Source organism: Gilliamella sp. wkB308 (assembly GCF_001690185.1).
GTDB classification, from domain to species: Bacteria; Pseudomonadota; Gammaproteobacteria; order Enterobacterales; family Orbaceae; genus Gilliamella; species Gilliamella apicola_I.
The window spans coordinates 1-48,918 of sequence record NZ_LZGN01000020.1 but is presented as its reverse complement, the minus strand read 5'-3'; the positions used below and the strand labels follow the sequence as shown (position 1 = coordinate 48,918).

39 protein-coding genes and 1 tRNA gene are annotated in these 48,918 nt (G+C 35.2%); 23 read left to right on the top strand and 17 right to left on the bottom strand.

What is annotated here, in order from left to right; genetic code table 11:
- The coding region (locus tag A9G10_RS02870) for an N-terminal phage integrase SAM-like domain-containing protein (protein ID WP_257006716.1) at positions 1-511 on the bottom strand (511 nt) is incomplete at its 3' end.
- Between the two features lie 240 nt (positions 512-751).
- A tRNA-Val gene (locus A9G10_RS02865) sits at positions 752-828 on the bottom strand.
- Positions 829-1,063: 235 nt separating this feature from the next.
- Between A9G10_RS02865 and recQ the strand changes: the two genes are divergently transcribed.
- The 7 genes from recQ to ruvB all read left to right on the top strand — a co-directional run bounded on the left by recQ (position 1,064) and on the right by ruvB (position 10,261).
- Positions 1,064-2,893 carry a DNA helicase RecQ gene (gene recQ, locus A9G10_RS02860; RefSeq protein WP_065558176.1) on the top strand — a complete coding sequence of 610 codons (1,830 nt, stop codon included), beginning with the start codon at positions 1,064-1,066 and terminating at the stop codon, positions 2,891-2,893.
- Between the two features lie 116 nt (positions 2,894-3,009).
- Positions 3,010-4,233: a hypothetical protein gene (locus A9G10_RS02855; protein ID WP_065558178.1), complete on the top strand. Its 1,224-nt coding sequence runs from the start codon at positions 3,010-3,012 to the stop codon at positions 4,231-4,233.
- Positions 4,234-4,377: 144 nt separating this feature from the next.
- Entirely contained in the window at positions 4,378-5,556 is a 1,179-nt protein-coding gene (locus A9G10_RS02850; protein ID WP_065558175.1) for a M20 family metallopeptidase, read from the top strand.
- Positions 5,557-5,866: 310 nt separating this feature from the next.
- Entirely contained in the window at positions 5,867-7,999 is a 2,133-nt protein-coding gene (gene dnaX / locus A9G10_RS02845) for a DNA polymerase III subunit gamma/tau (protein WP_065558174.1), read from the top strand.
- A 33-nt stretch (positions 8,000-8,032) separates the two neighbouring features.
- Complete coding sequence (locus A9G10_RS02840) at positions 8,033-8,371, top strand: YbaB/EbfC family nucleoid-associated protein (RefSeq protein WP_065558173.1); 339 nt, start codon at positions 8,033-8,035, stop codon at positions 8,369-8,371.
- A gap of 265 nt (positions 8,372-8,636) precedes the next feature.
- Positions 8,637-9,245 (top strand): Holliday junction branch migration protein RuvA, encoded by a 609-nt coding sequence (ruvA, locus tag A9G10_RS02835; protein ID WP_065558172.1) that lies wholly within the window; start codon positions 8,637-8,639, stop codon positions 9,243-9,245.
- A gap of 14 nt (positions 9,246-9,259) precedes the next feature.
- Positions 9,260-10,261, top strand: a complete 1,002-nt coding sequence (gene ruvB / locus A9G10_RS02830) for a Holliday junction branch migration DNA helicase RuvB (RefSeq protein WP_065558171.1) — start codon at positions 9,260-9,262, stop codon at positions 10,259-10,261.
- 84 nt (positions 10,262-10,345) lie between these two features.
- Here the strand turns inward: ruvB and cysK are convergent, their stop codons facing one another.
- From cysK to yfbV, 3 genes are all read right to left on the bottom strand, one after another.
- Positions 10,346-11,311 carry a cysteine synthase A gene (gene cysK, locus A9G10_RS02825; RefSeq protein WP_065558170.1) on the bottom strand — a complete coding sequence of 322 codons (966 nt, stop codon included), beginning with the start codon at positions 11,309-11,311 and terminating at the stop codon, positions 10,346-10,348.
- 236 nt (positions 11,312-11,547) lie between these two features.
- Positions 11,548-12,060, bottom strand: coding sequence for a primosomal replication protein PriC (gene priC, locus A9G10_RS02820; protein ID WP_065558169.1), 513 nt, complete (start codon positions 12,058-12,060; stop codon positions 11,548-11,550).
- An 11-nt stretch (positions 12,061-12,071) separates the two neighbouring features.
- Entirely contained in the window at positions 12,072-12,527 is a 456-nt protein-coding gene (gene yfbV, locus A9G10_RS02815; RefSeq protein WP_065558168.1) for a terminus macrodomain insulation protein YfbV, read from the bottom strand.
- A 194-nt stretch (positions 12,528-12,721) separates the two neighbouring features.
- Here yfbV and A9G10_RS02810 point away from each other — a divergent pair, with 194 nt between their 5' ends.
- From A9G10_RS02810 to A9G10_RS02795, 4 genes are all read left to right on the top strand, one after another.
- Positions 12,722-13,927 carry an acetate kinase gene (locus A9G10_RS02810; RefSeq protein WP_065558167.1) on the top strand — a complete coding sequence of 402 codons (1,206 nt, stop codon included), beginning with the start codon at positions 12,722-12,724 and terminating at the stop codon, positions 13,925-13,927.
- Between the two features lie 69 nt (positions 13,928-13,996).
- Positions 13,997-16,147: a phosphate acetyltransferase gene (pta, locus tag A9G10_RS02805; protein ID WP_065558166.1), complete on the top strand. Its 2,151-nt coding sequence runs from the start codon at positions 13,997-13,999 to the stop codon at positions 16,145-16,147.
- Between the two features lie 425 nt (positions 16,148-16,572).
- A complete protein-coding gene (locus A9G10_RS02800; protein WP_065558165.1) occupies positions 16,573-17,049 on the top strand; it encodes a toxin-activating lysine-acyltransferase in 477 nt (158 codons plus the stop codon).
- 128 nt (positions 17,050-17,177) lie between these two features.
- Positions 17,178-20,513 carry an autotransporter outer membrane beta-barrel domain-containing protein gene (locus A9G10_RS02795; RefSeq protein ID WP_065558164.1) on the top strand — a complete coding sequence of 1,112 codons (3,336 nt, stop codon included), beginning with the start codon at positions 17,178-17,180 and terminating at the stop codon, positions 20,511-20,513.
- 241 nt (positions 20,514-20,754) lie between these two features.
- On the opposite strand, the gene A9G10_RS02790 is transcribed toward A9G10_RS02795, so the two are convergent.
- Positions 20,755-21,219: a MarR family winged helix-turn-helix transcriptional regulator gene (locus A9G10_RS02790; protein WP_065558163.1), complete on the bottom strand. Its 465-nt coding sequence runs from the start codon at positions 21,217-21,219 to the stop codon at positions 20,755-20,757.
- Positions 21,220-21,222: 3 nt separating this feature from the next.
- A complete protein-coding gene (locus tag A9G10_RS02785) occupies positions 21,223-21,654 on the bottom strand; it encodes a hypothetical protein (protein ID WP_065558162.1) in 432 nt (143 codons plus the stop codon).
- Positions 21,655-21,977: 323 nt separating this feature from the next.
- Between A9G10_RS02785 and guaA the strand changes: the two genes are divergently transcribed.
- A complete protein-coding gene (gene guaA, locus A9G10_RS02780; protein WP_065558161.1) occupies positions 21,978-23,561 on the top strand; it encodes a glutamine-hydrolyzing GMP synthase in 1,584 nt (527 codons plus the stop codon).
- A 229-nt stretch (positions 23,562-23,790) separates the two neighbouring features.
- On the opposite strand, the gene A9G10_RS02775 is transcribed toward guaA, so the two are convergent.
- On the bottom strand, positions 23,791-24,156 hold the full coding sequence (locus A9G10_RS02775) for a nuclear transport factor 2 family protein (protein ID WP_179855801.1): 366 nt from the start codon (positions 24,154-24,156) through the stop codon (positions 23,791-23,793).
- Between the two features lie 410 nt (positions 24,157-24,566).
- Here A9G10_RS02775 and A9G10_RS02770 point away from each other — a divergent pair, with 410 nt between their 5' ends.
- From A9G10_RS02770 to plsY, 3 genes are all read left to right on the top strand, one after another.
- Positions 24,567-25,037 (top strand): YhcH/YjgK/YiaL family protein, encoded by a 471-nt coding sequence (locus A9G10_RS02770; protein WP_065558159.1) that lies wholly within the window; start codon positions 24,567-24,569, stop codon positions 25,035-25,037.
- Positions 25,038-25,419: 382 nt separating this feature from the next.
- A complete protein-coding gene (gene uvrA, locus A9G10_RS02765; protein WP_143425935.1) occupies positions 25,420-28,260 on the top strand; it encodes an excinuclease ABC subunit UvrA in 2,841 nt (946 codons plus the stop codon).
- A 164-nt stretch (positions 28,261-28,424) separates the two neighbouring features.
- Complete coding sequence (gene plsY, locus A9G10_RS02760; RefSeq protein ID WP_065558157.1) at positions 28,425-29,021, top strand: glycerol-3-phosphate 1-O-acyltransferase PlsY; 597 nt, start codon at positions 28,425-28,427, stop codon at positions 29,019-29,021.
- Between the two features lie 261 nt (positions 29,022-29,282).
- Here the strand turns inward: plsY and A9G10_RS02755 are convergent, their stop codons facing one another.
- Together A9G10_RS02755 and crcB are read right to left on the bottom strand one after the other, a co-directional pair.
- Positions 29,283-29,681 carry a cell division inhibitor SulA gene (locus A9G10_RS02755; protein ID WP_065558156.1) on the bottom strand — a complete coding sequence of 133 codons (399 nt, stop codon included), beginning with the start codon at positions 29,679-29,681 and terminating at the stop codon, positions 29,283-29,285.
- A 109-nt stretch (positions 29,682-29,790) separates the two neighbouring features.
- Positions 29,791-30,168: a fluoride efflux transporter CrcB gene (gene crcB / locus A9G10_RS02750; protein ID WP_065558155.1), complete on the bottom strand. Its 378-nt coding sequence runs from the start codon at positions 30,166-30,168 to the stop codon at positions 29,791-29,793.
- Between the two features lie 299 nt (positions 30,169-30,467).
- On the opposite strand from crcB, the gene A9G10_RS02745 reads away from it, so the two are divergent.
- Both A9G10_RS02745 and A9G10_RS02740 read left to right on the top strand, forming a co-directional pair.
- Entirely contained in the window at positions 30,468-31,085 is a 618-nt protein-coding gene (locus tag A9G10_RS02745; RefSeq protein ID WP_065558154.1) for a riboflavin synthase, read from the top strand.
- Positions 31,086-31,166: 81 nt separating this feature from the next.
- Positions 31,167-31,721 (top strand): YbhB/YbcL family Raf kinase inhibitor-like protein, encoded by a 555-nt coding sequence (locus A9G10_RS02740; RefSeq protein ID WP_065558153.1) that lies wholly within the window; start codon positions 31,167-31,169, stop codon positions 31,719-31,721.
- Positions 31,722-31,865: 144 nt separating this feature from the next.
- Here A9G10_RS02740 and mmuM read toward each other — a convergent pair whose 3' ends face one another.
- From mmuM to mfd, 5 genes are all read right to left on the bottom strand, one after another.
- Positions 31,866-32,807, bottom strand: a complete 942-nt coding sequence (gene mmuM, locus A9G10_RS02735) for a homocysteine S-methyltransferase (RefSeq protein WP_065558152.1) — start codon at positions 32,805-32,807, stop codon at positions 31,866-31,868.
- Positions 32,800-34,197, bottom strand: coding sequence for an S-methylmethionine permease (gene mmuP, locus A9G10_RS02730; RefSeq protein ID WP_065558151.1), 1,398 nt, complete (start codon positions 34,195-34,197; stop codon positions 32,800-32,802). Before mmuP ends, mmuM begins: the two co-directional genes overlap by 8 nt.
- A gap of 53 nt (positions 34,198-34,250) precedes the next feature.
- Positions 34,251-35,795 carry a DUF945 family protein gene (locus tag A9G10_RS02725; protein ID WP_065558150.1) on the bottom strand — a complete coding sequence of 515 codons (1,545 nt, stop codon included), beginning with the start codon at positions 35,793-35,795 and terminating at the stop codon, positions 34,251-34,253.
- Positions 35,796-35,896: 101 nt separating this feature from the next.
- On the bottom strand, positions 35,897-37,402 hold the full coding sequence (locus tag A9G10_RS02720) for a DUF945 family protein (protein WP_065558149.1): 1,506 nt from the start codon (positions 37,400-37,402) through the stop codon (positions 35,897-35,899).
- A gap of 472 nt (positions 37,403-37,874) precedes the next feature.
- Positions 37,875-41,333 (bottom strand): transcription-repair coupling factor, encoded by a 3,459-nt coding sequence (gene mfd / locus A9G10_RS02715; RefSeq protein ID WP_065558148.1) that lies wholly within the window; start codon positions 41,331-41,333, stop codon positions 37,875-37,877.
- 160 nt (positions 41,334-41,493) lie between these two features.
- Here mfd and lolC point away from each other — a divergent pair, with 160 nt between their 5' ends.
- Genes lolC through lolE form a run of 3 tightly spaced genes read left to right on the top strand, consistent with a single transcriptional unit; the run spans position 41,494 to position 44,644 of the window.
- Positions 41,494-42,696: a lipoprotein-releasing ABC transporter permease subunit LolC gene (gene lolC / locus A9G10_RS02710; protein ID WP_065558177.1), complete on the top strand. Its 1,203-nt coding sequence runs from the start codon at positions 41,494-41,496 to the stop codon at positions 42,694-42,696.
- Positions 42,689-43,381 carry a lipoprotein-releasing ABC transporter ATP-binding protein LolD gene (lolD, locus tag A9G10_RS02705; protein WP_065558147.1) on the top strand — a complete coding sequence of 231 codons (693 nt, stop codon included), beginning with the start codon at positions 42,689-42,691 and terminating at the stop codon, positions 43,379-43,381. The genes lolC and lolD overlap by 8 nt, the downstream gene beginning before the upstream one ends.
- Before the next feature lie 24 nt (positions 43,382-43,405).
- Complete coding sequence (gene lolE / locus A9G10_RS02700) at positions 43,406-44,644, top strand: lipoprotein-releasing ABC transporter permease subunit LolE (protein WP_065558146.1); 1,239 nt, start codon at positions 43,406-43,408, stop codon at positions 44,642-44,644.
- A 51-nt stretch (positions 44,645-44,695) separates the two neighbouring features.
- Here the strand turns inward: lolE and A9G10_RS02695 are convergent, their stop codons facing one another.
- Positions 44,696-45,427, bottom strand: coding sequence for a rhomboid family intramembrane serine protease (locus A9G10_RS02695; RefSeq protein WP_065558145.1), 732 nt, complete (start codon positions 45,425-45,427; stop codon positions 44,696-44,698).
- Positions 45,428-45,481: 54 nt separating this feature from the next.
- Entirely contained in the window at positions 45,482-45,976 is a 495-nt protein-coding gene (locus A9G10_RS02690; RefSeq protein WP_065558144.1) for a GNAT family N-acetyltransferase, read from the bottom strand.
- A 272-nt stretch (positions 45,977-46,248) separates the two neighbouring features.
- Here A9G10_RS02690 and A9G10_RS02685 point away from each other — a divergent pair, with 272 nt between their 5' ends.
- The 3 genes from A9G10_RS02685 to A9G10_RS02675 all read left to right on the top strand — a co-directional run.
- On the top strand, positions 46,249-46,884 hold the full coding sequence (locus A9G10_RS02685) for a hypothetical protein (RefSeq protein ID WP_065558143.1): 636 nt from the start codon (positions 46,249-46,251) through the stop codon (positions 46,882-46,884).
- Between the two features lie 484 nt (positions 46,885-47,368).
- Positions 47,369-48,322 carry a hypothetical protein gene (locus A9G10_RS02680; RefSeq protein WP_065558142.1) on the top strand — a complete coding sequence of 318 codons (954 nt, stop codon included), beginning with the start codon at positions 47,369-47,371 and terminating at the stop codon, positions 48,320-48,322.
- A 48-nt stretch (positions 48,323-48,370) separates the two neighbouring features.
- Positions 48,371-48,918, top strand: a 548-nt coding sequence (locus A9G10_RS02675) for a toxin VasX (protein ID WP_218837319.1), incomplete at its 3' end; no start/stop codon positions are given.

Below are 48,918 nucleotides of genomic sequence, written 5' to 3'. Positions count from 1 at the left end.
TATCAGAACGACGTTGACCCGTTACTATGGCTAACATCATTGCATCATGTAACGTTTTATTTCCCGTTTTGTCAGCTTCATTTAATATTTTTTTAAACTCATTTAATGTCATTCGAGATCGTTTTACTGTAACTTTTGGGCATTTTATTGGATCAGTTGGATTTTTATCATTCCAGCCTTGAGCATAAGCTTCTCTAAATATATCTTTGAGTAAATGATACATACATTTCGCTGATGGTGCTTTATCTTGATCAGTATAAATCTTAATGAGTTGAGCAATATCTTGAGGTGTGATTTTTGCTAAAGGTCTTTTTCCAATGTTTTGTCTGATAACTTTGATTAAATATTTTTTTATTTCGATAGTTTTAGGTTTTAAATTACGTTTTAATAGAATATCTAGATAGTTATCAAGCCAGTTATTAACTAATTTTGAATTTGAAGATTGAAATAATTTAGATAGAAAAAACATAGCATACCATTCTTTAAATGGAATATTCTGCGCTAAATACATTGAATTAGCTAGCAAATTGAGATATTAAATTTAGATACTCAATGTGAATTCAATAATTAATTTATACTACAATATTTAACAGTTGATATTTTTTAATTTTTTGAGTTTAGAACTTCATATCTATATTTTATTTTGAATAATTTTAGTTAAATAAAAACTTTGTGATGTGAAAATTCGAAAAAACGATTAGTTAAGGATATTGGAACTTATTGTTTTGATACACATTCATTAAAATTATGATGGTACGCCCGGGTGGACTCGAACCACTGACCCCCACCATGTCAAGGTGATGCTCTAACCAACTGAGCTACGGGCGTAAATTTGAAACACGCAAATATTAGCTTCCAAATTGATTCCAAGCAAGTAAAAAAATTATTTTTTGATTGTTTTTTCAGCTGTTGAACATTTTTGACTATAAAAAACACAGAATTTGTTAGTTTTTATCACTATAACAAATCTAAATTGAAAACAAATATCAGTTCAAGGTGGTTTGTTGCTTTAATTTTAGCTATACTCGATAAATTAACAGCAGTGATTTATTTTTAGGTTAGCATGTCGATAAAAGATCAGATTGATACAGTTTTGCATAATGTTTTTGGTTATAAATCTTTCCGAAATCAACAAAAAGAGATTATCGAATCAATTATTGATGGGCGTGACACTTTAATTATTATTCCTACTGGTGGCGGAAAGTCGTTATGTTATCAAATACCCGCTGTAATCCTACCTAAAACCGCAATTGTAATTTCCCCCTTAATTTCATTGATGAAAGATCAGGTAGATCAATTAGCCGCAAATGGTATTTCTGCTGCTTATCTAAATGGTTCTCAATCGTCATCCGAACAGCAAAATGTCATAGAACAATACCTTAATCATTCTATTAAGCTTTTATATATTTCACCAGAAAGATTGGCATTATCGTATTTTCAAAGTTTAATCGAACAAAATCCACCGTCTTTAATCGCGATTGATGAAGCACATTGTATTTCACAGTGGGGGCATGATTTTAGACCTGATTATCGGCAATTGGGACAACTTTCAGCTCGTTTTCCTGGTGTACCGATAGTTGCTTTAACCGCAACTGCCGATAAAATGACTCAAACGGATATTATTACCCAGTTAAATTTAGTGGATCCTTTAGTTGTTGTTCGTAGCTTTGATCGTCCAAATATCCGTTATACTGTTGTCGAAAAATATAATTTAACCGACCAAATTGTCTCATTCATTGAAACCCAAAAAGGGAATAGTGGCATTATTTATTGCGCCAGTCGTTCAAAAGTAGAAGATATGACTACTAAACTTGCTGCACGGGGATTTTCTGTGGCTGCTTATCATGCAGGACTGACTAATCAACAACGCCAACAAGCACAAGAAGCTTTTTTGAAAGATGATATTCAAATTATTGTTGCAACCGTTGCTTTTGGTATGGGGATCAATAAACCGAATGTCCGTTTTGTTGTTCATGCCGATTGTCCACGCAGTATCGAGGCTTACTATCAAGAAACCGGGCGAGCAGGGCGTGACGGTGTACCTGCTGAAGTAATGCTACTGTTTAATGCCAATGATCTGAGCTGGTACCGACAACAGATTAGTGAAAAAATGGAAGGGCAACATAAAGATGTTGAATTCCATAAAATCGATGCAATGCAATCATTTGCCCAAAGTTTAACTTGCCGTCGTATCGTTTTACTCAACTATTTTGGTGAACAACGACACGAACCTTGTAATAACTGCGATATATGCCTTTATCCTCCTGAACATTATGATGGTTTAGTGGATGCGCAAAAAGTATTATCTTGTATATATCGTGTTGAGCAGCGCTATGGTGCGCAATATATTGCAGAAGTTTTACGAGGATCAAACCGATCGAAAATAAAAGAAAATAGACATGATCGTTTGTCTGTTTATGGTATTGGGAAAGAGCACTCTATCGACTATTGGCTTCATGTAATAAGGCAATTAATTTATCATGGCTATCTGATACAAAATATTGCTGCGTATAATACCCTTCAATTAACAGAGCGTGCACGCCAAATATTGAAAGGTGAAATTGCATTATCCTTGGCTAAACCACGACTTGAAATTGTGAAGAAAAGCCGTTTAAATCGTTATGCAAGAGCAATAAATTTAACCACTATCTTATCTTATGAAGAGCGTATTTTATTTGGATATCTTAAAAAATTACGTAAAGACATTGCCGATAGTGAAGATGTTCCACCCTATATTATTTTTAGTGATGCAACATTACTCGAAATGGTACAAACGATGCCTGAGAGTAAACAACAATTACTCAATATTACTGGCGTTGGTAAAATTAAATTAGAAAAATATGGCAATCTTTTTCTTGATAAAATTAAAGAATATATGATTAACAATATATAATTTTGAAACAATTTAAAAAATAAACTTAGCATGATAATTATTTGTATGATCCAACAGGAAAAGTTAAATAATTAACAATTAATAAAATGGAGCTTTTTATGTCAACAATGAATGATATGTCTCAAATGCTTGCATTAGTATTATTGCTACTAATTCTTTATTTAGGCGATATCGTATCTATACGAACCAAAGCATGGGTGCCGTCAGTTTTTGTTTGTGCCGTGCTTTTCTTAGCAGGTTACTTCACTTTTTTCCCAAAAGATATTGTCGCTCGAGCAGGAATACCTAAAGTTGTTGCTGTCATGTTTATGTATCTGTTAGTCGTTAACATGGGAACTTTGCTTTCAGTTAAAGAGTTACTGCGTCAATGGAAAACTATCGTTATTTCACTGTCAGGTATTGTTGGAATCATCATTGTAGTTGTGATCATTGGATACTTATTTTTTGACTACAACACAGTTATTGTTGCGATTCCGCCTTTAGTTGGTGGGATTGTTTCCGCTATTATAATGGCTGGTGGTGCAGCGAAGGCCGGTTTGCAAGATCTTGCCGTGTTCGCCATTATTATTTATGTCATGCAAGGTTTTATTGGTTATCCTCTCACTTCAATTATGCTTAAACGTGAAGGACGCAGGGTGCTTAAACAGTATCATGACGGTACATGGAATACCTCAAATGATCCTAAGTCTACATCGAATAAGCAAGAAACCGAGTCTAGTGATGAACATCCAATGCCAAAAATGTTTGCGATGTTTTCAGCAAGTTATAACACGACGTATTTTATTTTTCTACGAATTGCGATTATTGGATTTTTTGCTTATTACGTGGCAAAAGTATTGGATCCTATTATCAGCATAAGTCCATTTGTACTTTGTCTATTATTTGGTGTGATTGCAGCGTCCTGTGGCTTTCTTGAACGTCATCCTTTAAAAAAAGCGGGCGGTTTTGGTTTAGCGGTCATGGGGCTTATGCTGTTTATTTTTGACACATTAAGTCAAGCTACACCTGAAATGTTAGTCAGATTAATCACGCCTCTGGTTGTCTTTATATTAGCGGCGGTACTTGGTATGTTTATCTTTTCACTTATTGCTGGAAAAATGCTAAACGTTAGTCGAGAAATGGCGTTTTCAATAGCGTTGACAGCACTCTATGGGTTTCCTGCTGATTATATTATTACCAATGAAGTGATTAATAATTTAACCAAAAATGAAAAAGAAAAAGAGGTTCTTACTCGTCATATGTTAGCACCAATGTTGATTGGTGGATTTATTTCAGTAACCATTGTGTCGGTTGTTTTAGCAGGCTTTATGGTCAATATGATAGTTGCACCTGCAACATAGTAAATGATAAATGTCTACAAATTTGATGACAACTAATCGGATAACAAGATTTAAGAACAGTTTTTCTAACTATCTTCTTAATATGTTTTCATTATCAAACGCATTAATTTTGATGGACTAAATAACAAGAACAAAGGTAGTAAAATGATAAATCAAGATATCAAAAAGATAGTACAACAAAATATAAAAGAAATGGTCGCTTTTCGCCGTGATTTACATCGTCACCCAGAATTACCGTGGGAAGAGTTCAGAACGACGGATAAAATAGCGGAGCAGCTCGATAAAATAGGCATCCCTTATCGTCGTACTGAGCCAACCGGTATTATTGCTGATATCAAAGGCGGAAAACCAGGTAAAAGAATTTTATTAAGAGCTGATATCGATGCGTTACCGGTGCAAGAGTTAAGTGACAATATTGATTATAAATCAACCATAGACGGTAAGATGCATGCTTGCGGACATGATACCCATGCAGCCATGCTATTGACTGCGGCAAAAGCGCTTTATGCAATACGTGATCAACTAAAGGGTAATGTGAGACTGGTTTTTCAGCCGGCTGAAGAGATCGCACAAGGTGCAAAAGGCATGATAAAACAAGGTGTATTAGATGATGTGGATACAGCCTTTGGTATGCATATCTGGTCACAAACGCCTGTCGGAAAAGTATCCTGTGTGGTAGGTTCAAGTTTTGCTTCTGCCGATTTGCTCACTGTCCGATTCAAAGGAAAAGGCGGGCATGGCTCGATGCCTCACGACACGATTGATGCTGTCATGGTGGCATCTTCATTTGTGATGAACATACAATCGATTGTCTCACGCGAAGTGTCTCCGCTTACCCCTGCGGTGGTCACTATAGGAAAAATGGATGTCGGCACTCGTTTTAATGTCATTGCGGAAAATGCGGTTTTAGAAGGTACGGTTCGCTGTTTTAGTGTTGAAGTGCGAAATAAAATTGAAGATGCTATTCGCCGTTATGCCAATCAAGTTGCTGCAATGTATCGTGCAACGGCTGAAGTAGAATACATTTATGGCACTTTACCCGTCATTAATGATGAACAATCTGCGCTTTTAGCACAGAAAGTCATCGTAGAATCGTTTGGTGAACAAGCCCTTTATTTTGAGCCACCAACAACTGGCGGTGAAGATTTCAGTTTTTATACTGAAAACATTCCCGGTGCATTTGCATTAGTGGGGTCGGGTAATCCTGAAAAAGATACACAGTGGCCACATCACCATGGTTGTTTTAATGTTGATGAAGACGGCATGACTATGGGCGCAGAATTTTACGCACAATATGCTTGGTCATATTTGAATCAACAATAAATATGAATAATCAACCATTATGGAATTGAAATAATGGTTGAGATTTATCCAGACAATATTCAAATTTTCCACTCCATTTAATTTGTATTAATGCAAATATATACTCTATATCCAAATACGCTAAATTCAGTTTATTCTTATCGTTAATTTCTTATTAAAAACTATCTACGTAAACAAGATTGATAATACATATCACATCGACCAACACTAAATAAAGCAATTGTAAATAGTTTATTGTCATCTTAAAGACTAATTTTACGCTTTATGATATTATTGATACCAAATTGATTAGTTATACGCAATGGTGAATATGAGTTATCAAGTTCTGGCACGCAAATGGCGACCAAAATCATTTACTGAAGTAGTAGGGCAACAGCATGTCCTCAAAATTCTATCAAATGCACTTTCGCTAGGTCGGGTTCATCATGCTTATCTATTTTCAGGCACGCGTGGTGTTGGAAAAACTTCCATTGCTCGCTTACTTGCTAAAGGTTTAAACTGCGAAAGTGGGATTACTGCCACGCCTTGTGGAGTATGTGATAATTGCCGTGATATTGAGCAAGGCAGATTTGTCGATCTTTTAGAAATTGATGCCGCTTCACGAACTAAAGTTGAAGATACACGTGAAATATTAGATAACATCCAATACTTGCCAACTAAAGGGCGCTTTAAAGTCTATTTGATTGACGAAGTGCACATGTTATCTCGCAGCAGTTTTAATGCCTTGCTAAAAACATTAGAAGAACCGCCAGAACATGTCAAATTTCTGTTGGCAACAACCGATCCACAAAAGTTACCGATCACCATATTATCACGCTGTTTACATTTACATTTAAATGTACTTGATACTTCGCTCATATCGGAACAGCTTTCTCACATTTTACAACTTGAAAAAATTGAATCTGAACCGAAGGCGATTCAATTATTAGCCAAAGCGGCTAATGGGAGTATGCGAGACGCCTTAAGTTTAACCGACCAGGCTATTGCCTTAGGTAATGGTGTTGTTGATGCGCAATCAGTCAGCGTTATGTTAGGGACACTGGATAAAACAATTCCTTTTTTATTGGTTGAGGCGCTTTATCAAAATGATGGCAATGCTTTGATGCAACAAATTGAAGCAGCTGCAACACAAGGGGTGGATTGGGATAATTTATTGTCTGAAACCATCACGCTTTTGCATCAAATCGCTTTATTACAAATTGTACCAACAGCGTTAGGTGATTATACCGATAATGAAGAACGAATACGCTTTTTAGCTCAATACATTGCGCCAAATGATATTCAGTTATTTTATCAAATATTATTAATGGGGCGAAAAGATTTAGCCTATTCACCCGATAAAAAAATAGGTGTTGAAATGAGCTTTCTAAGAGCATTAGCTTTTCAACCCAAAACTAATGATAACAATACGTTAGTGTCAAATACAAAGCCAACGGTTCAGGTACCGCAGCCATCAAAGCCTTTACCTATTCAATCATCAGCTAGTAAGAGTGACATATCAAACACTACATCTGACTCGATGAGTCATGTACCGCCCGTGACTGATATTCATCAAAAATCAGTATCTGGCACACCACAATCAGTGCACAATTTTCAACAAGATGAGTTAGAAAAGACATCACGTATTGAGAGTTACGCACAATCTAATATAAAACACTCTCAAAATAATCAGCAACAACCGGCTAAACACGATATGCCGATCCCAGATGATGTCTCTTCAATGACGAAAAGTATTTTAGAAATGCGGATGCAATTAATACAAGAGGAACAAAATAAAAAAAAGTCTGAACTGGTTGAAAAAAATCAACCAATTCAGGCGAGTATCAATGTATCATTGGGTCATGACACAGACAAGCCTTCACACCTAGAGTCAAATGAAAATAACTTAACTAAGTCCGATGAGAATGAGGAGCAAATTACCGCAGAAAATTATCAATGGCAGGCGTGTGGACTGATTGAAACCAAAGATGAGTTAATCATTGATACGAAAAGCTTTCGTGAATCATTAAATGGTGATAAAACACCCGAAATGATGAAAAAATTAATTGATGAAATGGCGCAAAAAGATGCATGGTGTGCCGAGATTGAGAAATTGGATATTGCGCCTTTAATTAACCAAATTGCGATAAACAGCTATATTGAACAAGTTGATGATGAAAATATCGTTTTACATTTGCGATCGGCAGTAAAACATCTCGTAAATTCATCAGCAAATATTTCAAAATTAGAAAAAGCGATGTCGAGTTATCGACAAAAACCTTTAAAAATTAACGTTATCATTGATGATAACCAAAACATTAAAACACCTTCAGAAATGCGTGAAGACCTTTATCAACAAAAACTTGCGCAAGCTAAAGTGACAATTAATCAAGATCCAAAAGTGGCAATGATCTGCCAATATTTTGAAGCCAAGATTGATGAAACAAGTATTCGTCCTGTATAATTATGGACTAAATATATTTAACGAGGAATAATTATGTTTTCAGGTGGAAAAGGCGGTTTGGGTAATTTAATGAAACAAGCCCAGCAAATGCAAGCAAAAATGCAGCAAGCACAAGAAGAAATCGCCAAATTAGAAGTAACAGGAGAGTCGGGTGCAGGTATTGTTAAAGTTACCATTAATGGCGCCCATAACTGTAAACGAGTTGAGTTAGATTCGTCATTATTGAATGAAGATGACAAAGAGATGTTAGAAGATCTTATTGCAGCAGCTTTTAATGATGCAACTCGCCGACTAGATGAAGCTCAAAAAGAGCGTATGGCTCAAGTTACAGGTGGAATGCAATTACCACCAGGTTTCAAAATGCCTTTTTAATATAAACAAATTATCATCTGTTTCTACTCACTATTTTGCCGAATTGGTCGGCAAAATTTTTCCTTTTATTGCCTGTCTATTTATACAGTTTTTCTTTATTATTTCAATTTCATCAGGTAAACTAAACAACAATAGTTTATACACTCGATATCAATGACAACATATACTTTACTCATTAATAGTGTATTTGATAGCGTAATTATTCTTTTTTTTATTATTACATGTCATTGATGAATCTGATAACACTCAATATTAAGGATTAATTGTGATAGGTCGTTTACGCGGAATCATTATTGAAAAACAGCCACCCAAAGTGCTTATTGATGTGGGCGGTGTCGGTTACAATGTTTTTATGCCCATGACCTGTTTTTATGAATTACCCAACAATGGTCAAGAAGTTATCGTTTTAACACATCTGATTGTTCGTGAAGATGCCCAATTATTATATGGATTTAATCATGAACAAGAACGCGAATTGTTTCGTGAATTGATCAAAGTGAATGGCGTTGGACCAAAATTAGCATTGGCAATATTATCAGGAATGTCGGCTCAACAATTTATCGTGGCGGTTGAACAAGGTGAAATCAAAACGCTGGTTAAATTACCGGGAGTGGGGACTAAAACGGCAGAACGATTAATTGTGGAAATGAAAGATCGTGTTAAACGCTTTGGTGAAGAATTATCTGATTCAATGACCATTGTTGAAACTGGCAATATCAAAAAATCCTCAAATCAAATCGAAAGTGAAGCTGTTTCCGCCCTTATTGCTTTAGGCTATAAGCCACAAGAGGCAAGCCGTATAATCAGTAAAGTTATCAAGCCTGAAATGGATTGTGAAACGCTTATACGTGAAGCATTAAAATCAGCGTTATAAAATAGGTAAGCATTATGATTGAAGCGGATCGTTTAATAGCTCCACAAGCTCAAAAAGAAGAAGAGTCTCTAGATCGTGCAATTCGTCCAAAGTATTTGGATGAATATATCGGGCAACCTCATGTGCGTGAGCAAATGAAAATTTTTATTCAAGCCGCAAAACAGCGTAGTGATGCACTCGATCATGTGCTTATCTTTGGCCCTCCTGGGCTGGGTAAAACGACCTTAGCCAACATAGTTGCTAATGAGATGGGTGTTAATTTGCGTACTACCTCTGGCCCAGTTTTAGAAAAAGCGGGTGATCTTGCTGCCATGTTAACTAATTTAGAGCCTAATGATGTCCTTTTTATCGATGAAATTCATCGATTATCGCCAGTTGTTGAAGAAATCTTATATCCGGCAATGGAAGATTATCAACTAGACATTATGATAGGTGAAGGCCCTGCTGCGCGTTCAATAAAAATTGATCTTCCGCCGTTTACCCTTATTGGTGCGACAACAAGAGCTGGTTCATTAACATCGCCATTACGTGATCGCTTTGGAATTGTACAACGTCTTGAATTTTATCGTGTTGAAGATCTGGAATATATTGTTAGTCGAAGTGCAAAATTTTTGGGTATGGATTTATCCTGTGAAGGGGCTCATTTAATTGCTAAACGTTCACGAGGTACCCCGCGAATAGCTAATCGTTTGTTACGTCGGGTTAGAGATTATGCTGATGTAAAATCAAAAGGTATTATCGATGAAAAAATAGCAACCCAAGCACTCGATATGCTCGATGTCGATAATGAAGGCTTTGATTACATGGATCGTAAATTACTGCTAGCGATTATTGAAAAATTTATGGGTGGTCCGGTTGGTTTAGATAATATTGCTGCTGCAATTGGCGAAGAGCGAGAAACAATTGAAGATGTGCTCGAGCCATTTTTAATTCAACAAGGTTATATTCAAAGAACACCAAGGGGCAGAATCGCAACACCGCATGCTTATCGGCATTTTGGCATTATTCACGAATAATAATTTTAATCATTTTAAATTATTAATAGATTTGTAAATAAAGTGGATTAAATACCGTCAAATGACGGTATCTTTAATTCTAAATCACCCTAATTCTTTTTCGGTAAAAATCCCGCTAAATAAGTCAGTACTTAAATAACGTTCACCCGATGAAGGTAATATTACCACAATGGTTTTATTGCGATTCTCTGGTAAGTTAGCCAATCTATCAGCGGCAAAAACTGCTGCTCCTGAAGAGATTCCCGCCAAAATTCCTTCCTTTTCCATCAAAATGCGCGCAGTTTCGATGGCTTCTTCATTCGATACTTTTTCCACTAAATCAATTAAACTCAAATCAAGATTAGCCGGAATAAAACCCGCTCCGATACCTTGAATTTTATGTGGCCCCGGTTTAAGCGGTTCGCCAGCAAGTGCTTGAGTGATTACAGGTGATTGGCTTGGTTCGACCGCAACCGCTGTAATATTTTGACCTTGGGTATTTTTAAGGTAACGTGTTACGCCTGTGAATGTACCGCCTGTTCCAACCCCTGCGACAAAAATATCTATCTTTCCATCAGTATCAAGCCAAATTTCAGGGCCTGTTGTTTTTTCATGAATTTCGGGATTGGCTGGATTGCTAAATTGTTGTAGCATAATATTGCGTTTGGGATTACTAGCTACCATTTCTTCAGCCTTTTCAATGGCGCCTTTCATTCCTTTTGTCGCTTCTGTTAGAACTAAATTTGCGCCTAATGCTTTCAACAATTTTCGTCGCTCAATGCTCATGCTTTCAGGCATGGTTAACGTTAATTTATAACCACGCGCTGCGGCAACGGCTGCTAATGCAATACCTGTGTTACCACTGGTTGGCTCAATCAATTCAACCTCCGGCGTTAATAAACCACGCTTCTCCGCATCCCAAATCATATTTGAAGCGATACGACATTTAACACTAAAACTGGGATTGCGTGACTCCACTTTTGCTAAAATATTACCATGACCAAAATGCTTTAAACGAACAAGTGGTGTATAACCAATAGTTTGAGAATTATCATCAAATATCTTACCCATGAATGAATCCTTATTAAAATATTAGAGAGGGATAGCAGTGGAACATTATCGCTAATAATAGTTATTATTATAAATAGAACTTAAAAAGATGATACTAATTATTCATTATAACATTATGCATTTTAGCTATATCTTTGTTCAAAGGAATTATGCAATAAATCTATACGTTGATTAAGCGACCATTTAAAAACTTCATCGAAGTCAACAATAATCATCCTGTTTGCATTGGCATTTTTTTAATAAATACCGCTTTCCGTTTCTAACTCCTGTTCAATGTTTTTGATCGCTTGTTCACACCGATAAATACGGTTATCCAGTGTCGCAATCTTGATTGGATCGATTGACTCAGCAGAAAGCAATAACTCATATTTCATTTCTTGCAATCGACGTAAATAATCTAAATGACGACAATGTTTTTCATAGAGTGTTTCTTGAAATGAAAGTTTAGATTCCTCTTTTTTACGAAGTTGATGCGTTGCTAATTCACGGGTGAGGGCGGTGATTTGATTAACTAACATTTCAGACAAAAAGATAATTTGTTCATCTTTTTGACTTATCACATTATTGACTAAATCTTGATAAGTATGTTTGATTTTTTCTAAATAAAAAGCGTTATCCGTATTGATTTTAGTCGTATTAAATAAGTGTTCATCAAAATAGTGTTCTTGATAATTTTGTTGTTCAGATATATTGACTTGGTGTTCAAGTATATCAATTTGTTTTTTTAGTGACGCCAGCTGTTTCTGCATTAATTTTGATCTTAATCGTAAGTTTGTGAACTATCATCTTGAGCAAAGTAATTGCCAAAATGCTTTTTTGATAAAGTTATCAGCTTCATAAATGATTCAAAGGTTAATTTTTCGTTCGTTTCTTTATTTTCTACCAAAATCTTTTTTTCAATTAGTTTTGATTGAATATGATTATAGCAATCAACTAAATTGAGTGGTAATGGAGATTGTGAACGCTTGCCTAACCAACAGATCCCCTTAAGGGGTAAACTTAACGCAAACAAGATTGCGATAATGGTCACGGCTAATTGTGCTGGCATATAATATTGCCAAACAGCTAACGCAATAATTATTGGTGGTAAATACTTTTTCGCGGTTTTTATGTGGTTTATGATTTTTAATTCCGGAAATGAATACGAAAGCACTTTATCTTTTGGACAAAGTTCCATATATCGTTGACCAGTCTTAAATGCCTTAACTAAATTCATAAATTTGTGATTCCTCGACATTCACCTATTATTGTCTTAAAATAGTGCCATCCAAATTAGGGGCTTTCTTTATTTTATCTCAAAATGCAGAATATCAGAAGTCACCTTGTATATTCACATCGATTATTAAATCATGTGTAGAGTTACCAATTTTGATTGGTATATATCTTTTTATTCAATTTATAGGAATTACTATGTCGTCAAGTAACAATGTTCTTGTTCTAAATTGCGGAAGCTCATCTTTAAAATTTGCTATTATCAATCCTGAAAATGGCGATGAATTTTTATCTGGGTTAGCTGAATGTTTTAATCTTCCTGATGCACGTATTAAGTGGAAACTTGATGGAAGTAAAAACGAAGCATCTTTAGGCGCAGGAGCTGCACATAGCGAAGCAATTAAATTTATTGTTAATAGCATCTTCCCACAAAAACCAGAATTATTAGATAGTATTAAATCTATTGGGCATCGAATTGTTCACGGTGGCGAAAAATACACGCAATCAGTTGTAATTGATGATTCTGTTCTAAAAGGAATTGAAGAAGCAGCGGCATTTGCACCATTACATAATCCAGCGCATCTAATCGGTATTCGTGAAGCATTTGCAGCATTTCCTCATTTAAAAAATAAAAATGTGGCTGTGTTTGATACGGCATTCCATACAACCATGCCAAAAGAAGCTTATTTATATGCAATTCCTAACGAATTATACACCAAACATGGTGTTCGTCGTTACGGTGCTCATGGTACAAGTCATTACTATGTTAGCCGTGAAGCTGCAAAATTATTAAATAAACCGGTTGATCAAACCAATGTGATCACGTGTCACTTAGGTAACGGTGCTTCAATCACAGCGGTTAAAAATGGTAAATGTGTTGAAACTTCAATGGGTCTAACGCCGTTAGAAGGTTTAGTCATGGGGACTCGTAGTGGTGATATCGACCCTGCAATTATGTTCTTCTTACACGACAACTTAAAAATGTCTGTTGCTGATATCAATAACTTGTTAAACAAAAAATCAGGTTTATTAGGTTTAACAGGTGTAAGTAGCGATTGCCGTTATGTGACAGATCACTATGATACTGATGAAAATGCGAAAAATGCCCTAGATGTATTTGTTCATCGTTTAGTCAAATACATTGGTGGATATGCAATGTTATTAGACGGTCGTTTAGATGCGATTATCTTTACAGGTGGTATCGGTGAAAATGCAGAAGAAGTTCGTCGTATGGCGCTTCAAAAATTATCAATTTTAGGATTTGAACTTGACCAAGAACGCAATCTAGCTGCACGTTTTGGTAAAGGTGGCACAATCACTAAAGATGGTTCAGCAATTGCAATGGTTATTCCTACAAATGAAGAACTTGTCATTGCTCAAGATGCTGCACGCCTAACAGCTTAAAAGACAAATAAAACCGCCTTTATGGCGGTTTGTTTTTATATTTTATAAAGAATTAAGAGGAAATTGATTATGTCTCGTACTATTATGCTAATCCCAACCGGAACCAACGTCGGGTTAACAGGTGTGAGTCTTGGTGTTATTCGAGCAATGGAGCGTCAAGGAATTAACTTAAATGTATTCAAACCTGTTGCTCAACCAAGAGCAGGTGGAGATGCACCTGATAACACCACCACTTTAGTGAGTAGTAACACATCTATACCAGCATTAAAACCACTTAAAATGAGCCATGTTGAAAATCTACTAGGTTTAAATCAACAAGATGTATTAATGGAAGAAATTGTAGCGCTTTATGCTGAAAATACTAAAGGGGCTGATGTTGTTTTAGTTGAAGGTATTGTGCCTACCAGTGATTATCCTTTTGCTAACGAACTAAATAATAATATTGCTAAAACATTAGGTGCTGAGATTATTTTTGTTGTTAATATGGGTAAAGATACCCCAGAACAATTAAAAGAACGAATCGAAATTGCACGTTCTAATTTTGGTGGTATTAAAAATGAAAAAATTGTAGGTGTTATTGTCAATAAAGTGAATGCACCCGTTGAAGAACAAAGCCTTGCACGTCCAGATGTGGCAGAAATTTATCATACTCCAAAATTTGATGATAAAAAAATCACAATCGATGATTTAAATGCGCACAGCCCTTTACCGGTACTTGGCTGCATTCCTTGGAACATGGATTTAAGTGCCTGTCGTGCAATTGATATCGCCAAACATTTCGATGCAAAAATCATTAATGAAGGTGAGATCAAAAACCGTCGTATAAAACACATCTCATTCTGTTCTCGCAGTGTGCCAAATATTGTTAACCATTTACAACCAAATGCATTACTTGTCACATCAGCTGACCGTGTTGATGTTTTAGTTGCAATCAGTTTAGCCGCAATGAATGGTGTAGCAATTGGAGGGGTATTATTAACAGGTGGTTATGAGATCGACGAAAAAATTTATAAATTATGCCAACCTGCATTTGATACAGGTTTACCGGTATTTACGGTAAAAACCAATACATTCCAAACTTCAATCAGTTTACAACAGTTTAATTTAGAAATTCCTGTTGATGATAAAGAGCGCATGGAAAACACGCAAAACTTTGTTGCTGACCATATTGATAGCAATTGGATCAAATCGCTAAATCAAATAGTTAATTCTGTTCGTCGCTTATCGCCTCCTGCATTCCGTTATCAATTAACTGAACTTGCACGTAATGCGAAAAAAGTGGTGGTATTACCGGAAGGTGATGAACCAAGAACAGTTAAAGCAGCTGCTATTTGTGCGGAGCGTGGTATTGCAAAATGTGTGTTAATTGGTAACCCAGATGATGTACGTAAAGTTGCTGCTTCACAAGGAGTGACATTAGGTGAAGGTGTTGAAATTGTCGATCCTGAAAATATTCGTGAAAAATATGTACCGCGTTTAGTTGAATTACGTAAAAATAAAGGCATGACCGAAGTGATTGCGAGAGAACAATTGGCTGATAACGTTGTGCTTGGAACCATGATGCTTGAAGCAAACGAAGTTGACGGTTTAGTGTCTGGTGCAGTACATACGACGGCGAATACAATTCGTCCACCATTGCAATTAATTAAAACAGCACCAGGTAGCTCTTTAGTTTCTTCGGTATTCTTTATGTTAATGCCTGACCAAGTATACATTTACGGTGACTGTGCAATTAATCCAGATCCGAATGCGCAAGAACTGGCTGAAATTGCGATTCAATCAGCTGATACAGCTATTGCATTTGGAATTGAACCAAGAGTTGCAATGATCTCTTATTCAACCGGTAGTTCAGGTCAAGGTGCTGATGTTGAAAAAGTGAAAGAAGCAACCCGAATTGCTCAAGAAAAACGTCCAGATCTGATGATCGATGGGCCTTTACAATATGATGCGGCTGTCATGCCAGATGTGGCTAAATCGAAAGCACCTAATTCTCAAGTTGCAGGTAAAGCAACCGTATTTATCTTCCCAGATCTTAATACGGGTAACACGACTTATAAAGCCGTACAACGTTCAGCTGATCTTGTTTCAATTGGTCCTATGCTTCAAGGTATGCGTAAACCAGTTAATGACTTGTCTCGTGGTGCATTAGTGGATGATATCGTTTATACCATTGCATTAACGGCGATCCAATCAGCGCAAGAACAAAATGCAAATAACTAATTTATAGCGGTTATTTCAATATAAAAAGAGGTGAGTAACATCACCTTTTTTTATATGCATCGATTTTTACCACATGTTTTTTTATCGATTCCAATAACGCTAAATTTTCATCAAAATTATTGGATTGGTCAAAAAAGTGCTTCAATTTACTATGATAAGAATCAGCACTCAGTTTTTTTAAATTGAATTTTACGATATAAAAAGGGAGTAGAGACAGAAAAAAAATATAAAAACAATTCTAAGATAATTCATGCAGTTTTAACAAAAAAATTTCAATTCACTTTTCATCCCATAACTGATTAAAAATTAATTAATGCTTTGAATAGATTATCAATCTTAATTATTTTTTTATAAAAAATTAATTGATGAATTTTTAGCTTTTCTGTAATACAATTGTATGTAAATGTTAACAAAGGTAAAGATATATGAAAAGTCTTGAGCAAGACTTGATTAGAGTTATCGCGCCGAGTTTATATCATGATACCTCATGGAATGAAGCTGAGGTATTAGGGGCAATGATCTGGTTATGGAATCGAAACCCTGAATACAAAAAAGCGGAATTAAACTCTGCTTTAACTACTTTATTACCTATTATCCATTCTAAAAATTTTGCTCTATTTATTCACAATAACCAACCGTTAGGTTATTTAAATTGGGCTTATCTCAATCGAGAACAAGAGCAACTCTATTTAGATAAAAAAAAGCCTTATATCAACTTTGTTCAATGCAATCAGCCCATGGAATCTACACGCTTGTGGATATTATCTTTTTTTTGCCCATTTGGACTGCATGATGTGTTGTTAACCAAATCGTTAGGAAAAAAAGCCCTCAAAAATAATCTTTGTTTTTTTGGCTATCACAAGTCAAAAACAGAAACAGTCGTTAAAAAAGTTCAGTGCTAATCATTAATATGCAGTTTAAATCTGTTTTTTCTCTATAGTTTCAGATGGTTCTTAAATAAATCGTTGTCATTCTCGATAGTAATTTGTGGTCGTACTTATTTTTTATCGTTAATTTGAAGGAAATTAATATGAACCAAATTTATCAAACGAAATTTAATGTTATCACGGGTACTACTATAGTGTGTTCTGAATTAGTACGACGAGCAAGTAAAGCAATGATAACGGTATGCGTTTTAGTTTCCTCTGCATCTTCGTTTGCTTTAGACTGTACCGCAAGTAACGATGGTTCTTACTTGGTCGGACAAAATAGCCCAAGCTGTAATAATATTAACGCAGCGACCGTCAATCAATCGGGTAATGCCAGTTTTTATGTTCTTACTCGAAGCCGATTACATGAACAACTCAATGTCGGTGATACAACGCTAACCGCCAATGTTAACGGTGATTACATCGGTCTGGCTAATCAATATACCTATGGCGTGTCAGGGGGATCAATTAATGCAGGTAATTTAAATTTTACATTGAATAACAACGGTAACATGTTAGGTCTTGCGACTTATCACAATGTTAATCTAACTGCAAAAAATGTGGAATTAAATATCAATGATAATTATACGCGTGGAGGCAATTCAAGTGGTACGGTTGCCTCTTATGGTTTATTAGCTGGTTCGTCCGTTAATGCTGGTGAGAGAGATACGTATAATGGTAAATACAGTACAATCACAGTGGATAGTTTAAAAATCAATCAAACTGCAAAGGGGGGTAAAACCCAGCCAATTTTAAACAACGGTATTCGAGCCATTCAAGGAGCCTTTGATAATTCAGGCGATGGTTCAGCAGGACAAGTTATTATCAATGATAATTTAGATATGACATTAACGGGAAATCGCTCAATCGGTATTTATGTTTCGGGCAATTCAACCAATCATGGGGTTGCTGAAAATAGAGGTCTAAACGGTCAGTTAACGCCAAAAGTAATTTTGAAAGGAGAGAAAAACACTATCATCATTAATAAAGGTAGTGATAGCTCTAGGTCAAACTGGGATAGTGTGGGGATTAAACTGGGTAAAACCCGTAATACAGGTGAGGGAGCAGGTATTTTAGAATCATATGGTGAGTTGACTATTGATACCACTAACGCTTTAAATGGTAGTGGTATCAAAATGGTAAGGAATTCTTCATTTACAGCAAATTCTAATAATAGTAAAACGATCATTAAAACTAATGGTTATGCATTGGAAATTGGTACCCATGATGATGCGACTTCAAGCGGACAATTTGAACAAGCTGCATCACACAATATGAGTATCAATATAAAAGATGCAATATTTACCACAACAGGAACAAGTGCTGATCCCGTAATTGAAGGTTCTGTTGCACGCAAAGATTTAATTTTTATTGATCAAGGTCAACAAAATGTTAATTTAACATTTATAGGTGAAGAAACCGATCTCCATGCTAATCAAGACGGCTATATTCTCAACGTCAGCGGTAATTACACTGCACCTAATTATCAATTTTTTTCTAATACGTATGATGATAACGGTGTTGAGCAAGGACATGAAAACTATGACGTTTCCTATGTCAACTTTAATGCTTATGGTAAAGGAAGTATGACTGGGTTAATTTCCAAAGGGCAAGTAAAAGAGGAAGAGGGTCAAATTCTTAATAATAATATTTATGATAATAAAGAGCCAGGAATCTTTTTAGATTTAGCTTATGATTTTCGTTGGAATTTGCAAAAAAAAGGTAATGATAATATATCAAAATTCACTACGATTCTCATTGAATCTGGTGGAACAATCAATGCAGCTTTTAATGATGCTGGTGGTAATGAGTTTGTCTTACAAGGTAATGTTTATAGCAATTCAGGCATTATTAATTTAGATAATCCCTCTCATCAAAAATATAATGATATATTAACTATCGATGGTAACTATAGCGGAGTTCATGATGCTCAAATAAGATTAAACACACAGTGGAATAAAGTCAGCGATAGTTATGCGATAAATTCACAATCAGATGTGTTAAAAATCACAGGTACTTCAACTGGTTGGACTAAGGTGATACCGATAGATGCAAATGGCACAGAAAACGTGATTGATGGTAATATAAGCCAAATTGACGCGGTGATAAACACTGTTCCCGTGATTTATGTGGGAGAAAGTCGTAATGAAAGTAGTTTTTATGGTGAAGCGCATACAAATGGCGCGACTGAAATTCAATTAGCAAGACGTCAAACAGCTGATGGTGACGAATATTTCTGGACTATGCAAGCAGGTACGATAACACCACCGCCACCGCCGCCACCACCACCGCCGCCGCCACCACCGCCGCCACCATCGCCGACGCCAGAACCGCCGACGCCAGAGCCACCGACACCAGAGCCACCGACACCAGAGCCACCGACGCCAGAACCACCGACGCCGCCAGAACCGCCGACGCTAATTAAACCTAAACCCATTTTTGCCAGTCCAGTAGCAGGCTATGTTGCTATGGCGAGAGTCAATCAGGAACAAGGATTTTTAAGTATTGGTTCTTTACATGAACGTCGAGGAGAATACACCAATTTTGATTTAGCAAATTGTAATACTTGTGAAGAGTTTTTAAGTGAAACTTGGGGAAGGATTTTAGGCAAACATATAAAACAAGATGGTAAAGATCGATTAAATCTAGAAACCGATATATATGGATTTCAATTTGGTCATGATCTGCTGAATAATATCAGTGATGATGGAAGCCATAATTATACAGGTATCTATTTGACTTATAGCAAAGCGTATACCGACTTTTCCGATAAATATCGAGCTGTACATGGGATAATTGACCATAATAAACGAACAGGAAAAGGCAAATCAGAATCATTGAGCTTGGGATTAACCAATACTTATTTTTCAACAGAGAATAACTATTTAGATTTAGTTGGACAGTTTTCCTATTTACGTAATCAATATGAAGCTCGTAATGGTAATAATCCGCACACTCAACATGGGTGGGCATTAGCCATTTCGGCAGAAGCTGGGCACACCTTTAAAATAAATCAAAATGATCTTGATAAAGACTATTGGATAGTTGAGCCTCAAGTTCAACTAGTCTACCAATATGTTGATTTAGATAGTTTTAAAGATAAATATCGTCGTGTTGATCAAAATAATCAGGATCTATTACGGGGTAGAATCGGTGTGCGTTTTGGTAACAATAATCGAGCAACAGTCGAGCAACATACCACACTCTATGCAATTGGTAATATTCTGCATGACTTTATCAAGCCAAGCCAAGTTACCATAGGTAGAGATAAACTGCGTGAAAATTATGCGCGCACATGGGGAGAATTGGGCGTTGGGTTAAAAATGCCTTTATTTGAAAAGACTTATCTTTATGGCGATGCTCGCTATGAACACGATTTTGGAAATACCAAACGGCAAGGTTATCGAGGAAATATCGGTATTGAACATAAATGGTAAGTATTAATTAATAATGTAAATTGTGATTTAGTTTCAAATTGTTATCAATGTTACACTCATTTCATACGTAATGGCTTGTTTAGCATTACGTATTTTTTTATCTAACATAGTAAGTTATATAATGAAAAATATTGATTTTTTCAGACTTATTAATGAACTAAGTTTGTAGCAAGATAACTCAATAATCATAATGAATAGCTAAAAAACAGAAAATACTTAAATTTTTAACTCAAGCTATTTTTCAATCAGTTCGGTTTTTTAAGAGTGTTAAAAGCATAGTCATAAACTGTTTTTTATCCTCTTTTAATATTGAAAAAAATTCATGATCCATTTGTTCAACTAAAGGAACGGTTTCATTTGCCTTATCTAACCCTTTTTGTGTTAATACAATTGATTTTGCGCGACTATCTTTGATTGAACAAGTACGTTTAATGTAATCTTTTTTCTCTAAATTCTCTAATATTTGAGAAATAGTCATGACATCAATATTCGTTCTGTGGGATAAAATAACTTGTGTTATTTCATCAGGATATTGCGATAAATAAGCTAGGGTCGCAAGCACAATAAATTGGGGATGCGTGATAGACTGTTTTTTTAAACAATTTTTTATATTTGTATGCCAGGACGAATAAGTTTTCATAAAAAGAAAACCAACAGATTCTGAATCAGTTTCGAATTGCGTCAAAAACTTATTGTCCTTTGCCATAAATTACCCTTCAACTAAACTATTTAATTTGTATGTTTTATCAATAATATCATCCGAAATCTGTTTAATAAAATTATAAGATGCATGAGTATCCAATTTCGGATCCGGCTTTAAAGAAATTTCTGACTTCAATGCATATTGATTATGCGATAATTCAATAATTTGATGTGAAAAATAGAGTAAACCTATGTCAGGCATATCAAATTGTTCGGTAAATTCTTGTTGATTAATTATTTTAGATAACGTCACGTCCATATCTGGCATATTTTGTAGTTTAAAAATACCTTTAGAACCGGTTTTTAACTCGCCCGTAATACGAAAATCTTCAAGATCGGTTTCCCATAATTTTCTGAAATTAAGATCAGTATAGTATGGCCATATTTTAGATGGTATAGCCTTTGTTGGTAGTACAAAAGAAATTGAAATAGTATTCATCGTTTTTTCCTCTTTTTGATAAGTTTACATATTATAAGTATGCTTATTAAATAAGTAAATAAAGAAATTTTATTTTATTAAAAAAAATTATATTTATCATTAAAATCAGTTGGTTAGTTCAGAAAAAAAACAATTAAGATTTCGCTCATTCATATAAAGATTGTCGTTTTATCAACAAAATAAAATGCCGTGTCAGGATATGTTGAAACTTGTAAAAGTAAAATATTTACAATTGTTTTTTTATTTAATCCGTTCAATTTAGTCGGTAAATGATACAATACCACCTTGATTTTGTAATAGACCATAGCTTAGGAACAAATTTGATGAAAAATGACATCCACCAGCAACGTATTTTAATTCTTGATTTTGGTTCACAAGTTACCCAATTAATTGCACGTCGGATTCGTGAAATTGGTGTTTATTGTGAGCTTTGGCCGTGGGATGTGTCGGAAGAAAAAATTAAACAATTCAATCCTAAAGGGATTATTTTATCGGGTGGGCCAGAAAGTACGACAGCACAAAATAGCCCAAGAGCCCCCGAATATGTGTTTAACGCAGGTGTGCCTGTTTTAGGCATCTGTTATGGTATGCAAACTATGGCAATTCAAGTTGGTCAAGGTGGACAAGTCACCGGTTCAAATCAACGTGAGTTTGGTTATGCTAAAGTCGACATTATCGGACGCTCAAAATTAACTGACGGCATTTTAGATAGTACTAATAACGATGGTTTAGATCAACTTGATGTCTGGATGAGCCATGGTGATAAAGTCACAACCTTACCGGATAGTTTTACGGTTATTGGTCGCACAGAAACCTGCCCATTTGCCATCATGGCTAATGATGAAAAGCAATTTTATGGCGTTCAGTTTCACCCCGAAGTCACCCATACAATAAAAGGCTTTGAGCTGCTACAACGGTTTGTAATTGATATTTGTCATTGTGAAAAATTATGGACACCATCTTCTATTATTACCGATGCAATTACCCGAATAAAAGAAAAAGTCGGCAAAGATAAAGTATTACTAGGGTTATCGGGTGGTGTTGACTCGTCTGTTACGGCATTATTACTCCATCAAGCCATTGGTGATCAACTGACCTGTGTTTTTGTCGATCATGGTTTATTACGTTTGAACGAAGCACAACAAGTTATGGACATGTTCGGCAATAAATTTGGGTTAAATATTATAGCCGTGAATGCCGAAGACCGCTTTTTAGCAGCCCTAAAAGGGGAGGCCGATCCCGAAGCTAAACGCAAGATTATCGGGCGTGAATTTGTCGCTGTGTTTGATGAAGAAGCGGCAAAACTTAAAGATGTGAAATGGTTAGCCCAAGGTACTATTTATCCTGATGTGATCGAATCAGCGGCAGCTGATACTGGAAAAGCTCATGTGATTAAATCGCATCATAATGTCGGTGGTTTGCCAGAAGAGATGAAAATGGGATTAGTGGAACCACTGCGAGAACTTTTTAAAGATGAAGTGCGTAAAGTTGGTTTAGAGTTAGGTTTATCTTATGACATGTTATATCGTCATCCATTCCCTGGCCCAGGTTTAGGCGTTCGAGTACTTGGCGAAGTGAAAAAAGAGTATTGTGATTTACTACGTCAAGCAGATGCGATCTTTATCGAAGAACTATATAAAGCTGACCTATACCACAAAGTCAGTCAAGCTTTCACCGTATTTTTACCGGTACGTTCAGTCGGTGTAATGGGGGATGGGCGTAAATACGACTGGGTGGTCTCGTTACGTGCCGTTGAAACTATTGACTTTATGACCGCTCACTGGGCACATCTGCCATATGACTTCTTAGGACGAGTATCAAATCGAATCATTAATGAAGTAAACGGAATATCTCGCGTTGTCTATGACATCAGCGGTAAACCGCCAGCGACGATTGAGTGGGAATAAAAAATAACTTAATAATCCAACATAATCAAAATATCAGCGCTGATAAAGCGCTGTTTTTTGCTGTAGTATTTTCCAATCTTCTGATTTAAAACAGTATAACGGTCATTTGGATAGAGAAATTGTCTTATTATCGTTGATTATTAAAAATGCGTGGTTAATGTATCATAACAACCTTATCCTTTAAACCCAACCAAGATAAGGTTGTCATGTTTATATCCCATAAAATGAACTAAAATAAACTATTTTTATTAACCGATTTTACTTTTTCTACATGGGACTCAATGACATCCCAATGTTCAACGATCTTATTGCCTTCGACACGATAAATATCACATACTTTATTTACAGTACCGTCTGGTAGGGAACATTTATAAAATACGTAAACCATATCCGCTTCACAACTGATGTTGATAATGTCGAGTTTGGGTTTAGTTTTAATAAACCCTTTGAAAAATTTAATAAATCCTGCTTGACCATCTTCAACTTGAGGATTATGTTGAATATAGTTTTCTGCAACATAATGAGGAATTTTATCCACATTACCGTTAATAAAAACATCTTTGTAATAATTTTCGATCAATTCTTTATTTTTCATCATAGTTACCTTTTGTGAGAAAGACATACATTCAATTGAAATTAATGACTTATTAAGAAAAGAAGAAAATCTGAATAGTTATTGCGTATTAAAAAATGGATATGATAATGGTAAAAACTGTAAATAATAAATGGTTATTAGTGTTATACCACCTCCTAAATCAAAAGTCACGATCTCTATTTAAACTCGATTACTTTAATGTCGACCATATTAGGTCATTTCAATCTTACTGCGATAACTTAACACAATAACTAATTATTTTATCAATACAAAGCATTCGTCATAGGCATCAAAAAAGTCTAAAGGCTATCACAGTCTATCTATTAAAATTTATTGGATAAGTATATACTTAAACAAATGCTGTGTATTTGTGATATCAGTAATGTTTCATTTATGAAGGATTATCAAATATGATTTTAGGTAATATCAACCATTTAAATTTAGTCCCTTATTTGCCTGCCAAAATAAAGCAATCGATTGAATATATCAAAGATAATGTCAATCAAAATACGCCTATTGGGCGTTATGACATTGACGGTGATAAGATATTTTTTATGCTTTCTGATAGTTCAACTCGTCACATTGACAAGGCTAACCCTGAATATCATCAAAAATATATTGATGTGCAAATTGTATTAGACGGTCAAGAGGGAATGGCGATTAATACTTTACCACCTTACACTAACAGGCTCGATGATCAACTTACTACTAACGATATTGCATTTGTTGAAACCCCGAAGGAAGAAACATTACTGGTTTTGCATTCAAACGATTTCATTGTTTTTTTTCCTAATGAAGTCCATAAACCTTTGTGTGCAATAAACAATAACATTAATACTGTTCGTAAAGTGGTTATTAAAATTGCCTTAGGTAATCTTTAATTTAGGAATCATTGCGCTAAATTGAGATGAATTTGGCGCATTTGCTATGACATAGTTATGACATAGTTGCCAAATTGCATCCAAGTAAATTAGTTTGATAAATAGAAATCATCAATTTTCAATGCTTACTTCGAAAAGTTGGTTAACTGGCACATTATGCTTAAATGTTCATGCATTAACGGAGTACGATAAAACGCAATAGGGTATTTTGCTCATTGAATTTTATTGATAAATTTGATAGCGTTAATAAAGGAACCGTAAAACCCATAAACTCATCAACGGTGAATTAGTACTATATTTCATCACTCATCACTGGTATAATATACAGTTAAATTTTCATTTCAATTGTACAAAAAACATACTTAAGAAGAGATCTATGTCAATTAAAGATATCGATATTCGAGGTGCGAGAACGCACAACCTAAAAAATATTAATGTCATTATTCCACGCGATAAACTTGTCGTTATTACCGGGCTTTCAGGTTCTGGTAAATCTTCATTAGCATTTGATACACTTTATGCAGAAGGGCAACGGCGTTATGTCGAGTCGTTATCTGCTTACGCGCGACAGTTTTTATCATTGATGGAAAAACCCGATGTTGATCACATTGAAGGATTATCGCCAGCGATTTCAATTGAACAAAAATCTACATCGCATAATCCACGTTCAACTGTCGGTACGATTACTGAAATTTATGATTACCTCAGGTTGCTTTTTGCCCGAATAGGGGAGCCTCGTTGTCCGAATCATAATTTACCGTTAGCAGCTCAAACTGTGTCGCAAATGGTCGATAGCATTATGGCATTACCAGCTGAAAATCGATATATGCTACTTGCTCCAGTGGTGACCGAACGTAAAGGGGAGTTTGTTAAGCTTTTTGAACAGCTTTCTGCAAGCGGTTATATACGGGTAAGGGTAGACGGAGATGTATATGATTTATCTGATCCTCCACAACTTGAATTACAAAAGAAACATACTATTGAAGTTGTTGTCGATCGTTTTCGTATTCGTGACGATTTAAAACTACGTCTGGCAGAATCGATTGAAACAGCATTATCCATTACCAATGGTATAGTGAAGGTAGCCAATTTGGATGATCCAAAAGCTGAAGAAAAAATATTTTCGGCTAATTTTGCCTGCCCAATTTGTGGTTACAGTATTTCTGAATTAGAACCTCGTTTATTTTCATTTAATAATCCTGCGGGTGCTTGTCCTGAATGTGATGGTTTAGGTGTTCAACAATACTTTGATCCTAAACGCATAGTTCAAATGCCAGAAGTTTCGTTAGCTGCGGGCGCAATAAAAGGATGGGATCGTCGTAATTTTTACTATTTTCAGATGTTAAAATCTTTGGCGGATCACTATAAATTTGATATTGATAAGCCTTACGAAAAATTACCTGAAAAAATAAAAGATATTTTATTAAATGGTTCGGGTAGTACCGAAATTACCTTTGTTTATACTAATGATCGTGGTGATGTAGTTAAACGAAAACATACTTTTGAAGGTATCATAAATAACTTAACGCGTCGCTACAAAGAAACCGAATCACAAACGATTCGTGAAGAGTTAGCTAAATACATCAGTAACCGCCCGTGTCCTTGCTGTCATGGTTCTAGGTTATGTACAACAGCAAGACATGTATTTATTAACGACACAAATTTACCGACGATTAGTGATTTAAGTACTCAACAAGCAAAAGAATTTTTTGACAACTTAGTGTTAACCGGTCAACGTGCCCAAATTGCAGAAAAAATTCTGAAAGAAATTAATGACCGATTACAGTTTTTAATTAATGTTGGGCTTAATTATTTAACGTTATCACGTTCGGCAGAAACACTATCTGGCGGTGAAGCGCAACGTATTCGCTTAGCTAGTCAAATCGGTGCCGGTTTAGTTGGCGTAATGTATGTACTTGATGAGCCTTCTATCGGTCTTCATCAGCGTGATAATACTCGCTTAATTGATACATTGACTCATTTACGTGATTTAGGTAATACCGTCATTGTGGTTGAACACGATGAAGAAGCGATTATGGCTGCCGATTATGTGATTGACATTGGTCCGGGGGCAGGGGTTCACGGGGGCGAAGTTGTGGCTCAAGGAACACCTAAACAAATTATGGAAAATAATGCATCGCTAACAGGAAAATATTTATCCGGTAAAGAAAAAATCGAAATCCCCGCAACGCGTACCAAAGTTGATAAAAAACGGATGTTATCGCTTATCGGGGCAACGGGGAATAATCTTAAAGATGTCACGTTAAATATTCCTGTCGGACTGTTTACCTGTATCACTGGGGTATCGGGATCAGGCAAATCCACTTTAATTAATGATACTTTATACCCACTCGCTCAAAATGAGCTTAATGGTGCTGAAAAAAGTGATATTGCACCTTATCAATCCATTAAAGGTCTTAACTTTTTTGATAAAGTTATCGCGATAGATCAAAGCCCGATTGGACGAACGCCACGTTCGAATCCTGCAACCTATACCGGATTTTTTACATCGATTCGTGAGCTTTATGCAGGGGTACCTGAAGCACGAGCCAGAGGGTATAATCCGGGGCGATTTAGCTTTAATGTAAAAGGTGGACGTTGTGAGGCTTGTCAAGGCGATGGCTTAATTAAAGTTGAAATGCACTTTTTACCTGATATTTATGTGCCATGTGATCAATGTCATGGTGCACGTTATAATCGTGAAACGCTTGAGATCAAATACAAAGGAAAATCTATCAACGAAATTTTAAATATGACCGTTGAAGAAGGGCGTGAATTTTTTGATGCGGTACCAATGATCTCTCGAAAATTACAAACCTTGATTGATGTGGGGCTGGCTTATATTACCATTGGTCAATCGGCAACGACATTATCGGGTGGGGAAGCTCAGCGAGTTAAATTAGCCAAAGAGCTATCAAAACGTGACACAGGTAGTACGCTCTATATTTTAGATGAGCCAACAACTGGCTTGCACTTTGCCGATGTTAAACAATTACTTGCACAATTGCATACTTTACGTGATAAAGGTAATACTATTGTCGTCATTGAACATAATTTAGATGTCGTGAAAACCGCTGATTGGATCGTGGATCTTGGACCAGAAGGGGGAAATGGTGGCGGTGAAATAATTGCTGAAGGTACGCCAGAAGAGGTTGCAAAATCGAAAATATCTTACACGGGTCAATATTTAAAACCACTATTAGATAAACAAAAAAGAAAGTAAAATAGAGTCAATTTTGTTTAAAGGATTAAGAAAGGACGGGAGGCAACTCCCCACTTTTATTTATTTCTCTATTAATAAACATCGATAAATAGTTAATTAATTGAATTGATTTAACTTTTTATTGATATAATAATCAGAAAATAGGTACATCTAGGGAGGGGCTTTTGTCATTAGAAATCTTAGCGATGATCATCATCGCCTATCTTTGTGGTTCATTGTCAGGTGCTATGATAGTTAGTCGTGCTATGAAATTGCCCAACCCTTTAACGCATGGCTCTCACAATCCTGGGGCAACCAATATCCTACGAATTAATGGTAAACTACCTGCAATTGTTGTATTAATTTTTGATATGTTCAAAGGTACGCTACCTGTGTATCTGGCTTATCGAATGGGGATATCACCCTTCTTTTTAGGAATTATAGGCATATCTGCTTGTCTTGGGCATATTTTTCCCTGTTTTTTTCATTTTAAAGGTGGTAAAGGGGTTGCGACAGCATTAGGGATGATGGCACCGATTGGACTTGATTTTACAGGGTGTTTTATACTGACGTGGCTAATAACCTTATTGATAACGGGCTACTCATCAGTTGCAGCTATTATCGGGTTTCTTATGGCGCCATTTTATGTTTGGTTGTTTAAACCTGAGTTGACCTTACCGGTAACTATGCTTTCTTGTCTCATTATTGTTCGCCATAGTAGTAATATTATGCGTTTATTAAAAGGCGAAGAACCAAAAAGCTTAAAGCGATTAAAACTGTAATTTAATGACATCAGCCGGATTCAAATCGGATAACATAACAGAATTGACATGATGATAGCGATGAAAAATTAGTTGTTATCTTCACCAATTATTGCTTGATGAATATCATTTAGAAATTCGCCTAAAAAAGTATCAGTTTCAATAAAATTCTCGAAAAAAGAACACGTACATTTATCATGATTGATTCTTCATCGAATTAATTGGTGTTATCACTTTCCTTTTAACTTAACTTAACTTATCCAAAAATAATCACCTTTCAGTTTAATGATATGGATTATGTTGCGCATCGGATTCATCATTGACTAAAAATAACGTTGTATCACTGGCTAACACCGCATTATGCAAACGTATTTTATCTTGTTCATTAAGATGCTTAATACAAGCAACGACATAGCTACACGTTTTATTTTGTAAAGCTTTTTCAATCGTTGATACCAGATTTTCGTTTTTGATATTAGTGATATGGATTACTTTTTGCTTATCTAAACCGGCAAAGTTAACCCAGGATCGCTTTAACATCGGTCGATCGGATAACCAAAGCTGCCATTTTTTTGCTTTATTGAATGAACGTAATAATGGTCGCTGTTGTTGCAATACTTGCTGAAAAGGAGATTCAAACTCAAACGCCATAATTTGTTGTGATGATTGTTCAATAAGCATAATAACCTCTAACTGTATTAATATACAGTGTATATTAATACAGTATTTTAAGGTTGTAAATATTTTTTATGTTATGTTAGGTTAATCAATTATTAGACTAACAAAGCGATCAAGAACGAAAATATTGATAAGTCCAAATGCCTAAAAAAGTCATCAAAACCGAGCCAACAACATGAATACCTATTGTCGCTAATGCCCATGTTACTTTACCTTCCTGTAATAAATTAACAATTTCAGCCGAAAAAGTAGAAAAAGTTGATAAACCACCACAAAAACCCGTGACGATTAATAAACGCCATTCAGCGGAAAGATTCGAATGATTAAAAAAAGCGATGGCAAAACCAATAATATAGCCAGCAATTAAATTAGATAATAGTGTTCCGATTGGAATAGTAAAAGCAACCACATTGCATTTAAGTGATAAAAACCAGCGAAGTAAACCACCCGCTACAGAACCGAATGAAATGGCTAAAATAAGTTTTAGCATCAACAATCCTTAATAAAATATGAGAAATGATCATTACTCAGTGAATGAGAATGTCATTATAAAATGACTTAATGAATATTGCCTAGTTCTTGTCAAACAAATTCTAAAAACGCTATTTAAACAACTGAATTTCAATAGGGTATCAAAAGTTAGGGTATATCCAATAGTCATTAATATAAGTTATTCAAACCAATCTTAACCGATTAAATTGATTTGTTAAGGAATGAATGATAATCATAGAAATTTATTATTAGATTACGATAAAATAAAGATCTCAAAAAGATTCAAACGGAAATAATATGTTTACGGGTATTGTACAAGGTGTTGGTCAAATAATTGATATTAAAGATCAAGATAAATTAAGAACTTATAAAGTTAAACTACCAAGTCAGCTAACGCAAAATATTGAAATTGGTGCGTCAATTGCGAATGATGGATGCTGTTTAACAGTGACAGGATTTGCTGATGATTGGGTGTCGTTTGATATCATGCAAGAAACCCTAGCTTTAACAACGTTAGGCGATAAAAAACTGAATGATTACGTCAATATTGAACGCAGTGCAAAATATGGCGATGAAGTCGGTGGACATATCATGTCTGGACACATCTCTTGTTCAGCAACGATTGTGGATATTCAAAAAACGGCGACCAATTGCCAGATGCAACTCACACTACCAAAGCAGTTTATAAAGTATGTTTTATATAAAGGCTTTATCGGCATTGATGGCGCTAGTTTAACCGTGGGTGAAGTAGATGAAAATGGTTTTAAAATCCACCTTATTCCCGAAACATTAGCCATAACAACGTTTAAAAATAAAAAAGTTGGTGATAAAGTCAATATTGAAATTGATTCACAAACTCAAGCGATAGTTGATACGGTTGAGCGAGTATTAGCAACTAAGTTTAAATGTGATTGAAATAGAACATTGTGATGTAAACTGTCGATTAGTCAATAAGTTGGTTATTTATTTTATTCATTTAAAACATAAGGAGTAAACATGCGTCATTCTAATAAATTGAAACCCTTGTTTTACGGAGTATTATTGTTATTCACTAGTTACAGTTATGCATCTGAAATGCAGCTATCCAGTCCTGACCTAAATAAAAATGGTTTTACAGATCAATTTATTTATAATCAATTCGGTTGTGAGGGTAAAAACCTATCGCCTAGTATTGAATGGAATAATGTACCTAAAGAAGCAAAAAGTTTAGCATTCACGATGTATGATCCTGATGCGCCAACCGGATCAGGATGGTGGCATTGGACGGTTGTCAATATTCCGGTTGATACAACAGAATTAAAGCAATCTGCCGGTAATAATATTAATTTATTACCAAATGGAAGTCAGCAAGTTCGTAATGATTTTGGTACGGCAAATTATGGCGGACCTTGCCCGCCAGAAAACTCTAATCACCGTTATCAATTTACACTCTATGCACTTGATATAGACAATATTAATGTTGATGATAAAACAACCCCAGCTTTAGTTGGTTTCATCATAAATTCGCATCAAATTGCTAAAGCATCCATTACCTTTAATTACGGTCGTTGATGAGAAAGTTATTAATCAACATAAAGCCTTTTATTGGTTGAAAAAATATAAAGGAAAAGATTGATAATATCAAAATCAACTAATCAAAAGAAAGTATACAAAATCAACATTATTTGATTTTGTATACTTACTTAACAAACAGTTTTATTTATCTTGCAGGAATCTAGCAATATTAGCAATATCATTAGGCGTGGTTTGACAACAACCGCCAATTAATTTAGCGCCAGATTCTATCCAGTTTGTTAACTGATTAGCAAAGGTACAATTATGTTGCGGGTTAGGGTGCCATTGTTTGATTAAAGGATCATATACTTCGCCAGAATTTGGGTAAACAATTAACGGCTTTGATGTGAGTTTATTTAACACATTTAGTGACCTTGTCACTTTTTCTAATGCAATGCAATTGATGCCTACACTGGCAATTTGCTCAATATTATTTAAATATTCGACAACTAAAGATAACGGTGTTCCATCACTCAGATGCTGATCATCTTTTAACGTAAATGAAAACCAGCAACTTATTTTAGGAAATTGTTCAATCACCTTTGTTAATGCTTTTATTTCAGTAAAAGAAGGCAAGGTTTCACAAGCGAGTAAATCCACATTGGCATCGATAAGTGCTTTTATGCGGACATAATGAAATTCCATAAAGGCTTCTTCACTAAGTTGATAGTTGCCCGTATATTCGGAACCGTCAGCTAAATAGGCCCCATAAGGGCCGACAGATCCAGCAATAAGTAAAGGTCTAGGTTGGACTAATTCGCTTAAATATTGTTGTTTAGCTTGTTGTGCAAGTTCAACACTTTTTCGTATTAACGCAATAGAATCATTTAGATTAATCCCTTTTTTGGCGAATCCTAAGGGGGTTGCTTGATAACTTGCTGTAATGGCACAGTCTGCGCCAGCTTTAAAATAGTCATAATGAACTTGCTGAATTAATTCAGGCTGCTCAAATAATACTTTTGCTGACCATAAACTATCATTTAAATCGCATCCACGACGTTGTAACTCGCTGGCAAGTGCACCGTCAACAATGATAAAGTTTTTTTGGTTTAATAAATTCTTAATCGGATTGTTATTAATCATTTTGAGTAACTCGAGTTTGATACTTATGCGTCAAATGGTAAACAATAAAACAAACAATGACAAAAGGGATGCCACAATATAGCGCTATTCGTTGCTCTGGATCAAAAGCCAGTCCAATACAGGCAATCACGCACAAAATTGTGCCTAGAATCGGGACTAAAGGGTAATAGGGCGCTTTATATTTTAAATTAATGATTTGTTCTTGAGAAAGCTTTTGCCTAAAAAAGTAATGCGATACACAAATACTTAACCAAACAGCAACCACAGCAAAACCTGAAATAGCCGTTAACGCAACAAAGACTGTATCGGGTGCAATCACACTAGAAAACAACGCCAGTAATCCCCCTAACATACTCACCGTTATAGCAGTGGTTGGAATCCCTTTAGTGGTTAATCTTGAAAAGCATTTAGGCAAAGTACCTTGATTTGATAACGACCATAACATTCGGCCCGATGCATAAAGTCCTGAATTAGCTGCAGATAAAATGGCAGTTAAAATTACAAAATTAAAGATATCGGCAGCATAAGGGATACCAATATTTTCAAAAACCATCACAAAAGGACTCTTAATGACGCCTGCTTGTTCCATTGGCAATAATGCCGCCAGTACAAAAATAGTGCCAACAAAAAAGATGATTAACCTTAAAATAGTTGTTTTTATGGCTAAAGGAATACTTTTTTCAGGGTGCTTAGTTTCACCCGCAGCAATACCAATTAGTTCAGTACCAGAAAAGGCAAAATTAACCGATACCATTGTCATGATGATAGGTGTCAATCCATGTGGAAACCAACCATTATCGGTAATATTGTGTAGAAATGGGGCTGGCATATCGTTTTTCATGGGGATAAAACCAAAAATAGCTGCGGTGCCTGCAATAATAAAAATAATAATCGTGATGACTTTAATTATTGAAAACCAAAATTCACTTTCTGCAAAAAATTGTGCAGTCACAATATTCAAAACAAATATAACTGCACAAAAAATTAAACACCAAACCCAAACAGAAATACTCGGAAACCAATACTGCATACACATACCAGCAGCGGTTAGACTTGAACCCAATGCAACTGTCCAGGTCAACCAATATAACCAAGCAACGGTATAGCCTGTAGCGGGGCTAATGAAACGGGAAGCATAGGTATGAAATGCACCGGTTTCGGGCATAGCAACCGCAAGTTCGCCAAGGCACAACATAACTAAAAAAACGACCAAAGCACCAATTAAATAGGCAATAATCGCTCCCACGGCTCCGGCGGTTGCAATAATATAACCGGTATTAAAAAATAATCCTGTGCCAATCACGCCACCTAACGATAACATAATTAAATGCCGAGTTTGCATAGTACGTTTAAATTGATTCTCAGGTGATTTAGATAGATGATTGTTCATAACAAGGTATGTCCGCTAGCGTATTAAAAAATTATTTATTGTCTCAATTCACATCAAAAATGAGTGAAAAAATCGTCTTTACTATAAAATTTACCATTCACTTCTGCTTGATGTGTATCACTTGAATAGTTGGCATCTGAATATATACCTTCCATTCCATTTTTTTCAAAAGTGAAAAGAATTGATTCATCTAACCACGATTTTATATCATTTCCTAATACTATTTTATCAATTTGTTCTTGTGTAACAATGTTTTGTTGATAATTTTCAAATTGAGCTGCAATATAATTTATAACGTCAAATGGCATATCAAGTTTAAGTTTGAAAAGATGAATATTATCGTCACTAGATAATCCACGAAAACTCTCATTACTATCATAATCAATTAATAAATCAGCATTAATATCGCCGACATTAGTATGCCAATTGAATTTATAGGACATGCTCCTATTAAGTTTATCAGGATTAACATAATGAGGATCGCTCGATTCGAATCCATATCCAAATTCGCCTAATACAAACGACAGCATACTGATTCCATCCATATTTATAAATTCATTATTCGATGAGATTGAACCAAGGTTTTGGTTTCCATACGTTAATGAACCTATCTTAATGTCTATTGAATCATAATAATTCTCATCAGTTTGATTTACTGATTGATTAATTAATATTTGGTTTAATATGGCGGTTGCGTTGTCATTGAAAAAATTCTGGGATATAACTTTATTAATGGTTAAATTGTTATGTAATATTCCTTTTTTAAAATCACCATTTCTGACAGCTTTCACATCCTGAAAATTTAGCTCTTTTTTATATGTCATACCATATTGATAATTTCTGTCAATAAGATCATAATTTTCTTCTGAATAATAGAGATTTTTCAACTCCAATACATAATTTAAAGAGTTATGACTGCTTTCGGGCTCAGTTTTGATAGAAACTTGATCAAGTTTCAAGGATAGGTTTCTGAATTCCGATGTTAATTCTAATTTGTCCCAGTGTGAATTTACGCTGACAGTTGAAAAATCTTTAGAAACGTTGAAAAAGCACTCACCTTCAGATAGGTAGAAATTGTTTTCGCCAAACACATGATTGACCAGATTTATATTAATAGGGTTATTTTTCAAATAAATATTGAACTCTTTTTGAAAACTTAAACTGGCATGACCTATGATGAATGATTGGTTATTCGACCATTTCCAAAGATCTGGAAATGCTTTTTCAGTCATTTGATAATCTATCGTTGCGACTTGAGGTGTAAAATCACCTTTTGCGATATTGACGAAAGGAAAAGGGCCGTGATAAATCGTAATATCATCACTAAAGAGGATATTTTTATTATTATCAAGATCTGTTTGATTATCTACAGATTCGGTGATAGTCAGGTGTAATTTCGTTGAAAATAGACCTTTATCATAATGGCTTTTGGTTATGTTGATCTTACTCATATCCTTGCTGCCATTAATGTTTTCACTGATTAATGACAGGGTATTATCAATTTCATTTTCAATTTTATTGCCAATGTACCAAGTTGAACCTAAATATCCTATGCTTAAGAATGCAACTATTCCTATTGTAAACTTAATTTTTTTCATTGTTTTCCCGTTATTTTTTATAATTATTAATTTGATTTTGATAAACCTAAAGCAACGCCTAGCTAGCCTATCAAGCTAATTAGGCGTAACTAAAAAGAGTCTTAAAGAGAAAGAATTAGACGATTAAAATCATTTCTATTCATTTTTTGTCCATTGATTATCACGTCAGAATCACTCTGTTTTATTTTCAAATCCATATAGATACCTTGCTTATCTTCATCAATAGAAATAAGAGGATGATCTTTAATCTTAGATTTCGCGATCAAATTAATCATATATAATTTTCCAGCAATCATATCATCAGTCACATCCGTTTCATTGTAATTTTCCGTTTGTGCCCACATACGTGCTAATACTTTGAATGGAATCTGAATATTATAACTTAACATGCGATCGGGGGTAATATCATTATTATTATCATCTGTTGATAAGTTGTTATCGACTATAGCTGATGTGTTGGCAATAATATCGCCTGCAGCATTATGCCAATTTAACAAACCATCCCATTGAATTTTTGAAAAGTCAGATGCATTTTGTTCAATGAATAAACTTTCAAACGGATTCTGTGTGTTAACTCCTTCAAAATTAAACTTAAATTCACCATGACCTAAATTTTGTTTGCCAAAATTGAACGATTCAATATTAGCCTCATAACTGCCCTCTGTGCTATTATTTGGATTAGATCGAACATCTTGCTTAAAGAATATATTATTAAAAACAAATGGCGCTTGTGGATTGAAACTTAAGACAGTTGTTTTCAATTTTTCTATGTTCATCTTGGATTGATAATTAGGTATATTAGCTCCATTGATCGGATCAAATGTTATTGTGTACTGAGCTGAACTACTTATATTATCAATATCTATTTGGACTGGAAGACTTGATCGAGAGTTTATCGTTAAAGTATCAACGTTTGAGTTTAGATCAACGATATCATCTCCTTTATTTTCTAAGTTAACCTTAAGATTGCTCAATGAGATTGAACTAACCTGATCAATTTTATATCTTAATTTATCAAGCTTTATAGACATCGATGAGGTCAATTCATTTAAATCACTGGTGATGGTGATGTTGCCTTCTGAAATATCTATTCCTTCTTTAAACTGAGGCATGTCAATAGTATTCAAGGCTTTTGTGGTAATTTTTGTGACGACATAATCACTAAATTTAATCCCCATAGTGGCGGTAATAAAAGGTTTATCTCCTGCAAGTTTCCAAAGAGTTGGATTGTCTTTTTCAGTCATTTCATATTCAATCCATGCCAATTGGGGGACAAAATTACCTTTAATTAATGCGGCCATAGGGAATGGACCATGATGGATAGTTATATCGTCATCAAAAACGGTTTTTGGTTCATTGACATCATATTCAATGCGGGGTTTTTCGGTTATAGTAAGGTGAAATTTGGATGTAAAAATATTTTTTTGATAATTGCTTGTTTTGATTGATATATCATATTGATTTTGGTAGCCATTAATCGTTTCATTAATGTTTATTAATTGACTATCCAATTCTTTCTCAATTTTATTGCCGACATACCATGAACTACCTACATATCCGATTGCTAATAGCGCTACAGAGCCGATAACTAATTTACTTTTTTTCATTGGTTTTCTCTTTTAACACATTGTTTTTACATAAATTATGCACTCATAATTCAGAAACGAATAAAACTAAATTATTATCAATAAACTATTTTATTATGAATAAATAGTTTTATGCGATTCAGACCTTTCAATTCTAATGGATTTCAGAACGATAAGCGAGTTTTTAAGTGAGTTTATAAAATCACAATTAATTAGAGAAAATATTGATTCTAATTTCATCGCATACTTAGCGATATAGATAAAAAAGCTTAACTAATGGTCAAAATGAGTATGACCTTACTCATTAAGGAGGATAAAGAAAAATGTTTGGTAGATAGGAATCAAAACATGATAGTTATTCATCTAACAAATAACGTTTTATATTAACTCCAAATTGACAGGCAATATTAATTTAGCTTTGCTCATTGCTATGTGGGTGACATCCATACAGAGCAATGAGCTATTTATTAAACAATTTTCAAAATGTTGTGTGTTATGTTTGATGTGTAGAAAATTCAGTTAACAAGTTTTTGATATATTCAATACGCTCTAAACGTTGTAAATCAGTTTTTTGTAATCTTAATCTATTATTGCCTTCTAAACGATAATTTTTAGGTTCTTTTTGAATGATTTCAATTAAATAATCAACTGAAATTTTATTATTACTACCAAATTCGATAAACCCACCTTTTTCACCAAATTCAATTTTAGTAATGCCTAATTGATTAGCATGAAAACGAATTTTAGTTGTTTCTAACAAAAATAGAACTGCATCAGGTAATTGCCCAAAACGATCACGCATTTCAACTTGTATATCGGTCAATTCATCTAAATTATTGATACTCGCAATACGTTTATACAAAGATAAACGAGTATTAACATCCGGAATAAAATCGTCTGGAATCAATGTAGGTAAACGTAACTCAATTTCGGTTTGTTGACTGGTCAACAGTGATTCAAGCGTAGGTTCTTTTCCTTCTTTTAAAGATTTTACGGCATCTTCAAGTAGTTCAATATATAAATTAAACCCAATAGTTTCGATTTGACCACTTTGATCGCTTCCTAACAACTCGCCTGCACCTCGAATTTCCAGATCATGCGTTGCTAAAGCAAAACCTGCACCCAAATCTTCTAGGGTTGCGATAGCATCAAGACGTTTTTTTGCATCTTTACTCAATAATTTTGGATGTGGTGTTAATAAATAAGCATATGCTTGATGATACGACCGACCAACCCGACCACGCAACTGATGCAATTGCGCTAAACCAAATTTATCGGCACGCTCAATAATAATCGTATTCGCGTTAGGAATATCGATACCGGTTTCAACGATGGTGGTACAAACCAAAATATTAAAACGTTGATGATGAAAATCATTCATCACTCGCTCTAAATCCCGTTCATGCATCTGACCATGACCAACGCCAATACGTGCTTCTGGCACTAATTCGGCTAGCTTTTCACTCACGTTATTGATATCCGAGACATCATTATGTAAATAATAAATTTGACCACCACGCAAAATTTCACGCAGGATAGCTTCTCGAATCACTAAATCATCGTATTCTCTGACAAACGTTTTCACAGCTAATCGGCGAGCAGGTGGCGTGGCAATGATAGAAAGATCACGCATACCACTCATCGCCATATTCAATGTTCGAGGAATAGGGGTAGCAGTTAGGGTCAAAATATCGATATTGGCTCGCATAGCTTTGATACGTTCTTTTTGACGAACACCAAAGCGATGCTCTTCATCAACGATCAATAGACCAAGATCCTTCCATTTTACATCTTCCTGCAATAATTTATGCGTGCCAATGACAATATCGACTTTACCTTCTGCAAGTGCATCAATGACGGCTCGTTGCTGTTTTGCGGTTTTAAAACGAGACAAACTTTCAATACGTATTGGCCAATTAGCAAAACGATTACAAAAACTTTCATAATGTTGTTGGGCAAGTAAGGTGGTAGGTACCAAAACTGCGGCTTGCTTTTTATTGACGACAGCTAAAAAAGCAGCGCGAATTGCAACTTCGGTTTTGCCAAAGCCGACATCCCCACAAACTAATCTATCCATAGCATAAGGAGAACACATATCCCCGATAACGGCGCCAATGGCATTTTGTTGATCTTCCGTTTCTTGATAAGGAAAGGCTTGGCAAAATAATTCGTATTGTTCACGATCTTGCTTAAATTCAAATCCTGGTTTACTTTCACGCTCCGCATAAATATCTAACAATTCGGCAGCAACATCACGGACTTTTTCTGCTGCTTTTTGTCTGGCTTTGCTCCAAGCATCTGTTCCTAATTTATTTAAAGGCGCATTCTCTTCATCACCGCCAGAATAACGGCTGATCAAGTTAAGCGATGAAACCGGTACATAAAGTTTGGTATCATTTGCATAAAGCAAAATAAGATATTCAGCCGTAATACCGCCAGTTTCTAACGTCGTTAACCCAGCGTAACGTCCTACACCGTGCTCTAAATGCACGACAGGTTTACCAGGGGTTAATTCGGCTAAACTGCGAACTAAACTATCGGTATTAATGGCTTGTCTGTTCTCATTTTTACGACGAATAACACGCCGTCCTAATAGTTCATTTTCGGTAATAAATGCAAAATGCTGTTGTTCATCAATAAAACCTTGTTCACCCGCACCGACCATGACACAAAAGCGGTTATCAACCGTTGCTTGCTGATCAAGCTGATTAATGCTGGTTGGATAGATACGAATTCGACCTAAAATCTCTTGCAATGCTTCTTTACGGCCTTCTGATTCAACCGAAAAAATAATCTTGCCTTTAAAGTTTTCAATGAATTGATTAAAGTGATGATAAGGGTCTTTCAATTGAATCTGAAAACCAATATCAGGCAAACTCATAAAGGGCAAATTAATATTTTTAGATGACTCATCCACCGTGTTATTCGATACAATCATCCTTGGATAATGTTTAAAATTAGCAAAGATTTCATCCGTTTTTGACCAAATAACTGCGGGTTCAAGTAAAGGACGCATAGGATCAACTTTACGACTTTCATAACGTTGATTAATATCTTGCCAATATTTATTGGCAAACTGCTCGATATTGACCGTATTGATAATTAGCGTATTATCTAAAAAATAAGAAAAAAGTGTTGTTAACGGTTCACTAAAAAACAAGGCTTGCCAGTATTCAATCCCTGTTGGTAAAATATTTTTACTGACTTGCTGATAAATACTTTCAGGCTCTAATCTGACTTCAAATTTTGCACGCCATTGGCTACGAAATAATTCAATAGCCGCTTTATCAAAAGGAAACTCATGAGCCGGTAATAACTCAATTTCAACAATTTCTTCAAGCGTTCGTTGTGTTTCAGCATCAAACGTTCGGATACTATCAATTTCATCATCAAAAAAATCAATACGATAAGGTCTATCGCTACCCATAGGATAAATATCAAAAAGTGCGCCACGCGTGGCATACTCGCCATGTTCCATGACTTGGCTGACAGCGCGATAACCGGCATTCTCTAACTGCATTCGCAAATGTTCACGACTAATCTGTAAGCCTTTCTTCATAATGAACACATGCCCACCTAAATAACTTTTTGGGCAAACTTTTTGCATTAACGTATTAATCGGTAAAATTAATGCGCCTTTAGTTAAATGTGCAAGATGATAAAGGCAAGATAAGCGTTCAGATACAATATCTTGATGAGGTGAAAAACTATCATAAGGCAAGGTTTCCCAATCAGGAAACGAAATAGCCGGAAAATGGCTAAATTGCTTCAGCTCTTCATAAATGCGGGTCGTTTGTTGCATATCATCGGTGACAATCACCACTAAACCGTTATGCGCAGCAATTGCATCGGCACACAGTTTTGATAATGATGATCCCACCAATTGTCCAAACTGTTTTACTTCACCGGGTTTTTGTGGAATGAGTGCTGAAATATTGAGTTTTTTAGACATGATAAATTTAATTGATAATAGTGCAAAAAGTATTAATACATTATAACGTAATTACTTGGATGTTTTCTATAACTGTTTAATCCTGTATGATAAACATCTACTATTTAACTTGCAAAACTTTGTCAAAAAGTTTCGGAAATGATAAACATTTATGTCAAAAATATTTCGTCCATTAGTGCTTTATATTGGGTTACGTTATGTATACGGTCAAAAGACTGATGGCTTTGGTCGCTTTGTTTCATGGTTATCGATGATAGGGATCATGCTTGGATCATTGGGATTAATTTTGGTCTTATCGGTCATGAATGGACTAGAAGATCAAATGCAAAATAGTGTGTTAAAGTTCTTACCGCAAGCACAAATCACCACACCACAAGGCAAAATCGTCATAGATAACACGGCATATGAACAATTTGGACAGATCAATGGTGTAAATCGCATTACGCCGTTAGTCACTAGTGACGTGGTATTGCAAAGTGAACAAAGTATCAATGTAAGTACCTTGATGGGCATCAATCCAGAAGATAACGATCCTATTCAAGATTATATTTATACCGGATCGATATCCGATCTACAGGCTGGGCAATATAATGTGATCTTAGGACAAACACTAGCCAATCAACTGGGCGTGACAATCGGTAATACAATACGTTTAATGGTTACCGATGCCAGTCAGGTCACACCAGTGGGGCGTATACCATCACAACGTTTATTTACTGTTGTAGGACTATTTTCGGTTAACCATGACATTAACCAAACTTTGATCTACGTTAACCAAACCGATGCCCAAAAATTACTCCGTTTACCGGCTAATACCATTACTGGTTGGCGATTATTTTTAAAACACCCTTTACAGATTGCTGAAATTACAAATACTCCGCTACCGGAGGGACTTGAATTTAAAGATTGGCGAGCAAAACGAGGCGAATTATTTCAAGCAATAAAAATGGAAAAAAACGTCATGGGCTTACTGATTAGCCTTATCGTGATTGTTGCAGCATTTAATATTATTACGTCTTTAAGTTTATTGGTGATGGAAAAACAAGGTGAGGTTGCTATTTTAAAAACTCAAGGATTATCACGTTTTAAAATAATGCTAATTTTCATCATACAAGGTGCAAGTTCAGGCGTAATAGGTACATTACTAGGAAGCACATTAGGACTTGTACTTGCTTGTAACCTAAATAACATTATGGAAACCTTAGATTTATCGCTTGCAGGTATAGAATTACCGACATTAATCGAACCTTCACAAATTGCTTTTATTATTATCGGATTACTCATGTTATCGCTAATATCAACATTATATCCTGCTTACCGTGCTGCAACCATTCAACCTGCCGAGGCGCTACGTTATGAATAATACACAGCCATTACTGACTGCTAACAATCTCTATAAAACCTATAAAGAAGGTAAAATGGTGACTGAAGTCTTAAAAAATGTTTCATTTGATCTTCATCCTCAATCACTACTCGCTATTATCGGAAGTTCAGGATCCGGTAAAAGTACGCTATTACATCTACTGGGTGGATTGGACAAACCGACATCAGGTGAAATCATATTCAAGTCACAACAGCTTAATCAATTATCAGAACAAGCAAAAGCAAAATTACGCAATCAAGATATCGGTTTTGTTTACCAGTTTCATCACCTTTTACCCGATTTTACGGCACTTGAAAATATCGCTATGCCACTATTAATTGGTGGCGTATCGCCTAACGAAGCCAAAAAACGGGCGAAAGACATGTTAGCATCGGTTAATTTAACAAACCGAGCCGAACATCGTCCGTCCGAACTATCGGGCGGTGAACGTCAACGTGTGGCAATAGGACGCGCATTAATTAATAACCCGTCTTTAGTCATGGCGGATGAACCGACCGGAAACTTGGATAAAACAACAGCGGATGCCATATTTGATTTGCTTATCAAACTCAATAAAGAACAAGGAACGGCTTTTTTGGTTGTCACTCATGATCTAGAATTGGCTAAAAAATTGGATAAACAATTGGTTATGAGTGACGGGCAGCTTTCTGAAAGCGGACTTTAAAAAAACGATTTAGTGGAAAACAAAATGAATCTATCCTTAATGACGGCAATTAAATTTCGTCAAGGTCGCCGTAAAAGTGGCATGGTATCACTGATTTCGATTATCTCAACTTTAAGCATTGCAATTGGGATTGCCGCACTCATTATTGGCTTAAGTGCCATGAATGGCTTTGAATATGAATTAAAAAACCGAGTGTTATCGGTTGTACCACATGGACAGATATATTCTCAATATGGCAATTTAGATGACTGGCAGCATATTCAACAAGAGCTAGAAGAAGATAAAAATATTGTTTCAGCAGCACCATTTATCAGCTTTACAGGGCTTATCGAAAATGGAAGCAAGCTTGGCGCCGTTGAGGTACAAGGTGTTGACCCACAGCGCGAAAAAGCCATAAGTGCATTACCAAAATATGTGTTAGATGATCGTTGGCAATATTTTAAAAACGATAGTCAGCAAATTATTATCGGATCGGGACTGGCAAAAAAACTATCGGTAAAACAGGGCGCATGGATAACATTGTTAATTCCCGTATCAAGTGATAATAACCAACTCAAACCACCTAAACGTGTGCGTTTACAAGTGGTGGGAATTTTAGATTTAAGTGGTAGCTTAAGTAACAATGTTGCGTTAATCCCTTTAGCTGACGCACAAAAACTTTTAAATATTGGTGACAGTGTCACAGGAATAATGGTCAACGTTAACCAAGTTTATTTGGCTAAAAGCCTATTAGGCAGGGCGATATTAAATCTTGACGAAAACGTCACATACACCAGTTGGGAAAACTCGTACGGGTTCATGTACCGAGACATTCAAATGATACGACAAATCATGTATTTAGCAATGATTGTGGTGATTGGTGTTGCATGTTTCAATATTGTTTCGACATTAGTGATCGCTGTAAAAGATAAACAACGAGATATTGCAATTCTTAAAACACTGGGCGCAAATAATCGCCAAATTAAACACATCTTTATTTGGTATGGGGTCGTTTCGGGCTTAATAGGCAGTTTACTCGGCGTTGTTTTAGGGGTTCTATCTGCTTGGCAACTGTCAAATATCATGAAAGTAATTGAATCGCTGATCGGGCATAAAGTATTAAATGGAAATGTCTATTTTATTGACTTTTTACCTTCAAAAATTCATGCAACTGATGTGCTAATTGTGTTTATTACTGCCATGCTATTAAGTTTAATCGCCAGTTATTATCCGGCTAAACGGGCATGTAAAATTGATCCGGCAAAAATATTAAATAGTTTTTAAAATGATAAATCAGGCGCTGATAGCACTAGTTATCAGCGCAACATAATGTGATTAATAATGATATTTTAAATTATCCGGTAATTCATAATGCACATACCCCATATAAATACACCAGATAGTCACGATAAATAATAAACAAATAAACAGTACTGTAAATTTACTTGAATACCCAAACCATTTTATCAATAACGACACGACCAAACCCAAACCAAAACCGGCAACAGCCCCCCCTAAATGCGCCATATTATTAATACCAGGAAGCAAGCCTAAACCGGCGGTAAGCAACAAGCTAATGATGATAGCATTGATGGGCATTTCTTTAAGATTGGCCCGATTAACCAAACTATAAGCTAATAACGCAGTAATAACCCCTAAAATTGCACCGGACGCCCCACAACTTATCACCGTGCGATCAAGATTGGCAATATCACTGACTAAATTACTGATTAATCCAGAAAGAAAATAAATACCAATAAAGACAAATTTTGGAAGGCGCTTTTCTAAAATGATACCGACACTCCATAAAGCGATCATATTCATTAACAAGTGTGACAGGCTGACATGCATAAATAAGCTAGTGAACATGCGCCAATATTGTCCCGAAAAAGTCAATTGCGATACATCGGCGCCCCAATCGACCAAAAACAAGTTTTTTAAAGAATCAACAAAACTACGGCTATCACAAAGACGGGATATTACAAACCAAGCAATATTAATCACAATCAGTGAACTGGTTATTTTGGCTTGGCGTCCTAAATAAATTAAATTTTGTAAAATAGTCATGTAAACTTGTATCCTTATAAATAAAGTGCATAAGTTATTTGATATTGACAACGTTTAAATAAGTGATTTTCCAAAAATAATTAAATCACGCTTTACACCGTCCAGTTCGGCAATCTTTGGACATAATCCCCATTGCTGATACTGCATTTTACTAAAAAGACTCATACTGGGAATATTATGACCAAATACATAACTTAATATGCTATCGATACCGACTTTACGGGCATATTCTTCAATTTGAGCAAGCATATATTGCCCAATTTTTTTACCTCGAAACTGTTCATGAAGATATAAACTCACTTCGACCGTTTTAGAATAAGCAGGTCGCCCATAAAACGAAGATAAACTAATCCAACCACAAGGTTGATTTTGATACTGAATTAACCAAAGAGGGCGGTTATCCTCATTGTGTTGTTCAAACCAATCACGCTTACTGTCGATTGAAACAGGTGATGTATCAGCTGTGACCATACGGCTGGCAATGGTCGAATTATAAACCTCAACAATAAAAGGCAAATCATTGAGTGTGGCATGACGATACGTGATCATAAAATAGAGTCTGTCAATGGATAAGGGAAGGTATTGTAATGAGATTATTTAAATCAGACAACCAATTAATTACCGAAACCGAGTTAACCATTATCAATAAATACAGGGCGAAAAATAGTCAATAAACGTAGTTGCAATCATGCTTAAAGGACAATCATTATCACCAAGGTTATAAATTAACTCTATGATAAACAAATAATTATTTTGCAATGTGTGTTAGGCTCTTTTATAATGGCAAAGTGATTATCACTAAAATGAATAGGAATAGCAGAATGAATGGAGCCGTTAACCAACCTTATATCGCCTTTGATCCTGAAGAGGCAGAATTTTTGTGTGATTACGATGTCAAATTAGAGTCTAAAAAAATTATTCTTTCCAATATCCACAATATAGTTCTTCGATTTCACTTTCCTAAAAAAAGAATACTAACCTTTATCGCATTAATTGCGTCTTGGGTACTGCTTACTGTGCTATACCTAAATTATAATCCGACAGATAAACTATTTTTTAATCTTCTATTAGTCATGTTGCTAGGTGCTATTATTATAGTATTTTGGATCCTTCAACATTATATTGCAGTTTCATTTGAAATCAGGCGACTAAAAAAACTTTACAATAGCTTAAAATGGCCTGTCACCAGTTATTTTGCCTTTTTTGAAGAAGGAATTTTAGTCAAATCTTATGATATAGAAGGGATATTTTATTGGAATGACTTTAAAAACATCATAGCCAGTTCTAACGTTATTACTTTTCAATTTTATCCTAAAGGTACCCCAAAAGGTGACTTACTAAAAAATCACTATCCAAAATTACGCCCATTTTATTTAATTATTGATGATGACAAAAAAATCCAGTCAATTTTGGCAAAGGTCAATCATCAACATGATGATTTAGTTGAATTTAAATGATGAGTTTAAGCAAGTAAACATATTTAAACAAAACGACAGTTTTAAAATAATGTTGTCTAACGCCTGCCAATTATAAAACATTAATGTTGATTTTTTCGCTATAATTTTTTAGATATCGCCATGATAAATAATACGATCTGAAATCGTAGACATTGCCAATAACCTATTACCCTTTAAAGAATTTTTCTATTTTTTCTCAAATCCATATTTGTGATCTGAATCATCAATCCTGAATCATAAAAACACCAAAACAGTGTAAATTTTTTTTGCTTTTTGCTTAAAAAATAGATATTCTTATTGTTAATTTTCAATATATTTACATAACATTAATAATTAAAGTACAAAGCTTAGGATATTTATACTATGTAAAAAATGGAAGGAGCATAAATAGGATGCCACTAATTATCGCAAATAATACCCTATATAATTGTTTTTGCCTGCTAGTCTTTAAGTTTAAATTTACAGTTTGTTAAGGGTAGTAGTAATGAATAATTCAATGCTCGATAAATTACTTACTGCAAATACCCGATTAATTAGTGAACTTAGCAGTGAGCATTATCAACACCGATACCGATATCTGTTATTTGACAGATTAGGTGTAGTGAGTGAACTCTCATCAATATTCGATGAAACTTTATTAGAAACGATGCCAGCAGATCGTCTTGCTATAATCAAACGGCCAACCCTTTTGCATGATTTGTCCGTGTGTCCATTAATTGTCTGTATAGCTAAACCCAATGAATCTTTAAATGAAGAGTTATTATCAGCGGCAGTCATACAAATAAAAAATGAATATTTAACAAAAAAACAATATGTTTGTGGATTTATAACCAGCGCTTTACCACCTGAACAACTGGCCGATGCATTGCTAGAATCTTATAGCCGTGCGGGAAAAGCATTAAATAAACCCTTTTTAACATTCTATGAACCCTTTACATTAGATCTAATTCGTCATAGTTATATTGAACCAGATTCTCATCTTGGTCTGTTATTGCCAGCAGAAACCAGTTATAGCTTTATTGATACCGATTGTGATGTATATACCTTTCATTCAAAAGCTTTTCAAAATGATTGGGATTTTACGCTACGCTTTACAAATCAATTATTACACTATAATCAACTTAATCAATTTGAGTTGTATCAAATAGCGGTAACATTAACTGATTTGTATGAAGAATACGATAGACCGCAACCGCAAAAATTACTATCACAAATTATCAACTATTTTTACGATCATAAAGGGACGAAATTGAAAAATCCCAATGATAGAAGAGTGTATGTCTTATTTTGCATAATCTATGGTCAATTAACGCAAAACGAAAAATTGACAGCTATCATTAATGACGTCATCGACAATGAAGAAATGCAAGGCGAATTAGGACTATTATTAAGTCAAGAAAAGCAAGCTTTAAGCAGCTTAAAAAATAACTCGAAATAGCGTAAATATTTTGACAAAATTGTTATAAATGGATGGAAGAAGTACTCAATGAATCACCAAGAAAATCAAGAAAAAAATAAAATAGAAGGATTAGAAAATCCTCAGGAAGAAAGTTTTAATCCCGAATTAGTTAACGAAGCGAATAAAAAAGCGTTGGTGTTAAGTAATGGTCAATGTGGTGTTTGTCAACGGAAGGGTTTTCCGATTTTTTTAGTGCGAAAATCGATTGTTCCCATCAAGTTTAGAAAAGACATTAATTGGTCGCAAGGCATGATTTCGCTAGGGGACAGAGAGCCGGAAGAAGAATGGAAAGAATATAAGTATGTCTACCGATCATTACGTGAAGGGTATGTATATATTTTATGCAATCCAATCGGAAATCAAGACGACAGCAAGCTTGAAATCATGGTCTATGAAGTGACCTATTCAGGTGCGATGCGATTACGTGAGTTTCGTGATGTAAAAGGCTCAAGACCCAAAGAGATCCCCCTCAGTTGTATTGAAGATAATCACAATGTAAAAGGGATGTTTATTACTATAGACAACCGTGTATATGACAAAGCATGGGTCGCTTACTCATCGGTACGTTGGAAGCT

Excerpts from the sequence above, each read along its gene's own strand:
- recQ (WP_065558176.1), top strand. The coding sequence starts at position 1,064 with ATGTCGATAAAAGATCAGATTGATACAGTTTTGCATAATGTTTTTGGT.
- A9G10_RS02855 (WP_065558178.1), top strand. The coding sequence starts at position 3,010 with ATGTCTCAAATGCTTGCATTAGTATTATTGCTACTAATTCTTTATTTA.
- A9G10_RS02850 (WP_065558175.1), top strand. The coding sequence starts at position 4,378 with ATGATAAATCAAGATATCAAAAAGATAGTACAACAAAATATAAAAGAA.
- dnaX (WP_065558174.1), top strand. The coding sequence starts at position 5,867 with ATGAGTTATCAAGTTCTGGCACGCAAATGGCGACCAAAATCATTTACT.
- A9G10_RS02840 (WP_065558173.1), top strand. The coding sequence starts at position 8,033 with ATGTTTTCAGGTGGAAAAGGCGGTTTGGGTAATTTAATGAAACAAGCC.
- ruvB (WP_065558171.1), top strand. The coding sequence starts at position 9,260 with ATGATTGAAGCGGATCGTTTAATAGCTCCACAAGCTCAAAAAGAAGAA.
- cysK (WP_065558170.1), bottom strand. The coding sequence starts at position 11,311 with ATGGGTAAGATATTTGATGATAATTCTCAAACTATTGGTTATACACCA.
- priC (WP_065558169.1), bottom strand. The coding sequence starts at position 12,060 with ATGCAGAAACAGCTGGCGTCACTAAAAAAACAAATTGATATACTTGAA.
- yfbV (WP_065558168.1), bottom strand. The coding sequence starts at position 12,527 with ATGAATTTAGTTAAGGCATTTAAGACTGGTCAACGATATATGGAACTT.
- A9G10_RS02810 (WP_065558167.1), top strand. The coding sequence starts at position 12,722 with ATGTCGTCAAGTAACAATGTTCTTGTTCTAAATTGCGGAAGCTCATCT.
- pta (WP_065558166.1), top strand. The coding sequence starts at position 13,997 with ATGTCTCGTACTATTATGCTAATCCCAACCGGAACCAACGTCGGGTTA.
- A9G10_RS02800 (WP_065558165.1), top strand. The coding sequence starts at position 16,573 with ATGAAAAGTCTTGAGCAAGACTTGATTAGAGTTATCGCGCCGAGTTTA.
- A9G10_RS02795 (WP_065558164.1), top strand. The coding sequence starts at position 17,178 with ATGAACCAAATTTATCAAACGAAATTTAATGTTATCACGGGTACTACT.
- A9G10_RS02790 (WP_065558163.1), bottom strand. The coding sequence starts at position 21,219 with ATGGCAAAGGACAATAAGTTTTTGACGCAATTCGAAACTGATTCAGAA.
- A9G10_RS02785 (WP_065558162.1), bottom strand. The coding sequence starts at position 21,654 with ATGAATACTATTTCAATTTCTTTTGTACTACCAACAAAGGCTATACCA.
- guaA (WP_065558161.1), top strand. The coding sequence starts at position 21,978 with ATGAAAAATGACATCCACCAGCAACGTATTTTAATTCTTGATTTTGGT.
- A9G10_RS02775 (WP_179855801.1), bottom strand. The coding sequence starts at position 24,156 with ATGAAAAATAAAGAATTGATCGAAAATTATTACAAAGATGTTTTTATT.
- A9G10_RS02770 (WP_065558159.1), top strand. The coding sequence starts at position 24,567 with ATGATTTTAGGTAATATCAACCATTTAAATTTAGTCCCTTATTTGCCT.
- A9G10_RS02755 (WP_065558156.1), bottom strand. The coding sequence starts at position 29,681 with ATGCTTATTGAACAATCATCACAACAAATTATGGCGTTTGAGTTTGAA.
- crcB (WP_065558155.1), bottom strand. The coding sequence starts at position 30,168 with ATGCTAAAACTTATTTTAGCCATTTCATTCGGTTCTGTAGCGGGTGGT.
- A9G10_RS02745 (WP_065558154.1), top strand. The coding sequence starts at position 30,468 with ATGTTTACGGGTATTGTACAAGGTGTTGGTCAAATAATTGATATTAAA.
- A9G10_RS02740 (WP_065558153.1), top strand. The coding sequence starts at position 31,167 with ATGCGTCATTCTAATAAATTGAAACCCTTGTTTTACGGAGTATTATTG.
- mmuM (WP_065558152.1), bottom strand. The coding sequence starts at position 32,807 with ATGATTAATAACAATCCGATTAAGAATTTATTAAACCAAAAAAACTTT.
- mmuP (WP_065558151.1), bottom strand. The coding sequence starts at position 34,197 with ATGAACAATCATCTATCTAAATCACCTGAGAATCAATTTAAACGTACT.
- A9G10_RS02725 (WP_065558150.1), bottom strand. The coding sequence starts at position 35,795 with ATGAAAAAAATTAAGTTTACAATAGGAATAGTTGCATTCTTAAGCATA.
- A9G10_RS02720 (WP_065558149.1), bottom strand. The coding sequence starts at position 37,402 with ATGAAAAAAAGTAAATTAGTTATCGGCTCTGTAGCGCTATTAGCAATC.
- mfd (WP_065558148.1), bottom strand. The coding sequence starts at position 41,333 with ATGTCTAAAAAACTCAATATTTCAGCACTCATTCCACAAAAACCCGGT.
- lolD (WP_065558147.1), top strand. The coding sequence starts at position 42,689 with ATGAATAATACACAGCCATTACTGACTGCTAACAATCTCTATAAAACC.
- lolE (WP_065558146.1), top strand. The coding sequence starts at position 43,406 with ATGAATCTATCCTTAATGACGGCAATTAAATTTCGTCAAGGTCGCCGT.
- A9G10_RS02695 (WP_065558145.1), bottom strand. The coding sequence starts at position 45,427 with ATGACTATTTTACAAAATTTAATTTATTTAGGACGCCAAGCCAAAATA.
- A9G10_RS02690 (WP_065558144.1), bottom strand. The coding sequence starts at position 45,976 with ATGATCACGTATCGTCATGCCACACTCAATGATTTGCCTTTTATTGTT.
- A9G10_RS02685 (WP_065558143.1), top strand. The coding sequence starts at position 46,249 with ATGAATGGAGCCGTTAACCAACCTTATATCGCCTTTGATCCTGAAGAG.
- A9G10_RS02680 (WP_065558142.1), top strand. The coding sequence starts at position 47,369 with ATGAATAATTCAATGCTCGATAAATTACTTACTGCAAATACCCGATTA.